Consider the following 57671-nt stretch of genomic DNA (forward strand, 5'->3'; position numbering starts at 1 on the left):
GCACGAAGAACACGACGGAAATTCGGCAACACGGTCGAATGCTTTCAGGCGGCACTGCCGACGCGAATCACGTGGCGTCGCTCGCTACCGGTCAGCCCGCCGAAAACTCCATGGGCCAACCCGTTTTCCACGGCGTAGGCCAGGCAGGCCGAAGTGACCGGGCACCGCGCGCAGACGGCCTTCGCCCTGGCAGCCTGCCGGGCGCCGGGACCGGTTTCGGTGACCGGGAAGAACAGTTCGGGATCCTCACCGCGGCAAGCGGCGTCACTCAGGTCACTCGCCATCCTCATTTCCATTTTCCTATCACCTCCTTTTCCCGATTTTCCCTTCCTCGTCAAATGACTTCTCCCTCGGCGACGGGTATCCGGCCGGGCCCACCACGCAAACATCACCTTGACCGAATCGTTACACTCAGCGGCCCGCTCACTGCACCTGTCCTGTGAGGGCATGCGCGTCAGGCGGCTGAGAGCGGTGAGTGCGGGTGATGGGCCACGACGGGTTCGATGAGTTCTTCCACGCCGAATTTGCGCTGCTCACCGGCTTCCTGTGCAAGGTGGGCTTCGCGTTGGATCCGGCACGGGACGCCGCCGCGGAGGCGATGCTGAACGCCTACGAGGGCTGGCCGGGCATCGTTCAGCCGAAGGCCTGGGTCCGCCGGGTCGGGCATCGGCGGGCGAAGGAACGGACAGCGGTCCGAGCCGACTGGGCCTTCGACGACGCCGGCCGGGAGGACAAACTCACCATCCTCGCCGACGAGGCGTCGTCCGTCCTGACGATGCTGGGGAAGCTGCCGAAACGTCAGCAACTCGGCATGGCGTGGGCACTGGACGGCTACTCGTCGCGGGAGATCGCCGGCGTACTCGGCATCTCGGAGGAGGCGGTCAGCGCGACCCTTCGCCACGCGCGTGACCGTCTGGCGGAGCACGACCCCGGCTTCGTCGACCGTCTGGACAGCGCAAACAGCGCCTTCATCGACGCGCTGAGGGTGGGCCTCGACGTCGACGACACCCTGTCCCGGATCAAGAACCGCGCGATGATCAGGGAACTCGCGCTGGTGGCGCCGGGCGCCCCCGCGGAGTCGGAACCCGAACAGGTGACGCCGTCACGCTGGTACACCCTCGACGAACCCGTCGCGGCCGCCGGACGAGGTGACCGGCGGGCCCTGAACCAGCTGCTGACCACCATCCGCCCGCTGGTGATCCGGTACTGCCGGTCGCGGATCGGCAGACAGGAACGGACTTACGCCTCGGCCGACGACGTCGCGCAGGAGGTCTGCGTGGCGATCCTCCGCGCGCTCCCGACCTACCGCGAACGAGGGCGGCCGTTCCTCGCGTTCGTCTACGGCATCGCCCACCACAAGGTCGCCGACGCCCGCCGCGCCGCCGCCCGCAACCGCACCGAACCCGTCGCCGAAGTCCCCGACAGGATCTCGGACTCCGCAGGCCCGGAACAACACGCAGTGCACAACGAATTGAGCGACCGGATGGGCGAACTGCTGCGGATCCTGCCGGACAAACAGCGGGAGATCGTCGTGTTGCGCATCGTCGTCGGCCTGTCCGCGGAGGAGACCGCCGATGTGGTCGGCTCGACGGCGGGCGCCGTGCGAGTGGCGCAACACCGGGCTTTGACGCGATTGCGGAAAATCCTCACGGATGCTTGATCGTTACCCGTTTTCCGTAACATTCGGCCGTTGCGATTCGCGCAAAAATCGCGAACGCCGGGCCGTAACACGGGAATACGTCACGCCGATTTCCACGCGAAGACTGCGAAAGGATCATCGTGACCACTCCCTCGCCGTACCCCTATCAGGCGCCTCCCGTCGCCACGCCGCCACGTAACGGATTGGGCACCGCGGGGTTCGTTCTCGGCCTCGTCGGCCTGTTGTTCTCCCCGATCCCATTCGTCGGCGTCATCGCCTGGCCGCTCGTCATCGTCGGACTCATCCTCGCCGGAATCGGTTTTTCCCGCGCGAAAAGCGGCGTCGCGACCAACAAGGGCCTCGCTCTCACCGGCATCATTCTGTCCGCGGTGGGCTTGGTCATCTGCATTCTCTGGACGGTCGTGTTCAGCAAGGCCGTCGTCGACGCGGCGAATTCGCTGCCGACGGCGCCGATTTCCGCACCCGGTGTCCCGCCGGGCAACGAAGCGGGAACGTCCGCGCCGGAACAGCCCGCCAAACAACAGGCCACCGAGCGCACGGTGGTCTATCGGGTGACCGGGACCGGCGGAGCCAAGGCGGGCAACATCACCTACACGACCGACGGAATGACCACCAGCAACCAGGAAGCCAACGTCAAGCTCCCGTGGGAGAAGACGATCAAACTGCCTGCCGGTGAGGCTCTGCAGATGGTCAGCATCCTGGCGCAGGGCAGCGGCAAAGGCTCGATCAAGGTCACCATCGAGGTCGACGGCAAGGTCATCAAGGAAGCCAGCGCCGAGGAGTACGGCATCGCGCACGCGAACGAGAACATCGGCTCGCTCGGCAACTGAGCGGATCAGGCATCCGGTCGCCTGCCGGCGGGTACGGCCAGTCCGCACAACACCGCCACCCCGATCGCCGCGACCACGGCGAGCCCGTGGTGAAACCGTGCCCGCGCTGGACGAAGGTGCCGATGCTACCGAGTACCGCCACCCCGAACTCCACGCTGGTCTCCGACAACGCCGACGCCGCACCGGCCCGGTCCGGTGGTGCCGCGCTGATCACCGGTGACCAGGGGCGCGATCCCCTCTTCGGCCGGGGTCCAGGCCAGCACGCCGAAGTCGAGCGCCGACACCCCCAACGACGACGCGTACAGGCGGTGGACCGGGATCCGGCGGGCCAGCGCCGGAGCCGCGATCACCGAACTGACCACCGCCCGCAGCACCCTCGACCAGGTGATCGCCACCGCGCCGCCGTCCGTCGAGCACGAGGCCGCCCGGTTACGCGGCCTCGGCTGGACGTCGCTCACGGGCGGCAGCGTTCCGCGGTCGCCGCGGCCGTCTTCAGTTCGGGAGCCCCCAGGACGGCCGCGACCGGGTCGAGCGCTCCATGCGTGTCCTTCTGGGCGGCGATAAGCCCGTCGACCGCACGGCCTTGCGCGGCGGTGTCGTTCTTCCCCGCCGCGTCCAGGTCCGCCTTCGCTTTCACGGTCTTGTCGCGCGCCGAGGTGTACTTCGCGAGGAACTCCTGCTTCGCCGCGTCTCCCGCGGGAACCGGCGCGGCGGGCAGCGCGCCGAGACCGTCGGCCGTCTTGGCCAGAATCGCCGCGTAATGCCCGAGCTGGTCGCTCGTACTCTTCTTGATGGCCTCCACGGTCTCACCACTCGCCGACGGCATCTTGTTGTTGCCGTCGATGAAATCCTTGACCGCGCCGCAGAACCCGTTCATCCAGGCCACCGCCGCGGCCGAATCCGCCGCGGACGGCGAAGGCGCCGCCTGCTGGGCCGCCGGCGCCGGGTCCGGCGCACAGCCGGCCAATACCGTCGCGGCCAGGACGATTCCCACCGCGGCCGATCGCTTGTAGGCAGCGCACATGTCCGTTTCCCCTCTCCGCCGGCCGGTGATCCCGTCGGCGCGAGGACTTTGACATGGCGGAACGCGCGCCGTCTGCGTCATCTGACGCAGAACGACGCCCGCGCTCGAACTCGTAACGTTCGGAGCACGGCGTAACAAGGTGCCGACGGGGGACGAGTACCGCATTACCCCTGTTCGCCTAGGGGGCACCCAGCCGAAGAGGTAGCACCATGGCCATCAAGATCATCGCAGCGCGGCTCGAAGGTGGGAAGTTCCACGAGAACATCACGAAACTGCGGTGGATCAACCCCGGCAGCGGAGAGACCGGTGAAAGCTTCGTTTCGGCGATCGTGGCCTGGATCGAAGACGACGACGGGAAAGCCTATGTGGACGAGGGAATCCACCGGGTGGCCGTGGAGATCATCAAGCCGACCTTCGGCCCGGAGTTCCTCCGCACTCGCGCGGACGGGATCTGGAAGAACAACCTGCTGGAGCTTCCCCGCTTCTGAGACGGGAGATCCACAATGGACCGGAGGGTCCGGGCGCGACCGGCACCCATCCGTGTGCTTCGCTGGAAAGTGCCCGCACTGGCACGTGGCCACATTTCAGGCTTTGGCATACGACGCATGCACCATACAATCACCCCATGACAGGTGTCGGGGGCGGCGTCGCAGCAGCATTCGGCTTTCGATATCAGTACCTGGTCACCGTCGAGTTGCTGCTGGACCTGTACGAATCGTTCTCGCGACCGGACTGGCGCGTTGACGTTGACCGCGTCGATCAGGATTCGGCGGACATCCTCGTCAGCACACGCTCGGATCAGGGCCCGGTTCGCGCCCTGCAGGTCAAGGCTTCGATGCCCGCATCGTCGACCACCATGAACTTGCGCATGGCCGTCACCTGCCTCGACGCGATGGAAGCCGAGCATCCTGAGGCTCGCGAACTGACGCTGGTGACAAACCGGACGCTCACTTCGGATGCGGCCGAGTACGCCACCCGGCTGAACGCACGCAGCACGACCACAGCGAATGAGCGGCGTCGGATCATCGACACACGCACGGAAACACTGCTCGCGCTGACCTCCAAGCTCGTCGAGCGCGTAGCCCGAATAAGAGTGCGCGGCAGGGGCGGGATTGGTCAGCGGCTGCACCACATCCTTGTCGCGCAACTGGTCGACCTCGTCCACGATCGCGGCTCGCAGACCTCGTGCCAAGGCATCGATCGCGACCAGATCGCCGGCATTCTGGACGAGTCCGCCGCCGTGCTCGCGGATGCCTGTGGCGGGCGCACGTGGGGGCGGACGTTCGGTGTGCCCGACGACAGGTACCTCCCGCGACAGGAGATAGCGGCTTTCCTCTCCTTCCGGCTGCCCGACGACGACCTGCTGTCCGGAACACCGTCGGTCGCCGTGCTCTCCGGCATGTCCGGATCGGGAAAGTCCGCAGCGGCTGCGGCATGGGCTGCCTCACGTCGAGAGCACTATGCCTTCACTCTGTGGATGGACGCATCGTCCGACGAAGTGCTGATGGAACAACAACCAGCGATCCTGAGCCGGTTGGTCGGTGAAGGTTACATAGGGGACGCGCCGGCACAGACCTTCTGCGATCTTCTTTCGGATGTGCCCGTCCCCTGGTTGCTGGTACTCGACGGGGCCGCAGACTGGGCGACGACACACAACTGGGTTCCGTCCTCTGGGTACGGCCATGTGATCGTAACGACGAACCGGGGCGATTGGCCGTTTGACCCCGCGCCACTGCTGCGGGTCGAGGCGATGACTCCTGCGGAAGCGACCGGTCTGATCCGACACCGGCTATCGACACCCGGCCAGGCTGGTCCGGCCGACGCAGTCGATCCGGTCGCGGTCGAGTTCGCCGCTCAACTGGGCTCATGGCCGCTGGCGATCGACCTGGCCTGTACTTGGGTCCGCTCACTCGGCGGCAACTTCTCGCGTCTCCGAGAATTTCTGGAACGACTGAGCCGCTTCGACCCGATGGAACAGGGCACGCCGCTGGGAAGCTACCCGAAAGGCGTCGGGGGTATTGTCCGCGAGCTCCTGAACGGCCTTTCCGAGCAGGGGCTTGTCGTGCTCGGCGTCGTCGCCATGAGCGGAGGATCTCACGTTCCAGCCGCGCTGATCGAGGAGTGGGCATCAACATTGCCGGATAACGGCCCGAGGTCGATCAACACCCGAGCGGCTATCGACGAACTGGTCAAGGTATCCCTGATCAAAAAACAGCTTCGCTATGATGTCAAAAGCATCCGAGGTCTTGATGAAGCGATTTATGTCCACGAGGGCATTCTGGTCATCTTCCACAGATTGGCAATCGGGATCGAATACGCTTATGTGCATAATTGGGTACGCACCTGCACCGAAGTTCTGACCAGAATGTTCAATCAGGCACTTTTCTCCGACGCCACAGCTTTGATGCCCGCCGCCGACGCCACGTTGACCTCACTACTGTCCGCGGAGCCCAGCGACGACGATTTGAATCGGCAAGCCGTAGAATCGATTCAGCTCTCGGCGACGTTCCTGATGCACAATCTCGGCACGCTGGCGACTCTGACCGGCCTGTTCGATCTGGCGTCGAAGTGGCTGACCGCGGCATTCGATCTCCGCGAACACCTTGGCAGTGATGCCGATCGCCACGAGCCAGCGTTGGCGGCCACGCAGATCCAGACGCTCGCCGCACTCGCACAGGCAGTCGCCCGCCAGAAACGCCCCGATAAAATCCGGCCTATCCTCGCCGCTGCCGCGCACTACGGGCAAGCTCACCCCTTCACCGACCTCGACACGCCCAGCACACCGATTTCAGCTGCACTCCACACTCTTCGAGACGCAGCGAAGTACGCGCAAGAAGACAACTCGGGCCTTGACGACTGGATCGTCAAGGCACTGGAGCAGAGCGATGGCGTCGTGCCAGAGAGCTTTCCCGCCCAGCTTCGAGTCCAAAGTTTCGCCGGTGCCGTCGAACGTGCTCGGCGGTATGCGGAGACCGAGCAGTGGTCCAAAGCGACGGACACAGTGCTCGTTGTCGCCAACGAGGCGGTAGCCGCCGAAGTGCTCGTCCACGACGGAATCGAAGCAGTACTCGACATCGGGCTCTCTCTGATCGGTTCGTTGCTGTCGCGTCCTCATCGCCAGGCTCCCGCACCGTTGACGAACGCCATGTGGCGGATCGTTCAATGGTGTCGCGAATTCTCTGATTTACTGAACGACGATCAGCGAGCCCGGTTCTCCATCCTCGCACCGATCGCCGACCTTGACGTTCCCGGGCTGTGCCTCGCTCTCGAAAAAGTCGAAGCAGCAGTGGAGAATTCGAACCAACTGCGGGGCTGGGCAAAGCTCGGCGATATCGCCAAGAAGACCATCGAGGCATCGAACCGCGTGCACCAACTTTGGGGCGAGGGAAGCCTTCCCGGCGGCTTCACTGTCATGCGATCCATCGACGGTGGGACCAACGCACTCTGGTGGTCGGTGAAAGCCGGTGGCAATCCCGTGCTCGTCTTCGTGACCGCGAGTGCGACGATGTACGTCGGCGATGTCGTTATGGACCCATTACTGGAGACGATAATACGCGCGGGATTCCCAGATCGGCTTGACGCCGACGGACAGCCACGTGCCGTCCCCGGCTGGACGGTACGAGTCGACGGGCTGAATCTGGTGCTGCGCGACGGCAGCGGCCAAGCGTGGCTTGAACTGGACGTGGACCCGGACGAGCAAATGCAGGTCGCCTGGATCGACGCCATACAACACGCGGACCGAATCCGCGTGATCTACGCCGACCTGGCGGACCTGCCTCTCGACGAGTTGTTCGCTGTCCCGAATCAAGGACTCGTGAACGTCACCGGAAGACCCCGCAGCAGGTTCGCGAACCCGTTGCGAAGGTTCATGTCCCGAAGCAGAAATCGTTGAAGCGGCTTACTACCGCTGCCGAACGAGTAGCTGGCGACAGCCATGGCACACAACGTCGGACGAACAACCCCTTGCCGTCCGAAACGCCGCTCGGAGGCTCGTCGCCAGCCACAGCGTGGTTGGCCGGGTCGGGCTCGAACCGACGGCCAAGGGATTATGAGTCCCCTCCGCCACCGTGTCAGCGAGTGTCGCATGGTACCGATTTTGACCGTTCGCGCAGGTCAACGTGGGCCTCCTGTTCATCCGAGTGTCAGGCCATGTCGGGTCGTATTAGGCTCTACTTCGGCAACGGAGCCCCATCGGAGACGGCGTTGTCCCGCTCAGTGGTGACTCTCTATGTCCGAACCTGGCCGGTGGGCGTGACCGGCAGTGACAGAAAGCGACGACGATTGCTGGGAAACCAGATGTCACTCAGGATCCTCGAACCGAGACCCGGCACAGGCGTTCCCCAACTGAGTCGGAAGCACGCGGTCCTTCCACAGCGGTTGCGCGGCGTCAGCATGCACGTCGGCGACGCCGCGATACTTGAGTTCGGTGAGTAGCCAGTACTTGGCGCCCTCGCCTCCGTCGCCAGTCCACAACCCGAGGATGTCGCGGAGGCCCCTTGCACGTGACCATCAGCGCAACATAGATCGACCGGTTGGCGAGCTGCCCATCGCGACCGTTGACGGTGTTACTGCGTATTCGGCGAAGCAACGATGAGGCGGCGCAAGGTGTGTGCAGCGATCTGCAGGCCCTGCAGGGTCTTGTCGAGAGTCCCTCCCCATACGGGGTCTTCGTGTTCGATGGCGACATCGCCGCTATATCCGGCTGAATAGAGGATATCGATGATCCGGTTCCAGTCGAGCTGTCCGCGGCCGGGGATGCGGTAGCGCCACCATCCGACGTCGGTCGTCGACGCTCGTCCGACCGTCTTGCCGAAGACCCCGTAGCGGCTGCGGGCTCGCTCGTCGATCTGGATGTCTTTGGCTTGGACGTGGCCGACGATGCCGGCGTGCAGGGCGTGTTCGAGTGCCTCGATCGGATCGATGCCGAGCCAGGGCAGATGGGAGGGGTCGTAGGCGAGGCCGAAGCCAAGGTCGGCCATCCAGTCCCATAGCTCGGGCGAGTAGGCGAGGTTGGCTGGGTATCCGTCGGGGTGCCAGCCTTCCATCGGGCAGTTCTCAGCGAGCAGCTTCACGCCGCGGTCGGCCGCGTACCGGACCAGTGGCGGTAGGTGTTCCTCAGCCAGCTTGAAATTGTCGGCGACCGGCAGGCCGATGTCTCTGCCGATGAAGGTGGTGACGTGCCGAACGCCCAAGGCCGACGCCGCGTCGATGCAGGCTCGCAGGTGTCGATGGATGCGATCACGTTCGGCGGGATCGCCGTGCAGGTTATTGCCACAGTAGGTGACTGCGGAGATGGCCAGGCCGTGACTCCCCATCAACTCCCTGACTCGATCGGCATCGTCGGCGGTGAATCCGGCTACATCCAAATGGGCGGCCTGATGGATGTGGTCGCTGCCGACCGGCCAGGCTGCCACCTCCAGTGCCTGATACCCCGCCTGAGGCGCCCAGGCTGCGATCTGTTCCAGGTTCATCTGGCCAAGAGCGGCCGTCAGGAGTCCAAGCTTCATTTCCTTACCTCGCTGTCTGTTCAAGAGTCGAAGAGGTGTCCCGGGACAGGCCACTGGAGCCGGGCCGCAGGACCATCTGGCCGTGTTCTTCGTTCGAGATCGAGACCGGGAGCAGGCTGGAGAACGGTTCACCGCGCAGGAGCTTGCGGAGCGAGGCGGCTGTGTCTTGCCGCAAGGGGTGGCTCCGACCGTGCCGCTCCCGCTGGATGCGGTCGATCTCGACCAGTTCGCGGATCGCGTGCTTGACGACGCGGTCGTCACCTGGCTCCGCCTGTACGCGGGCTAGATGGAGGTGCTTCAGCGTCTCCAGCGTGTCGGGGTGACGGTCTCCCTGGACACGTGCTCGATCGTTGCTCAATGTCTCCAGGAAGAGGAGTGCCTGTACCCCTTGTCCGGCAACGACTTGGATCTTCTGCTGAGAGTGGCGCGCGTCAAGTGTGTCGGCATGGTCTTCGCCTAGCTCGGCGGTCCGGCCCACGATGACGCGGGTGTAGTCGCTTACCGATTCATCCACCAGTCCCAGCCGCCCCCGCAGCCAGCTGTGCCTGCATTGCGCGTGTTTCAGCAGCAGGGTGTTGGCGCCTGATGCCTGGCTTAAGTGGTCCTCTAACGAGCGGAACCCGTTGTCGGCCTCCCGTAACCGGTCTTGGCCGACCAGCGCCCAGAGCAGCAGCATCGTCGTTCGCGGATCAGCAGAGCCGAACACGCGCTGCTCATCCGCGCTCAGCCGACGCAGCGCCGCCTCGGCCTGCCTGTAGTGGCCGAGTTCGGACAGGGCTTCAGCCCTGGCACGGCGTATATCGAAGCCGACTGGGTGAGAGCGGCCCAATAACGCCAGATGCGGGTAAGCGGTACGGATCAGGTTCAAGGCGGTGTGCTCGTCCCGATTCGCGATAAGGGTCTCCGCCAGTGCGGCAGCCGTCGTCAGGACCCTGGCCGACTCGTCCATACCGAACGCCCTGGCCGGGCAAGCGCTCAACAGCTCTCGCCACTGCGCGACCAGGACCTGGGATTCCTCCCGGTCACCATCGCTCATCATCCGCAGGTCGCGGCCGGGAACCAGCAGTGATTCCGAGTCCGCCACAATACTGTCCGCAGCACGGTTGATTTCCCGGCTTTGCGCAAGGAAAAGGCCGGCGCGACGTGCGGCCAGCACGGTGTCGGACTGCACGCCGACGCGAGGCGGCAGAGGTCGATGGATTTGTGTCTCACCGAGTACATGGCGAGACAACGTCTGTCGATCCTGACCATAGATGGGATGCCCAGCCCGATAGCTTTCAATGTCGACCACAGCGCTGATTCGCTCGATGATGTCGGCCACCAGCTGCGGCGGCGGTTGGATATACGCCTCTTGCGCCTCCGGGGATCCGAAAGAGGATTCCTCGAAGAGGCGCCGCAAATCTGAAGAAGCACCTGCGGCATCCTCGTCTGCGCGCTCCTCGCGCGGTTGATCTCCCACGGCCGTGCCTCCCCTTTTCACTCATTCTCGTGTTCAGAGTTCTGTCCTCGGCTCCGGTACAGTCGACCCTCGACTGCCCGGTCGCTTATACCCAGCATCTGGCCGATCTCTTTGTGGGAGAGGCCAATACCGTGTGCGAGCTGTTCCAGGCTGAGTTCGGCGACCGCACACCTGGCCAAAGCCTCACGTTCGGCGGACAGACCAATCCGGTTCAAATCTTGTCGGTCCTCTAAAATCTCCCAGGGGAGCGGTCTTCGTTGCCAGGCCCGGTAATGCTCAGCGAATCGGCCGAGGCAGTAGCGGACGAACAGCGTGTGGAGCGATGCCCTGGACGGATCCCATCTGTCCTCGATGACGACTTTCTGGAGGAAGTCGAGAACATAAGCATCAGAGACGCTGTCGCGGATCAGCTGCTCCTTGTCGTGCTCGCTCAAGTTCGCGGAGCGGGTGCGTGCCCGCCTGACTTTCACCAGCTCGACCCAGATCTGCTCATTGCGCACCATTTTCCACAACACGCCTGTGCCGTAGTTGAAGAAGAGGGCGCCGGCCTCTTCGTAGGCCGGTCCGCGAAGGCCGGTGGCTCGCAGGCTGGCAAGGAACTCTTCGTCCTCATGGCGACGATCAGGGGGCGAGCCGGCATCGTCGCCTTCGTCAGGGCCAGACATCAGCCGCCTCTCCTTCGGTTGCCGGGGACCCGGGAAATGTGCCGCTACATCTACTCATAGGCCGGGCACGACACGCTCCCCACGACACAGCCCAAATGGATTGCATCCGCAAATCCCGACAAGTATCAACTTAGTTACCGCGTGGGCATACGAAGGCTCGCCGCCTAGAAGTAGCAACGGCACTACCGAGGAGAAGCTATGGCGAAGAACGTTCCTGACTCGACTCACACCGCTGAACAAGCCGCTGGTCCGCCCACGACCATCGGCCTCATCTTCCGAGACCTCGACCGGCCGGGCCGGACGCTGTACCTTCTCGCCATCCTGGGACTGACGCCAGCCGGGATCGGACGACTCGGACACACATCCCAGATCGTCGATTTCCTGGTCAGCATGTGGGGGGCAGCGGTCAGCAGAAGCAACATTTCCGCGCTCGGGTGCAGCAAGGTGCCGCGCTGGCGATGTGGAGCGGGCGATCTTATGTCTCCCCGCCCGCTGGTCGGCGGTGCTAAGAAGCGGCTTCTCAGTCGGGTAAGCGGCAGCCTGGCACAACGCCAGCGGCAAGAAGCCCAGATCCTCGATAGGGGCACCCTGCTCTGCGGTACCGATGGTTGCGCGAACGGGAAGCTGCTCCACGATCCCGTCCATCCGCCCCGGCTCGCAGCGACCTCGTCGTTGCTTCTCCCGCGTTCTTTCGCCTCCCAGTCCAGGAACCATAGTCAGTGCTGGAGCACCAGGTCAGGGATTCCCATGTTCGCCCGGAGTGAGCCACCCGATCGGCTGAACAGCGCACCGTGGTCACTGGCAGGCCTGCTCGCTTGATCATCTGGGATATCGGAACGAGTGATCCGGCGTGGTGGACCCGCCTCGACGATCTCCCGGGAGGTGACGTGATCGAGTTCGTGGAGATCGAGCAGGAGCCGACGTTCAGCGACGTCGACGACAACAACTGATCGGCAAGGAGGATAAGTGCCATGTGGCGTCCGAGAATCAAATTCGCCCACCGGCCGGTGCGGTATGACAATGGGCAGGTTCGTATCGGCGGCAATACGCCCGGAATCACGCGGGGTCTGCGTGATCCGGACGGGTTGGTATGGGCGTTGTTGGCGCTGCTTGATGGGTCGAGGACGGTGGGCCAGATCGCCGATGAGCTGATCCGCCGTTTCCCGGCATGCACGTCCGGCGACGTGCGCCAGGCACTCGACAACCTGAACACCGCCGGCTACCTGGAGGATGCCTCCGAAATAGAACTGAGCGAGTCCGAACGCGAACGCTACAGCCGCAGCTGTGCGTTCTGGCGAGCGGTGGATCGCACCCCTGGCCGCCGTAGCTGGGATGCGCAGTTGCGGCTGCGGCAGGCTCGGGTCGTGATCGTCGGTGTGGGAGGCGCAGGGGGTACGGCGGCGCGGTTGCTGGTGATGTCGGGGGTGGGGCAGTTGCATTGCGTTGACGCGGACATGGTGGAGCTCTCCAACCTCAACCGACAAGGGCTGTTCACCGAGCAGGATCTCGGCCGGCCGAAGGTGGAGGTCGCGTTGACGCAGCTGCGGAAGCACAACTCCCACGTGGACGTGACCGGATCCAGAGAGCACATCAAGGGCCCGGACCAGCTGCGTGCTTTGGCGGTGGCCTGCGACGTGTTGTTGATGGCCGCGGATCAGCCCTCGACGGGCGAGATCCGCTCGTGGACGAACCAGGCCTGCCATTCCACTCGAACGGCGTGGGTGCACAGCGGGTATGACGGGCCGCGGGTGAGTGTCGGGGTGTTCCGTCCGGGCTCGGGCCCGTGTTACGACTGTGCGCGTGCCGCCGAGCAGCACCGGCGCAGCGTGGTGTCCCCGCGCACCGCGTGGGCTCCGGGGAAGTCGATGACGCGCGAGCACGCGGCTATCGCAGCATCGGCCGCGTTAGCCGGAGATCTCGCCGCGTATGCGATAGAGCGCCTGATCACAGAGGCGCCAGACCTGCCAGTTAACCAGGAGTACGGCTTGAACCTGGCAACGTTGCGCGACTACGGCACGCTGCGGCTGGAACGGCCGTGGCCGGATTGTCCGACCTGTGCGCACGACAACCATGGTTAAGCGTCCGGCGGAGCGGTGGCGCGGGCGGTGACGTCCCGCCACCGCTCGCGCGCGGCTTCCGCCGAGAGCTCGAGATCGGTGTAGAGGGTGGCAGCGCGCTGCAGGTAGTCCGCAGCCAGGGTGAGGTCTCCAGCGTGCTCGAGGCACGTCGCGGCCAGCTCCAGCGCCCGCGCCACCAGCTTGTCGATGCCGGGCAGCTCCCGATAGCCGGCCAGTGCCTGCTCGGCCAATTCCAGTGCGCGGGTGTGGTGGCCTTGAGCCAGCTGTGCGGTCGACGCGCGATAGAAGCTGTGGACATGACCCACCTGGTCCCCAGCCTGGTGCCGCAAATCGCGTTCACGATCGATGTGAACCAGCGCCCGCTCGTACTCCCCCAGCCTGATGGCAATGGTGGCCAGGTTGCCCTCGACAACCGCCAGGGTGCGCGCCAGGCCGTGAGAGCGCACCAGCGGAAGAGCCTGCTGATAGCAGTCGCGGGCTCGCTGCAATCGTCCCTGCTTGAGATGAACCCCACCCAGGCCGATGAACGCGGTGTAACGCTGGGAATTGCGTGGCGTGTCGAGACTGGCGAAACCGGCCTCTGCCTCCTCCCATCGCCCCAGCACGCTCAGCGTTTCGCTGTGCGATTCGCGGAGGAAGAACTCGGCGGCAGTATCACCCAGGGCACGGGCCGCGGTGATGCCGAGCGTTTCGATGTCCAGCCGCACTGTCCACAACGGGCGGGGCTGATACGTGAGGAAGCGTGACGTGGCCGCCAAAGCCACCACTGGGACGAACATCTCCCACTCGAGGGCGGTCCGCGCCGCGGCGTACAGCGTGGGTTGTTCGGCGGTGAGCCAGGCCAGCGCATGGTCTCGGTTCTCCAAGGTCGGTACAGGTCCAACCCGGTCGATCTGGACATCCAAGGACGGGAATCCCGGGTAGAGCAGCTGGTCGGCGAGCTGCGCGACATAGGTGTACCAGGTCAGGACCCGCCCGCGCGCGGCGTCCTGCTCGTCCGGGGTATCGAGACGAGCCCGGGTACGGGCGTAGGCATGTAGCAGATCGTGTATCCGGTACCGGTGCCGGGCGACGGGTTCGATCAGGTGCAGCTCGGTCAGCGCCTCCAGGTACCGGCTGGTTTCGCGATGCTTCAACCCGCACAGGGCGGCAGCCGCGGGCACGGAGAACTCCGTGCCCGGATGCCACCCGAGAAACCGGAAAATCTGGGCCTGCTCGGCGGTGAGACGAGTGTAAGACCAGTCGAACACCGCCTGTACCGCTTCGCCCACCATCCCGCTGGTGCCGTCATCAGCGAGCTGGTCCTCCTTGATCTCGTCGACGACATCGGCGATCTGCCACTGCGGGCGCGACGCGACCCGGGTGGCCGCAAGCCGAACGGCCAGTGGCAGCCCGGCGCACAACCGGACCAGCTCACTCGCGGCGTCCGGCTCTTGTTCGACACGGCCTGGACCGAGCACCGCCAGCAGCAACGTATGTGACTCGACAGGGCCGAACAGGTCAAGGCTGATCCGGTGGGCGGTTGTGGAGACAACAGGTCGGTGAGGCTGTCGCGGCTCGTCACCACCGCCATACAGCCAGCTGTCGTGGGTAACAGCGGCCGCACCTGCTCAGCCGTAGCAGCGTTGTCCAGTACCACCAAAACCCGGCGACCTGCCAGCAAAGATCGGAACAACCCACCCGCCGCGTCGAGCCCGGCTGGGATCTCGCCCCGGACAACACCGAGCGCGGTCAGAAATCCACAAAGTACGACTACGGAATCCAATGGCGCGCTCGGGCCGTATCCCCGCAGGTTCACGAACAGCGCGCCATCAGGAAACTGATCTTGGACCCGATGTGCCCAATAGGTGGCCAGGGTGGTCTTGCCCACTCCGCCGGTGCCATCGAGAACCGCGACCGTGCTATGGCCGGTGGCGCCATTCGGCAGCACACTGTCCAGTGCGGCAATCTGGTGCTCGCGGCCAGTGAAGTCCCGCACTGGTGCAGGCAACTGCCGCGGCACCGGATCGATCCCCCGTCCAAGGGCAGAAGCGGCGGCCTGCCCGACACTGCCTGCTTGCACCACCGGCCCGGTCACCGACCCACTGTCACTGACGCCGCGCTGATCGCCCACACAGCCAGTCTGATCTGATCCCGCTCACGACGTGACGCGCAAATCCAGCACCACCCTGATGGAGTATGAGCCGCATACAGCTGTTGGGCAGCACGAATGTCGCCCCACGAACGTCACGTCATCGCGCTGAACGCGCCCCTGACGGAGCATGCCGGCATGCCGACGAGTCGCGCCTGGTCTGTCAAACGAACGGTTCACGTCCATATCGGCGAACGCTGCCGCAAGAATTTTATGTAAACCGTGGTGCACCGCGGTTTGATGCGCGCAATACGAGCAGGATCGGTGTAGTCGGCAATGGCAACAACGACAATCGTAGACGCGGCCGGAGGTGTCGTGGCGGAGCTGGACGATGGCAATCACGTGTAGCACCCGGTTGATCCTGCGGTTTCCCGCCCGTGACCACCGGTGCCGACGATCACCGGACGATGCTTCCAACGGCGCTGTGCCGTTCCAGGACGCGAGGGGCACGCCATGAGTGAGCCACACCCGACAGCGTGGGCAGCCGATGAGAGAGCCACCCGTCGAACCACCATTCAACAAGTAGCCGATAAGCGGGCCGGTCGCGGAGCCAGTTTTCGGAGGTGATGGAAGCACGTCGGCCGGCTGGTCACGAGCATCTCGGTCAATGCTCTGACGGTCAGGCCGCGGGGTGAGGTCGCGACCACGTGCAGCGGCTTCACCCGCATTGGTTCAGCCAGGCAGGCGAACCACCCGGCGTACGTCGTGGCCTCGTCGCCGTCGTGGCACCGGACGGCCGTCGCACGCTCGCGCGGGTTCGTGGACGGACCGTGGTCCGGCTCCGCGACGGTGTGGCAGCGTCGGGGAGCCGGACCGTTGTGGTTGGAGGTCGTCAGCAGGCCAGGGTGACGATGGAGACCGTGCCGGAGCCGGAGTTGGTGACCAGGATGTAGCGGTGGCCGGGTCCGGGCGCGGACCAGTGCGCGTCCAAGCCCACCGCGACCTCGCCGAGCACCCGGTTGGTGCGGGTGTCGAAGGTGACGACGGTGCCCGTGCCCGCGGTGCCGGGGCCGGCGTTGACCACGTACGCGATCCGCCCGCCCGCGGCCAGGGTGATGCCGCGCGGTTTCACGCCGACGGCGATGGTGGCGGTGACCTCGCGGGTACGGACGTCGACCACGGACACGGTGCCGGCGATGGTATTGCTGATGTAGGCGGTGCGGTTGTCGGGAGTGATGAGCACGCCACGCGGTTCGTCGCCGACCGGGATGGTGGCGACGGCGGCGTAGGTGGCGGTGTCCACAACGGAGACGGTGTCGGCGTCGGAGTTGGCCACCCAGGCATGGCGGCCTCCGGTGGTGAACTGCACGCCGCGCGGCGCGTCACCCACCGGGATGGTGCGGGTGACGGCTTGGGTGCGGGTGTCGATGACGTACACCGCGTCGGAGCCGGTGCTGCTGACCCAGACCTCGCGCCCGTCGGGCCGCAGCGCGGCCAGGCGGGGCGCGTCACCGACCGGGATGGTCTTCACCACCGTCCGGCGGGCGGTGTCGATCACCGACACGTCGTCGGAGTCGCGGTTGGAGACGTAGACGTACCGGCCGGAACGGTCGAAGACGACGCCGTAGGGGAAGGTGCCGACCGGGATGGTGGCGACCTGGATCCGGCGGACCGGGTCGATGACCGAGACGGTGCCGGAGCCGCCGTTGGCAACATAGGCCAGTCGCTGGTCGGGCGTGAACGCGACCATCCGGGCGTTGGCGCCGATCGGGATGGTGCCGAGTTCGACCGGGCGCCCGCTCGCCGCGCTCGCGGGTACCGGCGCCGCGACCAGCAGTGACATGGTGGTGACAAGAAGAATCAATCGACGCAACGGATTGCCTTTCAGGAGTCTGATCGGGCGGCGGCGGAACCGCGCAGGCGGTCACGGGACAGCGCGTAGACACCCGCGCCGACGATGAGCACGAGCGGCAACACGTAGTCGCCGTCGCGCTCGACGAATTGGAACCATTCCTGCCCGACCAGCGGCCGGAGCAGTTCGGTGGCCAGTTTCCAGCCGAGCACGAACCACAGCAACGGTTTCGCCGGGCGGATCAGCACGGCCAGCCCGAGCAGGATTTCGAACGCGCCGAATACGACCAATAGATTCGCCGATTCGACGGTCATGCGCCCGATGCCGAAGAATTCGAAGAACTTGTACAGGTACGGCTTGTCCTCGAACGCACCGAATCCGCCGTGGCCGATCAGCAGTAGCGCGAGACCGCCGCGCGCGGCCCAATGCACGCCGATGTGCGCGCGATCGGAGACCGCGATCGGCGGGTCACCGCGAGTGAACCAGCGGCGCAGCGACCACCCACCGCCGCCCACCAGGATCAACAGGGCCAGCGGCATGCCGTAGTTGCCGCCGCGCTCCAGGAACTCCCACCAGCCCTCGCCGACGGCCGGCCGCAGCAGGGCGGTGAACACGCCCCACACCGTGGCGTGCAGCAACACGATCCGCAGCGGGAAGAACAACACCACCAGCCCGACAGTGATGTCCACCGCACCGGTGACATACATCAGGTAGTCGACCGCGGTGTCGGCGGAAATGCCGAACAGGTCGTAATAGGGCAGCCACGCCCGCGACCGGCTCAGCCCCGCCCACCCGTGGCCGAGATACTCCACGGCAACGCCCAATCGCAGCAGCCAGTACATTTTGGTTATAACCGGGGCTTGGGCCCACCGCTGCCAGAGTGTGCCGCCTCCGCCTATGCTCACTTCTCTCGTGGTCACGGTTCCCTCTATTTCCGAGAGGTGGTCAAGTACGATCATCATGAACGTACGGGCTCGGTGACTTTTCCACATCGGCGAAACGCACTAATTGCCGTTGCTACCCCGCGATTATTCGAAATTGAGCTAAATCAAAAATGGGCGCGAAATATCATCGCCGCCATCACGGAAAACCGACCGCCGCCGTGAGGCCGCACTCGTTCGCGCCACCACGCTGTCGTGGCGTCGAGTGCGGAGTCGGTCGGTGATCGTCTCTGGCCTTGTCCGCCTCCCGGGGCTCAAGGTGTAGACGTACGTTGACCCAACTAAGCACCTCAGCAAGGATTGAGTCAATGGAGATTGACATAACACTTCGCAGGCGGGCGGCGGTGCACCACGCCCTCTCCGACCCTGTGCGCCTCGGCATCGTCGACCTGCTCGCCGTGGGCGACCGCTCACCCGGCGAGCTGGGCCGCAGGTTCGACCTCACCTCAAACCTGCTCGCCCACCATCTCAAGGTGTTGAGGGAGGCTGGCCTGGTCGAGCGCACCAGGTCGCACGCCGACGGCCGGCGGGCGTACGTGCGATTGACGCCCGAACCGTTGACCGGCCTGCACATCACGCCGGCGGTCACCGCGCCGCGCGTGGTGTTCGTCTGCACCCGCAACGGCGCCCGCTCACCGCTGGCCGCCGCCGTGTGGAGCGAACGCAGCCCAATCCCGGTGACCTCGGCGGGCACGCACCCGGGCAACCGCCTCAACCCCCGCGCGGTCAGCACGGCCCGTCGTCACGGCCTGCGCCTGGAGCGCGACGGCACCGCTCACGTGCGAGACGTGGTCGAGCCGTCGGATCTCGTCGTCGCGGTGTGCGACAACGCCTTCGAGGAACTCGGACCGGCCGACCGGCGCGTGCACTGGTCGGTCCCCGATCCCGGTCCGGTCGACACCGATGAGGCCTTCGAGAGCGTCTTGGCCCAGCTCACCCGACGCATCGACCAGCTGGTCACCATCACTTCCGCGGCGTGACAACCATCCACAATGGAGGAACATCCCGTGTCGGACTGCCCGTACTGCGACCCGCCCGCCCCCGAGTTCGGCGGTTGGGTCCACGAGGACGAGAACTGGCTCGTCGCCCACGGTCCCGCCGCGACCACCATGGCGGGCGCCCTGCGGGTGACCTCCCGCCGCCACTTCACCGACTTCGCGGAGATGACCACCGCGGAGTCCGAGAGTTTCGGCCGACTGCTGACCCGGCTGGACGCCCCGCACACCACCCACTGCGCGGCACCGCCTTCCTCAACGCACCCCAGCGGAGTTCCCCCGCCGATACGGAGAAGACCGTCCACGTCATCCGCCACCACCTCGCCGAAGGCCCGTACGGCGGCACGGTGACGATGCCCAGCGGGACCGGAGGGCGGGTGATCGGAACGGCGCCATCCGTGGCCGGGGTTATGGCCTTTGCCGCTGGGGATGTCAGGTCGTGCCGGATGTCTTCGACGGACCCACCGCTCTGCGGCTGACCATTCAGCTGTCGCACATTCCGGGTCGCGAACCGATTTATCTTTCAGAATCCCGAGCGTGCCATCTGGACCATCCCCTTGGCGGCGGTCCCCTCTCGACAGCTCACACACCGGACGTGCGCTCCTGCCGGGGCTCCGCCGCGACGTGGGCATGTTCGCGCCGTCGATGCTTCCGGGCAGTGAGCCGCCGATCCAGCAACGCGGTGGCGACCGCCGTCAGCGTGATCGCGGCCGTGCAGATGAGAAGTGTGCGGCCTCCGAGTTCAGCCGCGGCGCCGGCCAGGGCTGCGCCCAGAGCGGCCATCGCGACCTTCAAGCCGGCGCTGGTGACGAATACTTGTGCCCGGGCGCCTGGCGGCGCGTAGCGGGTGCGAGCGGTGAGGGTGGCGGTGAACGATGTCGCGTTCACCAGTCCAAGCACGGCGAAGCCGGTAATCGCCGCCGGATAGCTCGTGGTGAGGGCACACAACACGGTGACCACGGCCAGTGAGGCGAACAGCCGCACCGCCAGGATCTCTGGTTCACCCCGCAGCGGCCACGCGGTCACCAATGCCGAGCCCGCAAGACCGCCCGCACCGTAGGCGACGACCAGCGCCGCGCCCGCGGTGGTGTCGTACAGTTCATGCCCCAGTGCCACGGCGACGACCGGTAAAGCCCCCAACTGGACCGCGGACAGCAGCGTCAGCACCGTCACCCGCCGCAGCGGCGGCACAGCCACCAAACTCTTTAGTCCCGCCCTCAGCCCCACCGCTTCCCGATGCGCTGGTGTGTCACCGAGAGGCAACGTCAAGATCAGCGCGGCCGCGACGAGAGTCGCCGCGGCCAGGCCCAGAACGGCGGGGAGCGGGCCGGTCAGGCCGGCGAGCCCCGCGACCGCGGCGGGGCCCGCAGTTCCGCCGATTCCGTAGGAGAGCGCATCCCAGCCTTGGTTGCGTCTACTCGCGCCAAGATCGTCCAACACGCTACTCAACCCGCCGGTCAGCAACGGTCCGCAGCATCCCGCCACCCCGACCGCGAGAAGCGCCACGATCGCGGGCAACCGGGTGATCGCCAGCGCGCCACCCGACAAGGCGGTTCCGTAGAGCAGATAGGCCGCCGCGAGCAGGCGGGGCCGCTGAATCGCCTTGTCCAACCGCGCCGCCAGCCATGGACCCAGCAGGTGTGGCGCGTTGAGCGCGGCGATGAGCAGTCCGCCCATGACCGGAGGCAGACGCTGGTGCGCGGCGAGCAGAACGAGGCCGACCGTGGCGCCGCTGTCGGCACCGCGAACCAGCACCGCAGCCGTCAGATATCTGGCCAAACCGGGCATTCCGCCTCCGTCACCCCATTAACAGGTGACGGCAACACTGGCATAGGGCCGAGTCACCGGTCAATATGGTGACGTGTTCACCTTTCTCAGCGGCAGCCCGTGCCTGGATCTGACGACAACCCTGCAGGTCCGACACCAGACCAGCCCGCGAGAGCTGCTGGCCGCTCCCGGCGACGTCACCCGCTGGTTGGAGCAGGCCGGTCTCGGCGCCGGGATCTCCGTCGACTCAGAAGGGCTCCGTCGAACCATCGCCCTGCGCGAAGTCGTCAACCGTCTTTGCCGAGGGACCGGCCTGGCCGAGGACCGCGCCGCTCTCAACGCCGCGGCGGCGCATCCCCCGCTGATACCCCGGTGGACGGGTGACACCGTCGAATTCCGAGGCGATCTTCAGCAGGCCCTTTCCACTCTCGCCCGCGACGCCATCACCTTGTTGGCAGACAGGAAAACGGGCCGGATCCGAGAGTGCGACCACCCCGACTGCAGCCGGCTCTTCCTGGACTCCTCCCGCTCCGGCCGCCGCCGCTGGTGCGGGATGAGCAGCTGCGGAACCAAGGCGAAATCAGCTGACTATCGGCGCCGGAACAGCGACCGGGCCCGTCGAACCGCTACGTGATCGTGCTGTGCTGGGCCGCTTGGAAACCGAACCCGAAACCTACGGATCAAAAGCTTGCTGCCTTTTGGGGCCGCGACCGGCAGTCGCCATTTCACCGCCAAGATCTTCTGCGGAAGATCGCTGTGCCCCACGATCGCGTCGAACACGCACTCCAGTGAGGCACACGTGCGACCCGGAAGACCGGCAGAAATCTGCCCGGATTGTCGGAGCGGTCTGGTAGATCATGGGGCATGTTCCGCGACTTCAACTTCAAGCTGCTGGTCATCGACAAGCTCATGTACCAGGACAAGCTCATCCAGCCCCGTTTCCGGATCGCCGACATCCTCCACGCCAAGGGCGCCACCGGCGACCTGTGGAAGTACCTGCGCGAACAGGACCTGCTGAACACCGTCCTCGAGGAAGCCCGCCAGTACTTCACCGAATTGGAGATCACCCCCGAACAACTGGCCGCCGTCGACGAACTGACCACTGACGGCGGCTTGGAGATCTACCACCAGTGCTCCCCGTTCTGGGACGGCGAGGACGACCTCTTCGACGTCACCTCACTGGACGACCTCGCCCTGCTACCCAACCTCCGCGTGATCCACGGCGGCGACGAGGCCATGATGGCCGCCCCTGGCGCCGAGGACACTCTCAAGGCCCGCGGAATCGCCGTGGGATGAGCCCTTCTCAGCGTCGTCGACGGCGGGTCTCGATGTGGTGCGGGAGGAGGCGTCCTGCCGAGTAGGAGCGGTACCGCCGTCCAGTATCCCCGCACACGTCAGTCCCCACCGGGAACCTCGCCGCTAAGCCGGTAGCTGCTCGGCGGCAGGCCGAACTCGCGGCGGAACGCGCGGCTGAAGTGGAACTGGTCGACGTAGCCGACGGTGCCGGCGACCGCGGCGACGGACATTCCCGTGCCGGTCAGCAGCCGAGCCGCGCGGTGCAGGCGGCGGGTGCGCACCTCCCGCATGGGGCTGTGGCCGGTGGCCCTCGCGTAGAGGTGACTGAAGTGTGACGGTGACAGCCCGGCGGTGGCGGCGAGCGAGTTCAGGGTATGCGGGGCCTCCGGTGTCTCGGCAATGAGCTGCTGCGCGCGGGTGATGCGCGGGTCAGGGCCCGGCGGTGCGGCGGGAGCGCCGGCGAGGTCGGCCAGGCGCACGATTTCCTCGAGCACGCACATGGCGAGGGCTTGCTGGTCGGGGCTGGTGGCGAAGGCCGGGAGGTGGACCGGTGACGGCGGGATGTGATCACCGGTGAGCCGGGCGTAACGGCCGAGCCGGGCGAAGGCGGCGTCGATGGCCTCCGCGGCGCCACTCGCCGCCGGTGTGAGATGGCGACTCGTCCCGAGCCAGTTTCCCTGTGGTGCGCGGAAATGTGCCCACAGCAGCGTCCATTCCGCGGCGCCGGGGGCGACTCCATAGGTGTGCCGCACGCCCGGTTCGATCAGCACGAGCCGCCCCGCACTGGTTGTCAGGGCCGTTTCCCCGTGGTGCACGGCCCCGTGCCCCCGCGTTGTCCACATGAGCAGCCAGCTCGGTGAGCCGGTCGGCCGGATCGCCTCGACGCGCTTGGTGAAGGTGCTCTCTCCGATGACGAGCAACCCGGCCGGAGGCGAGGGCGTCGTAGCAGGATCTGTCATCTTCCCGGCAGGTTCAGCCATGTCCGCGATACCCCGCCCTTCCTACAGTCGAATCCGTCGAGACCCCCACGACGGAGGCAGAACATGGAGCAGTTGATCGATTCCAGCGACATCGCCGACGATGTCGCGGCACTACGGGAGCGCATGTCCGAGGACGGCTACCTCTACTTCCCTCGCCTGCTGCCCAGCGACTACGTCACCGGTGTTCGCGCCGACCTCGCGGCCGTGCTCCACGACAGCAGGTGGCTGGCCTCCGGCACTGAGCCGCACGAGCTGCGGGCGTCCGACCGGGCGGTCGAGGAGGGCGAGTCCACCTTCTTCGGCATGTACTCCGCGGTGCAGGCGACGCAGTCCTTCCACGAGCTCAGCGAACGGAGGGAGCTGCGCGGCCTGGCTCAGCGGCTGCTCGGCGAGGAGGTCTTCTGTCACCCATTGCACATCGCCCGCGTCACGGCGCCGACGCCGCGGGCCACACCCACGCCCGCTCACCAGGACTACCGCCTCATCCAGGGCGCGGTCGACACCCTGACGATGTGGATCCCCCTCGCTGACTGTCCCTCCGACGCCGGCGGGCTTGAGGTCCTCGCCGGGTCGCACAAGCTCGGCGTGCTCGGTGTGTCCCGGGCGGAGGGCCCCGGTGGGGTCACCGCGCAGGTGGCGGGCAGCGGCGTGGACGACTGGCGCAGCACCCACTTCGGCCAGGGGGACGTGCTCATGTTCACCAGCCTCACCGTGCACGGGGCCCGCCCCAACCTCAGCGACCGGCTGCGGTTGTCGGCGGACATCCGGTGGCAGGCGAGGTCGGAACCGGCCGCCTTCATCGACGGATACGAGCCGTTCCGGCCACACTTCCACCCCGACGTGCCCGACTGGCCCACCCTGACACGGGGCTGGACCTCGACGACCAGCATCGAGATCCCGGAGGGGCTGACCTATGTCCGCAAGTTCGACGCGATGAGCGAACACGTGCCAACCCCTCCGTCCCGGTTCAGGTGAGCTAGCCCGGTCGGTTTCCCGGTGCGGGCCGGACCCGGTCGAGCTTCGGCGGCCGGACCGGCGACCTTGCCTCCAGGTACCCCCAGAGCGCGTCCGCACCGGAGTAGCTGCTCCGATCCTGGTTCCTGGCGTCGAAAAGCGCCGTGAACCCGGGTGTGGCGTTGCGGGCGAAGAAGTTGTTGGCCAGGGTCGCGATCCGGTATTCGCGGTCGGCCTTCACCGGCTTCCCGTTGACCCGGATCTTCTTGATGTCGACGTGCTGCCCGAGCGGGGCGTCGGGGTCGTAGGTGTAGGAGACGTTGCCGGAAACGGCCATGTGGCGATACGTCACGACACCGTCGGCACCCCGCTGCCATTGGCTCTCGATCAGCTCGTCGAGTTTCTTGCCGGTCACCGTCCCGCGCACGACGGCCGGGCCGATGCCGTTCTCGTAGACCGTGCCGAAGACCAGCTCGGAGAACAGCACCCGTCCCGGCGCGTCTGCGCGATTGGCCGGCTTGGGGGCGAAAGGTATGTCACGCAATAAGATTCCCGGCATCGCGACCGCGAGATCGGCCTGTCCGTCCTTGTTGGCCGCCCAGAAGAAAGCATCGGCGGTGGCGTTGCCGAGCGTGGACTCCTCGTCGGTGCCGGAGGTGCGGGTGAGATCGCCGGTGACCGTGGCGACCTGCTGGTCACCCCGCGCGGGGAGCCGGTCCTTCCAGTACTTCGCCATCCGCTGCACCTCGGGATCCGGTGCGACATCACGGGTGTTGGCGTGGCTGACCGACTTCGTCCGGTCCCGGCGGACATCGCCGGTCGCCGGGTCCAGCTCCAGGTTGATCTCGTTGATCAGCCTGCCGTGATTCGCCGCATCCACCACCGGGCGGGGATCACCGGCCGGGTCGGGCAGCATGCAGTTCACCAGCGCGTGCCAGTGCCCGCCGACGATGGCGTCCACCGCCGGGCTGATCTGCTTGTTCATGTCGGCGAGCGGGCCGAACGGTGCGGTGCAGTCGTTGTACCCCGCCCCGTTCGCTTGCGAGAACCCTTCGTGCACAACGGCGACGATGGCCTGGACGCCCCGACCGCGCAGCTCTTCGGCGTAGCGGTTGATCGTCTCCACCTCGGGCAGGAACTTCAGTTCGCTCGGCCAGTACGAGAGCTGCTCTTGCGGCGTGTGGGTGGTCGTGGCGTGGATGAATCCCACCGGGAGCGTGCCGCCGCGACCGTCGTCGACCTGCCGCACGTGATACGGCTTGACCAGCGGCTTGCCGGTGGCCTCGTTGATCACATTCGCGGAATAGTAGTCGAAGTCCGCGCCCTGGAAGCGTTTCCCGGTCGAGTCGGTGAAGCAGAGGTCGCGGTCGGGGCGGCCCTGGCAGGTGCCCTTCATCATGTGCTCGAGGTAGGCCGGTTTCCGGTCGATCTCGTGGTTGCCCACGGTGGAGAACTCGACGCCGATCATGTTCATGTACTCGATCGTCGGCTCGTTCCAGAACCACGCGGTCTCCGACGGCCAGCCGGAGAAGTCGTCGCCGGCGGAGAACAGTACGGAGTTCTGCGGTGCGCGCAGTCGCTTGAGGTGCGAGGCGAGATATGCCCCGCCACCCACGGTTTTCGCGGGCTCACCGGCACGCGAGCCGGGCACGGTCGTGGTGTACTCGCCGAAGTAGCCGTGCAGGTCGGTGATCGACAGCAGCTGCACGGGCACCCCGGGCGCGGGCTCGGCCGTCGCGGCCGGGGCCAGTGAGACGGCCAGCGACGCGGCGGTGGCGATCGCCGCCGCTCGCCATCTCTTGGGTGATGCGGACATGGCAGACCTCTTACTTCTCGGGGGTGAGCAGGGCGTTGCCTTGTTTGACAGCCTCCCCGGCGGCGTCGGGGACAGTGACCGATCCGAGGTACATGTCGTTGAAGATCTGGTTGATTTTGGGTTCCGCCGCGGCGAAGCCGGACACGATCGGGAAGTTCACGGTCTTGCCACGCGCCTCGTCCAGGAACGGCTGGGTGTCGATGCCCTTGGCCTTCCAGTGCTCGACGTAGCGCGGGGCGAGGTCGTTGATGGCCGGGAAGACATAACCACCCTCGGCCATGATCGCCTGCGCCTGCGGGGTGGCCAGGAACGACACGAGCTGCTTGGCCTGGTCGGGATGCTCGGTGCGGGAGTAGACCGCCTCGCCGAGGCCGTTGATGATCACGACGCGGCCTGCCTTGCCCGCGGGCAGCGACGCGGTGCCGATCGGGAAGGTCGAGCCGGGGGCGACGAAGGGCAGCAGCGCGTTGTTGGCCGGGAAGACCGCGACCTCGCCGCGCTGGAACATCTCGGTCGCACGGCCCGCCGGCGGGTTGGTCTGCTCGGCCGGCGGGGACACGTGCCACTTCTTGATCAGGTCGACGCCCCACTGCAACGCCTCGACCGAAGCGGGCTCGTTGAAGTTGAACGCGCCGTAGGGCTTGGTGATCGTCGTGCCGCCGTTGCTCGGGATCCAGTTCAGCCACTGGGTGCCCGAGTGATTCCAGGAGGCGAAGCCCCACCGCTTGACCTTGGCCGGGTCGAAGCCGGATTCATCGGGGTGTTTGCCGTTCACGTCGACGGTGAGCTTCCGCATCAGCGGCAGGAACGTCCCGGATCCGTCGGGCGCCCAGGTCAGCGGCTCGGTGGGCATCTCGACGCCGGCCTCGGCGAAGACCTGCTTGTTGTAGAGCATCCCCGGTACGCCCCAGTCCTTGGGGGCGGCGTACATCTTTCCCTTGTAGGTGAAGGAATCCACCACGTTGGTGTGGTACTTCTCCTTGGTCAGTCCGGACTTCTCCACGGCGTCGGTGACGTCCATCAACGCGCCCTTCGTCGCCAGTTCGGGGAAGTTCGCGGGCGTCATCCAGAACACGTCGGGCGCGGTGCCGGAGACCATCTCGGTGACGAGCTTGGTCCAGTACTGGTCGTAGGGCTGAAGCTCGATCTTGACGTCGATGTCGGGGTGCGTGGCTTTGAACGCCTCGAAGACCTTCTCGTAGCCCTTCTGCTGCTGCTCGTCCCAGATTCGGTAGGTCAGTGTCGTCTTGCCGTTGCTGTCGCCGCTGCCGCCGCAGGCGGCGACCAGCCCGACCAGCACGCCGATGCTCAGCGCGCTGAGCATCTTCCGCCGGAAAGTCGAGAGCTGCATGGGGACACTCCTTTGTGTCATTTGAGTCCGGTCAGGGCGACCGACCGGACGATGTAGCGCTGGAAGAAGACGAAAACGAGCAGCATCGGCAGCAACGTGAGCAGGCTGCCCGCCATCATCCGGGTGTAGTCGATGCCGATCTCCGAGCGCAGGGCGGCGATCGCGACGGTGACCACACGGGTGTCCTCGCTGCTGGTGATGATCAGCGGCCACAGGAAGTTGTTCCAGGACGAGATCACCGTGACGATCGCCAGCGTGGCCAGGATCGGCCTGCTCAGCGGCAGGATGATCCGCCACAGGATGGTCAGGTGCCCCGCGCCGTCCATCCGCGCGGCCTCCTCGATCTCGCGCGGGATGCTGCGGAAGAACTGGCGCATCAGGAAAATCCCGTACGGTGTCCCGAAGACGTACGGCGCGACGAGCCCGTACCAGCTGTTCACCAGGTCCAGCTCACGCATGATCAGGAACAGCGGGATCAAGGTCACCACGTTGGGCACCATCAAGGTGGCCAGGTACAGCCAGAACAGCGAGTTGCGGCCCCGGAAGTCCAAGCGCGCGAACGCATACGCCGCCAACGTGGTGAAGATCAGTTGCCCCACGGTGAGGACGGTGACGAAGATGAAGGTGTTGAGGATGGACTGTGCGAAGTCCGAGCCCAGCAGCGCGCCGAGGTTCTCCATCGTCGGCGAGGACGGCGGCGCCCACGGTGCCGCCTCGAAGAGCTCACCGCGCGGTTTCAACGCGGTCGAGACGATCAGCCAGTACGGGAAGATCGACATGGCCGCCCCGATGATCAGCGTCGCGTAGAGGGCGGCGCGGCGGGAAGGCCGCCGTCGCCGGGTGGTCGTGGTCACGGTCGGCCCCTCTCAGGTCAGGTCGTAGGTCGTGGTGCGGTTGAAGTACCGGACCTGCGCCATGGTGACCGCGAGGATGATCAGGAACAGCACCATCGCGATGGCGGAGGCGTAGCCGAAATCGAACTGCCGGAACGCGGTCTGGTAGATCGTGTAGTTGATGACCTCGGTGCTGTTGCCGGGACCGCCGTTGGTCATCACGAAGACGGTGTCGAAGACCTGGAACGAGCCGATCACGTTGGTGACGAGGACGAAGAACAGCGTCGGGCGCAACAGCGGCAGGGTGATCGCGAAGAACTGCCGGACCGGCGACGCCCCGTCCAGCGTGGCCGCCTCGTAGAAGTCCTTCGGGATGGACTGCAACCCGGCGAGGAAGAACAGCATGTTGTAGCCCGCGAACTGCCACACCTGGGTCGCCGCCACCGAGGGCAGCGCGAGGCTGGCCGAGGACAGCCAGCTCGGCCCGTCGATCCCGAAGATCTCCAGGAAGGAGTTGACCGCGCCGGTGGCCGGGTCGAAGATCCAGCCCCACACCAGGCCCATCACCACCGGCGTCGCCATCCAGGGCAGGACGAACATCGCACGGAAGATCTTCACGCCGCGCACTCGCTGGTTGAGCAGCAGCGCGAGCAACAGGGCCAGCACCGTCTGCACCGGGATGGTCAGGACCACGTAGGCGACGGTCACCAGCAGCGAGTGGCCGATCCCGCCGTCGGCGAAGAGCCGCTCGTAGTTGGCCAGCCCGACGAACTCCGGCGTGGCCAGCAGCTTCCAGTCGAACAGGCTCAGCCCGGCGACGATCAGCACTGGCAGCAACAGGAACGCGACGACACCGAACAGGCTCGGGGCCACGAAGGCATATGCCGTCAGGGTCTCTCGCGCTCGCCGCCGACGTCCCCGCGGCGGCATCGGGCGGGTCGAAACCGGTGTCGGCGGGGTCGGCACCTCAAGGACCTGAGCCATGGGGACTCCCTTCCGGAGAGATCAGGCAGGACCGGTTGACGGCGTGAGCAGCTCGCGGGTGCGCGTGGCTCCCCACTCGTCGAGGTCGGCGAGGCGATCGCTCGAACACCTCCACCCACCGCTGGAGGCCACGTGATCCGCCCAGCCGGCGCGGTCTTCCACGCGTGGAGACACCAGCAGGCAGTCGGGATCGTTGACCCACAACCGGCCGTGCATGAACTCCCGCGCCGCCCCGGCCAGCCGCGCGCCAAGCTGTGAGGGCTGACTGACGTCCCCGGACTTGGGTTCGACGGCGATCGCGGTGTCCGGGCTGACCCGCATGGCGTCGACCAGTCCCACGCTGGGCAGCATCGGTGCGCCACAACCGAGAACGGTCGAGTCCGGGCCGACCGCCTCGCGGATGATCCGCATCCCGGCCACGTAGGCGTCATGCCCCGACACGTCGGCGCGCCGAGGGCCGGGGTGCGCTCCTGCGTAGACGTAGTCGATCTTGAAGAACGAAAACCCGGTCGCTACCAGTGATCTGAACACGCCGCCGAGATGCTCCGCCGCGTCAGGGTGTGTCACGTCGAGCACCGCGATGTCCCGGTCCCACTCGCGCATCACGGGCGTGCCCCGTACCAGCCAGTCCGGATGCTCGGTCGCCACCCGGCTGTCGGAGGCCACGAAGAACGGCGTCAGCCAGATGCCCGCCCGCCGCCCGGTGTCTGCGACGCGTTTCGCCACTCCTTCAAGGGATCCGAAGCCCGGCCGGATGTCGAGCCAGTCCCCGATGGCGTTCTGGTAGCCGTCGTCGAGCTGGATGATCTCCAACGGCAGCTCCAGTCGTTCGGCGTGCACCAGGGTGTCGGCGATGTCCTGCTCGGTGACCTTGTTCCAGTGCCCGTACCAGCTGCTCCACCCCGGACCGAGCGGACGGACCGCCGTCACGCCACCGTCGGCCGCCACTTCCTCGGCCCAGGCGACGAGCGCGCGCGGAAGGTCGGCGTGCTCGGTCTCCCGGACAGCGCCCAGGCTGGAGACGACGAGCCGGTCCCCGAGCGCCTGTACGCGGATGGAGGGGACTTCGGCGGAGTGATCCACCGCGGACCACGACCGCACCGGGCCACCGTCGCCCGGGTCGATCACGATGAGTCCCTCGCCCTGGAAGCCGGACTCCGGCATCGGCCGGTCGAAGCGGAAGCAGCTCGCCGCGATCTGCGCCGAGGACGGCCGGGGCGAAGTCGCGTTACCCGGGTAGATACCGGTGGGACTCCAGGACTGCCAGCCCTGCTCGAAGACGCGCGCCCGAGACGGCACGCAGGCAACCTCAGCGATCGGGAGGTACATCGGCGTCCCTTCGTGGTGGTTCTTGTTCGTTTGTGCGCATACTATCTCTTAAAAGAGCACTATATGCTCAATCTAGAAGTTTAATGAACAGAAAAAAACATATGCACGCATACGGAGGGCAGTGACCATGGGCCATGACGACGCGCGAGAGCGGGCGGCGCACCTCGTTCCCCAACCGCACTCGGTGCGGCTCGGCGCGGGGGTGCTCCGGCTTCCGGCCGAACTCGCGGTGCGCCTGGACGTGCCGGCGGAGGAACGGGCGGCGGTCCTGCGGGTGATCGCGCTGCTGCCCATGACCAGCAAGGTCGTCACCGAACCCGCAGGCCTGCGGGTGCTGCTCCGCGCGGGCGTGACCCCTCCCGAGGGTTTCGTGCTCGACGTGACCGAGACCGGAGTGACCATCACCGCGGCGGACCGTTCCGGTGTCGTGTATGCCGTGCAGACCCTGCGTCAGCTGCTGCCCGACGCCGCTTACCGGCAGGCCGCGCCGTCGGGCATCCGGTGGGACGCACCGGTCATCCGCGTCGAAGACAGTCCACGATTCCGCTGGCGCGGAATGCTCCTCGACGTCGCCCGGCACTTCCTGCCCAAGCGGGAGGTGTTGCGCCACCTCGATCTGATGAGCGCGCACAAGCTGAACACCCTGCATCTGCACCTCAGCGACGACCAGGGCTGGCGGGTGGAGAGCCTTCGCTTCCCGCGCCTGCACGAGGTCGGCGGCTGGCGGGCGACGAGCCAGGTCAGCCACTACTCCGACGAGGTCGTCCACGACGGCACACCACACGGCGGTCATTACACCCGCGACGACCTCGCCGAGATCGTCGCCTACGCGGCGGACCGCGCGATCACGGTCGTCCCGGAGATCGGCATTCCCGGCCACACCGGGGCCTTGCTGGCCGCCTACCCGGAGTTCGGGTCCCCGTCCGTGCCGGCTCGCACGGTGCACACGAACTGGGGTGTGCACGACGCGCTCCTGGCTCCCTCCGAGCACTCCCTGGAGTTTCTGCGCCTCCTGTTCGACGAGCTGCTCCCGCTGTTCCCTTCCCCGTACGTGCACGTGGGTGGCGACGAATCCGTCCTGCGGGCGTGGGACGACGACCCGGTGGTGCGTGCGTTCGCCGACAAGCGGAGGCTCACCGGGAGTGCCGAGATCTTCGCCGCCCTGATGGCCGAAGTGCGGCACATGCTGGCTGAGCACGGCAAAACACCGGTCACGTGGGACGACAGCTTTGCCGCGCAAGGAGCCGCGGCCGACGCGGAATCGACCACCACGCTGGTCATGGCGTGGCGGGGCGCGGAGGTCGCCCGCCGGGCGGCGGCGGCCGGTCACGATGTCGTGCTTTCGCCGGTCATGCCGACCTATTTCGACTACTTCCAGGAGGCCCACCCCGACGAGCCGCTCGCGATCGGTGGCCCGGTCACCCTCGACGACGTCGCCTCGTGGGAGCCGATCCCGCGGGACTGGTCCGAAACCGAAAGTGCTCGTGTGCGAGGGATCCAGTGCCAGATGTGGACCGAGTTCGTCGCGGACCCACGACTGGTCGACTACCTCCTGTACCCGCGAACGTGTGCCTTCGCGGAGATCGCTTGGGGCTCCCGCACACAGGATCTCCACCGGCGGCTGCCCCGCCACCTCGACCGGCTGGCGGCGGCCGGAGTCGAGTTCCGCCCGCTGACCGGCCCGGCGCCGTGGCAGCGCGGCGGCACCGGTCGGCGAGCCCATCGCGCCGGGGTTCCGATGGCCGAGCGCCTCGCGAACTACGCCGACGCGGCCGCGACCGGAACCGTGGCGGATATCCCTGACGTGTAAAGAATTCCGCGCGCGGTGGCGGTGCACGGACGCCGTCACCGCGTCGGGGTCCGGATCGCTCGGGCGAGGTCCAGCGCGTCGACGTGGTGCGGGTCCTCAGCCAGCAGCGCGGTCAACCGGTCAACCGCGCGTGCGTGCTGCCCGTCGAGAATGTCGAGCTGCGCCCGCAAGAAACCTGTACGGCGCAGCCGCGTGGCGGCCGGATCCTCGGTGAACAACAACATCGACGGCAGCGAAGTCGCGAAGTAGTCCACGACCGGCGGGCTCGCCTCCACCGTGTCGCAGAAGGCTCGCAACGCCTCGGTGAGCCGGTCGGCTTCCTCGGTGCGACCCAGCCTGCGCAGCGCGAGCACCGAAGAGTAGGTCGCCTCGGAATAGGGCTGGGTACTCATCCCCAGGAAGTCGCCCTGCTGCGCGGCGGCCAGCTCCCAGGCCGCCCGGTCGCCCAGCACGTCACCTCGCATCAGGTGCAGCTGGGCGGTGTTCGCGAGCGGATGCCTTGCCTCGCTGAGAGATTCCGGCGGCGCAAAAGCATCGTCCACTGTGGATCGGGCACGGCACAGCCGGTCCCATACGCGCAGCACGTCGCCCTCACCGCCCTCCCACGGTTGGAAGGTGCGGCCGAGCAGCAGTTCGCGGGCCTCGTCGAGCCGGTCGGCGGTGATCAGCAGTTGTGCGAGCTCAAGGGTGGCGTCGTCTCGTGTCTCGACCAGGGCGCGGTTCCGCAAGAGCCAGTCCAGCCGTTGCCCGGGCGGCACGCCGCGCCTCGCACTGAGCTGATCACGCTCGAAGACCAACCTGGCGTCGTCCCCCGCGACGGCGAGCGCGGAGTCGTAGGCCGCGCATGCCTGGTCGGCGTCACCGAGGTGGTTGAAGGCCGCGAGCCCCAGATTCCGCCAAACCACCGGGTCATCCGGGTCGATCGCGGCCGCGGCGTTCCAGGCCGCGCACGCGTCGTCAGGGCGTCCGTTGGCGTAGAGCCAATGTCCGAGCAGCGCGCGAGCCCGCACGTCCGTGTCGTCGGAATCCGCCGCACGCTCCAACGTCAACGCATCGTCCAGCCGTGAAGGAAAGCACCACGTGGCGTCGAGATTCTGCGCCCTCTGGACGGCTTCACGCGCCTCGTGGTCTCTGCCCAGCCTGCGCAGCACCTCGGCTCGGTAGTACTCCAGCAACGGCCCGGCCGCTGTCTGTCCGATCGCGCGGGACCCCTCCCGCTCACGGGCGACGTCGAGCACCCGCAGCGCCGCCTCGTGCTCGCCAACGCCGATGTACTCCAGCGCGATGTCAAGGCAGGTCTGTGCGTCCGTCGTGAGAGGCAGGCCGAGCAGATCGCGCGTCCACCAGTCCAGGGGATCAAGCACATGGGTGGCTTCGGCAAGCTTTGTCGCTTGACCGTCTTTTCCGTTACGGCGCAACACGATCACCTGGAGCGCACGGGCTTGCAGGTGCTCCGGCTCGGTGCGCAGCACATCCTCGAGCCTGGCCAGTGCCTCCCTGTTCCGCCCGTGTGCGGCGTCGATGCGCGCCATGCGATAGCCCGCCGGTGCCCGCCACGCGCGCGCCCACGAGCTTGAGCCGTAGACGTCGTAGGCTTCCTCGGCCCGGTCGAGTCGCTCCAGGACTAGACCGAGGCAGTACAGCGCGGTCGTGTCGACGGGGTTCGCATTCAACGTCGCCAGCCGGGAAACGGCTACCCGCAGCAACTCCTCCGCCTCAGCGAAGTCACCACGCTGATACGCGAGCCCAGCGAGCCCGACATTGGCCGCGACATGCGCGGGATCGCGGCGCACTGCCTCACGCCAGTACAGCTCCGGCGAGCGCGTCGCGTGCCGGTACTGATCGAGGTGCGCGCCGATCACGGCCAGCTCTTCCACGGTCGGCACGTCATCGGGCGCGGCGGGCTCGTGCGCCGGGGTGACTTGATCGTCCGCACTGGGGACCAGGGAATCCCACTCCACCAACAGTTCGTCACCGTGGAGGACGCGCAGCACGAGTCGATCAGCGGGCCCCGTCAGCGGGACGCTCTCCTGGAAGGGCTTGCCCGGCGCGATGTCGGCGCGTACCTCGGCGATCTCGGTCCCAGTGCCGTCAACGAGCGACAAGCGGCATCCGGGGCGGTCAACCGTCACGGCGACTCCGACCCGCGCGCTCGTTCCCCGCAGGTCCACCCGCGCCGCGGCGTCCACGGTCGCCGCCTGCACCGGCCCGATTTCCTGAATCGGATACCAGAACTGGGAAAACACCTTCGTCTCCCCGGGCGCGATGAAGGAGAAGTCCGGCTGGTTGTCGGTGAACACCCCGGCCATCAATTCGACGTAGGCCGAACCGTCATCGGTCAGATTGCGGCCCCACGCATCACCGAACTCCGAAGCGCCCCAAGTCCACTGCTTCTTCCCGACAGCGATCTGCCGATCGGCGACGTGCACGAACCCGGCCCGCGCGGCATGGTCATAGCCACCGAAGAATGCTTCCTTCCTGCCCACACACATGTACGAGGTCGGCACCGGGATGTTGCGATACCAGTCAAGGCGGTCCCCGCGGACCTGTACCCCACCGGCGACCGTGTCGACCTCGTCGTGCCGGGCCGGGTAGTCGACTCCGTAGTAGGCCCGATCCGCGGCGGGGAAGCCGGTCGTCGCGCGCTTGGCGTGATCGGCGACCACCCGCACGTCTCGTGGGAAGAACGACTGGTAATTCTCATCCGCCCGCGCGGCGATATTGGTCCACCACAAGAACGTCCGGGTCCGCTCGCCACGGTTGTACAGCCGCACCCGAAGCTCCAGGACGGCGTTGTCGGGCCGCATCCGGACGCCGTGCATCCCCTTCATCCGGTCGAAGGGGTCGTGGTCGGAGCACCACACGGTCACGGCGCCATCGGCCTCGTGCTCGATCTCGACGTCGGTCGGCAGGAACGTGGCGGGGCGATGGTGCTGCGGCCAGTTGAACTCGACTCCGCCGGAGATCCATGGGCCGGTCAGGCCGACGAGAGCGGGCTTGATCACCGGGTTGCGGTAGAAGAAGTCGTAGTTTCTGGTGCGGTCGAAAGCGACATGAATGCGGCCACCGAGCTCGGGCAGCACCATCAGCCGCAGCCAGCGGTTCTCCAGGTGCACCGCGTCCCACTTCGCCGGGGCCTTCACCGGGCTGATCCGGTCGTGGAACGGCAGTGGATACACCCGCCCGGAGGAGCCCTGATAGACGCGCCGGTCCAGGTAGGCGGGATACCGGTCGGGCGCCTCGGGAAGGTAGCTGTCGATCATCACCCCGGCCCGCCACGCCGCGACCCCGGCCTCGGCCTGCTCGGCGGGGCGGGACGGCAGGATCAGCGTCGATTCACCCTGTGACATGCGGCAACGCTATGCCCGGGCACCCGTTCGGCGGGATGGCCGAATCGACCGAGTCACCTGGACGATTCGACGGCCGGCGGTACGGTGTGCGGATGCTGATGCCCGATGGCTTCCCAGGTCAGCGGTTGCGCGTGCTGCCGCGGCCGCTGGTGGCGTCGGCCCTGCGCAGGGCCCCGACCTCGGGCCTGCTCGTCACCGACGCCGGGTACTTCCCCAGCGCGGCCAACCACGGCATGCACCGCCCGCGCAGCGCACCGGAAGCCATCGTGATCGTCTGCACCGACGGGGTCGGGTACTGCGAGGCCGACGGCAGAGTGAGCGTGATCAGGCCGGGAAATGCCCTGGTCCTGCCCCCATCCCGTCCGCACTTCTACTGGGCGGACTCGCGTGCCCCCTGGACGATCTGGTGGCTGCACGCCGCGGGTTCCCAGGTCTCGGAGCTGCTCACGGTCGTCACGCCGGGCGGCGGAGAAGCCATCATCGAGGTGCGCGACGTCTACCGGGCCGTCTCGGCGATCGACGACGCCATCGGCTTCCTCGAGCGGGATGAGACCTTCCCGCACCTTATCTCGGCCTCCGGCGCGGGCTGGACCTTGCTGGCGCAGCTGGCCGCGGACGCACTGACCGAAGCCCACCAGCCCACCGAGCCGGTTCGCCAGGCGCAGGAGTACCTGCGGCACAACTTCGCGAAGCCGGTGATCGTCAAAGAGCTCGCGCGCACGGCGGGCCTATCGCCCTCGCACTTCGCGGCCCTGTTCCGGATGGCGGCGGGCTGCGGCGTGGTCGAATACGCCAAGCGCCTGCGGATGGCCCGAGCGCGCGAGCTGCTCGTCACCACGTCCCGCGACATCTCCGAGATCGCCAGGACCATCGGCTACAACGACGCGTTCTACTTCTCGCGCACTTTCCGCAGAGAACACGGGTGCAGCCCCAGCGAGTACCGACGCGGGAAGAACTAGCGCCCCTCTTACTTGCCGGTCTTCCGCGCCGCGGCGGCGATCTCCGGAACCCGTGCTCGGTGACCGGACACGAACCGATATCGACAGGCCGTTCGACGCAGCCGTCATGATGCTCCCTGCCGCTGGTGAGCCACGAGGGCCACCTTGTGACCGCGGGCATGGATCGAGGACCATCGCCGGTATGCGAAGACGTGTTCAACGGCGTCGCCGACTGGCTGTCCTGTGGTGGACCGCTTGGCTCGCCCTCCTCGCCGTTCTCGGTTCGGTGCTTTACTTCCTGTTCCGCGACGGCTTGCAGGTGGCGGCCAACATGGCCCAGCTGATCTCCGTGGCGCTTGCCCTTCTTCCTTTGCTCTGGGCGTTGGTCGTGTGGCGCCGCCGCACCGTCCGGCTGCCCGACCCCGAGGAGCTCGCGAAGGCGGTGGTGTACCTCGCAGACCGTGTGCAAAGGCAGTGGATCGAGGATGCGCGCACGTGGCACACCGGCGTCCTTCCCGTGTGCTGGAAGGTCACAGGCCGCAGGAAGCTGATGGACCACCTCGGCCAGGTGACAGACCTGGACCTCGACGAGCTCGCGGTGGACAAGGGCGCCCTCGATTCCCTCGCGTGCAACTTCCCGATGCTGTTCCAGCGCCGCCTGATTCTGCTCGGCGCGTCCGGGACGGGCAAGACCTCCCTCGCGGTCCTCCTGCTGCTGAAACTGCTGGAAAACCGGTCGCAGAACGATCCCGTCCCGGTGTTCCTCACCGCGTCACGGTGGGAGGTCGCGGAGGACCGGTCACTGCGCGAGTGGCTGACCGACGAGCTGTGCCGCCTCTATCCCGGACTGACCGACCCGGAACACGGCGGCCCGGGGACACCGGAAGAACTGGTTCGCAGTCAGCGCGTCATCCCCTTCATCGACGGTCTGGACGACCTGCCCGAGCGGGTTCAACGGCACTTCTTCTCGACGCTGAACAACTCGCTGGCCATGGGCGACGCCCTGGTGCTGACCTGTCACACGAAGGAGTACCGCGACCTGGTGGAGACCACTGGGAAGGTCATTCCAGGCGCCGTGGTGCTGGAATCGATGCCCATCGATCCGCAGCACGCGCGCGAATATCTCGCGATCTCTTCGGACGACGTGGGGGACGTGGTGGTCGACGCCCTCATCCCCGCTGACGGCGACCTCAGCCGGACCCCGGACCAGGTGAACGCCCATATGACCAGGGCATTGGACCTGTGGCTGTTCCGCACCGTCTACCGCGACGGCGACCGTGATCCGTCGGAACTCCTCGATCCGAACGTGAACCGCGATCCCGAGACTCTCCGGGCGCACATGCTCGCCCATGTCATCCCGGCGCTGATCAGGAATAGACCACCCAGCACTCACTCGCACGAGCGGTTCCGACCAAGCAGACGCTACGAGCCGGACCAGGTCCGGTCATGGCTCGGGTATCTGGCCCACCGGTGCACCAACAGGACCAGTCACCAGGAGAAGCAACGCCGAGAGCTCCTGTGGTGGTACGTCGCCGCCACCGTGAACGGCCCGTCGCGCACCATCAAACTGTCAGTGGCTGTCTTCACTGCCATCGCGACGACGATCATCACCGCCGGAATCGTGTCCGGCGCTGACCTCGGCGTCGCCGGATCCATCGGCTTTTTCGGCATCGCCTTGTCCTACACCTGGATGGTCGCCGCGAGCACCGACACCCACTTCGCCAGGTGGCGAGGAGAAGAGCCGGGAATCGTGGCAGGGCTACGCAGCCACGTCCTAGCGGTGATGACCATCCTCGGGTTCACAGGCGGTGTGGGCGTCGCGGGCTACACCTTCATCCTCACAATGAACGCCATCTTCGGAAGCTCGGAGCGGGAAAGCGCCGATGCCGCGACATCATCGGACATCGCGGTCTTGCTCGCCGTGCCCCTGCTGTTCCTGGCGGCCTCCGCCCTCAACCAGGTCCTGGCAGTGCCGACCTCGGGCATCGACAACCTCACCTCGATGACGGTCTGGCGTTCCGCTCGACGCGTCACTCTCATCCAGGTGGCGGTCGCCACGGCCGCCGGAGCCGCGGGCACGCTCGCGATCTGCGCCCGCATGGACGCGCCGGCCTTCGCGACGGTGACGGTCACCATCGCCGGGGCCGGCATCATCGGCTTGCCGGCAGGCCTCCTGCCCGGGCGGCACCACGCATGGCCTGCCTACGTCATCGCCGTCGACCACCTCGCCAGGACCGGCCGACTGCCACGGAACCTCATACGTTTCCTGGACGACGCGCACCGCCTCGGCCTGCTGCGGGCGGTCGGGCCCGCCTACCAGTTCCGCCACGCCGAACTCGAGGACCACCTAGCCGCCCACTACCAGCAGCAATAGTTCCGGTGCCGGCGCCTGCGCAAGTGCCGAACGGGCGGCGATCCTTGTTCCGATTCTTCACCCTGATGCCCACTGATGTCGCGTTCGTGGACCAAGGCCGGGGCCGGGGCGGTCCAGCGACCCCTGGTCGTGGAACAACGTCCCGGTCCGCCGACGACCTGTTCAGCCCTTGCGGGGGACTATGAGAATGTGGCTCATGTTGGCGCTGTGCGTTGAGGTGGATCCGCGTGAGTCGGTCAGGTCCTCCACCGCGCCCTGTACCCCGCCGTCCATCCCGTCTACCCACTTCACCATGACGTAGGCGCTGAACCGCGGGTCACAGTCGGCGCGGACGGTGAAGTCGGGCAGGTGCAGGGGTACGTGATGGCGGTGCACCGCGTACGACATTTCGCGGAGTTCCCCGGTAGCCCGGTCCTTGTGGCAGACCTCGTTGCCCTTCCACTGGGTGACGTACAGAGTGAAGGTGGCCGTCGACGCGGTCGGGGCGGGCGTGTCGCAGAGCTTGTCCTTCTGCGGATAGCAGACCTGGAATTGGGTATCGGCGACGACGCTGAGGTGGGTGAATCCCGGCGCGAAGGTGACGGACCTGAGTACCGGCTCCCGGGCGATCATGCGGGGAGCCGGTCCCACGTGCAGGAGGCCACGTGGCACCGCACTCTGTGCGGGCGCGCCTGTGGTCGTGTTGTCCACGGACGTGTCGGCGACCTCGATCCGCCCGCTGTCCAGCCGGAACTGCGCGTCGAGGTCTTCCCTGAGCGCGGCGGCGCGGACGTAGGCGGTGCAGGCGACTGTGGTGGCCACACCGGGATGCAGCAGGAAGCGGGTGGTCAGTTGCACCTCTTCCTTCTCCCGCTCCGACGACGCCCCTTCCTGCAGGATGTTCTGTCCGGTCACGAAGTTCTGCTCACCACCGGGCCATCTGCACCGCACCTCGTTGTCGAACAGCGAGCGGTGGGTCGCCGAGCTCGCGCGCATCACCGACACCACGTACGCGGTCTGCGTCGTCGACATCTCCAGCTCGACGCTGCCCAGCGCCACCACCTCATGATCGGGCCTCCAGGATCCACCAGGCACTGCCCTGGGCATCCGCGGCGCGAATATGCGACGTGGTGCGAAGTCGTATCGGACGACGGCGTCGGCGGGCGCGGCGGCGGGCACGGGTGTGGAGGGGCCCGCATCATCGAAGGCCGTGCTCGACGGGATCACGATCGCCACGAGGACCGCGGCGGCGGCCGCGAGTGATCGTGGGCGCCGCCGGCCAGAGCCGGAGGCCAGGTCCGGAGTTTCGACTGAGGAAACCGGTGTCTCCACGGTGATCTTGCCGTTGGCCACATGCCAGTGCCGTAGCAAATCGGCGAGGTCTTGGTCAGTCGCCCCACACGCGGTGGCGATTGCGGCAATCGTCCGATAATCGGGTGGAACCGTTACTCCAGAGCAGTATCGATGCAGAGTGGAACTGCTGATATGTGCTTTTCGGCCAAGATCTGAATAGCTCAGCCCGCTGCGCTCCTTGAGAGCAGCGAGAAGTTGCGCAAGCTCGCTGCGCGTGCTCGACACATCCATCGACCCTCCCCAAGTCTCCGGTGCCGCGAGCCAGTATGACACCGTCCCACACCCTCCGGGAAACCCCTGATCAGGCCCATTTCACGCATGCCGGGACGACACACGTCCCGGCAACCCTTGCCGCCGCTACCCGTCACCCGACATGGTTGTTCCGCACCCCTGGTGAACCGTGAATCAAATTCACTTCAGGATCAGCCGTAGCCACCGAAACTCGACACCTCGCCCCCTATCAAGGGGCCATGTGTTATCGCCGAAACAGTTCGTCACGCTAAATTCTCACTGGTGAAAGGAGACCGCGGGTGAGGCGAATACTGTCCTTCATTCTCGGTGCCGTGGTGCTGGTCGTGCTCGCCCCGGCGGCGACCGCGAGCACTGCCACCCATGTCAAGTTCACGCCGCAACAGGTGCTCGCGCCGAAGGTGCCCGAGACGAAGCCGGGTGAGCCGGTGAAGTTCGACCAGGAGGTCAAGAAGCTGGGCAGCGTGGACCTGGAAATGTCGGCGACGCAGACCGCCTACGTCAGATCGGTGATGCGCGCGAACTCGGCCACCTATCGCTCGCTGTTCGACAACGAGGTGCGGTGCACCTGGCCTGGCGGCGAACAGAGCTACGTAACGGGACAGAATATCCTCCAGAAGGGCGCATCCCTGGAGCCGGAGAAGGAGGACGTCCAGCTCACCACCCGCTTCCTGGTGCACCCCGGTGTCGCCACGACGGTCACCTGCACCGCGTACGTCCGTGCCGCCACGATGCGCAAGAACCTCGACGCCCAGTTCCAGCTGCACGACGGATTCCTCGAGTTCGCGGCCACCTCCGTGCACAACACCACGGCCGGTCTTCCCGCCCAGCGCGCCACACCCCGTGGCCTCGTGCGTGTCGGACCGGACCCCGAGGTCGTGGCGCGTGAGCCCGCGTTGCCGCACTTCACCCTCGCGCCAGGCTTCACGAAACTCAGCGTCTTCGCCGACACCGAATACAAGACCTGTTACCCGGTGAAGGACAAGGACTGCACCCAGCCACCGGCCTCGACGGCCACCTTCACCCTCTACGTCAACCAGTGGAACGGCGACAAACTCTGCCAGACCAGCAACGCCACCACGACGACCCGCCAAATGTCCTACTCGGTGCACCACCATTACGTGCCGCTGCACCTGCCCGACTTCAAGGTCCGGGCCGACTGCGAACAGCGGTTCAACGCCTACGTCCTGGTGAAATGGCAGAACGGCATGGACGGCGGAGTGCAGGGAACCGCGGTAGGCCTGCCCGACTCACGCGGGTCGACCACGACCCACAACGCCGACATGAGCCACGTCTTCGTCGTCCCCCTCAAAAGCTGACGACAACGGGCGAACCCCCTCAGCCGCGTCGACGCCGTTGATTTCCGCGCTGCCATCCTCACCACAAGCGCACATCGAAAGCCGCCCGACTCGATTTTCTGCCAGCACCACATCTCCCGAAATTCACCGCAAAACCCGCACTGAGAGACCATAGACGCAGCACCACGTATTCAGTGCGGACTGCGAATCCGCAACCACAAATCAGGAGTCACGATGCCAAGAAAAACACTGGCGATCATTGCGGCCGCGTGCGCAATGGCAGCGACGGTCTCGTTCGGCGCCACCACGGCGTCCGCCGCGAGCCGTGTCGCGCCATCTGCTGCGGCCGCCGCCGGAATCCAGGGGTCTCCGAAATGTTCCGGCACGGAATCATACGGCCCCATCCGCTACCAGGTGTGCGTCCGGTACAACTGCGATAGCAATTCGTGCTTCCACCGCGGATACCTCGGCGTGGCCAACACTGCCACGAGCGCTCGCACGGTCACCTGGGACCTGGACTGGAGCTTGATCGGTGCCCCGTGGCGCGACGACGACCGCGGCGTCGTGACACTCGCCGCCGGTCAGCAGAAAACCATCTATTCCCGCTACACCTACGAAACCTCACCCTGCGGTTTCACGGGACAGAGAAAACTGACCGTCGCATACAGCTCTGGCACAAGCGCACCCATCACAGTGGAAGACTTCATGGCATGCCGATGAATGCTCTGTACGTTCACCCTTTCCGGTCGACCTGCGGCCGTTTCGGACAATCGTTCACCTGCGGGCTCACACCCGGGGCCCTCAGAACTCGAGTTCGGGGAGGAAGTTGTGAAGGCAAAGGCATTCTTCCGGGCGGCGACTGTAGCGCTCGGCATTGGGGCCGCTGTGCTGGCTTCGGCGCCCGTGGCCACTGCGAGGCCGTCGGACGTGCTCGCCCGCTATGCGGCGGACGGCATCGACGTGGGCCGGCTACCCGCCGGGTACTCGGTCGTCGGCGACCAGATCCTGTGGCAACGGCAGACCGAGGACGGCGTGCTCAGCACCGGGCTCGGCACGTTCTGCTCGCTCGGCTTCCTCTGCCTGTACCGGGCGACGGGCACCACCGGCACGCTGTGGTTCACCAACGATCGGCAGCGCATGCACAATCTGGGGAATTACAGCTTCAATGACGCGACCCGCAGCTGGTGGAACAACTCCAGCTACGACGCGATCTGGTACTTCCACACCAGCGGCTCGCCCAACCCGTACGTGTGCATGAACGCAGGCGATCGCGTGAGAAACCCGCCTGCTTCGCAGCAACGGCAGGCATCGCTCGCCTACGTTTACCCCAACTCCACCACCTGCTGACAGGCCATGGCGTGCGGTTTGCCAGCGCGTGATGGCCCGTGGTTGATCACGTTTTTCGGCACTCCTCGACCACTCGGTAGGACAGCGTGTTGAACAGCGGGGCTCGTGTCGGATGGGGTTGACCCCGCCCCCGGGTCAGGCTGGAGCCTGGCCGCATGAGGAACAACATCATTATTTCCCCGGCTCAGCTCGCTGCGCCGGTCGGCGGATTGCGGAAGAGGGTGCGTATGCCTCGGGTCTTCCGGCGGGCGGCGGTCACGGTGCTGGCGGTCACGCTGCTGGCCGGAGCGGCCGCACCCGGGGCGGCCACCGCGGACAGCCTGGCTGGGTCGAAGGCCGCTGCCCAGCAGAACCGCCCCGAACTACAGGAGGCCATCCAGGGCTTCGTCGATATCGGGTTCACCGGGATGCAGATGCGGGTGAACGATCAGCGGGGCGAGTGGGCCGGCACCGCCGGGGTGCGCAAGCTAGGCCAGACCGCGAAGCCGCCGACGAACGGGCGGTTCCGGATCGGCAGCAACGCCAAGACCTTCGTCGCCACCGTGGTCCTGCAACTGGTGGCCGAGGGCAAGATCGGGCTGGACGCCCCGGTGGCCGGCTACCTGCCGCAGTTCGAGCTGGACCGGGAGATCACGGTGCGAATGCTGCTGCAGCACACTAGCGGGCTGTTCAATTACACCGGCGACTACTACAACGGGAAGCCCATGCCGGGGCTGCCTTCGACGGGCCAGGAATGGGTGGACAACCGTTTCCGCACCTACCAGCCCGACGAACTGGTGCGGTTCGCGTTGGCCAAGGGACCGCTGTTCCTGCCGGGGAGGGACTGGAACTACTCCAACACCAACTACGTGCTGGCCGCACTGCTGATCGAGAAAGCCACTGGCCGCTCCTACGCCGAGGAGATGCAACGGCGGATCCTGCGATCACCCGACGCGGCTGCCCCTGGCTCCACCCCTCAGCAGCCACGGCCGCTGGGGCTGTCGGGCACCGAGGTGCCGGGCACCCGGACGGGGATCCGCGGGCCGCACGCGCACGGTTACTACCGTTACCAGGACGCCGGTCAGTGGAAGACGGTCGATGTCACCCGCCAGAATCCCTCCCTGGTGTTCGCCGCCGGTGACATGATCTCAACCACCCAGGATCTCCACACGTTCTTCTCCGCGCTGATGAGCGGCAAGCTCCTGCCGGCCCCGCTACTGGCCGAGATGCGCACGCCGCACTCGAAGGTCGGTTACGGCCTCGGGGTGTACGTGGAGAAGCTGGGCTGCGGCGTCACCGTTGTGCGCCACAACGGCAACAACATTGGCTATGGGGCATTGATGTACAGCACGCCCGACGGGAGTAAGACCCTGACCGCCTCGATCACGGGCGTGGACACCGAAGTCGACCTGGCCACGAAGTACCCGAAGGCGTTGGACAAGCTCCTCAAGGCGGCGTTCTGCGGCGAGCAGACCGCAGGCTGAGGAACCTCCCCGCTCAGCCGAGGGCGCCGTGCGATGCGAGGCAGGCGGGTTGACCTTGACCTTGGGTCAGGCTGCACACTCGTCGCATGGCTCCCTCGACCACCTCGGTCACGTCGACCGGCGACGTCACGATCGGTCAGGCGGCGGCATTCGCCGGGGTCACGGTGAAGACCGTGCGGCACTATCACCAGCAGGGGCTGCTCCACGAACCACCACGGGACAGCTCCGGCTACCGGCGGTACGGATCGGCCGATCTGCTGCGGCTGGTCCAGGTCCGGACCCTGGCCGCCGCAGGCGTACCGCTGGCCGAGATCAAGCCCTTGCTCAACGCCGATCCTGACCGGTTTGCCGCCGCTCTCGTCGACGTGGAACGGCGCCTCACCGAGCGGATCACCGAGCTGACCGCGCGGCGAGACACGCTGCGACAGCTCGCCGACGGCGACCGGGTCCTGCTGCCCGATCGCGCTCTCGCGGTCCTGGACCGGCTCACCGATCTCGGCTTCGCCCCTGACTACGTGGCCGGCCAACGAGAAGCCCTGGTCTTGGCCAGGGCGCTGGCACCGGAGTTGTTCGACCTCCTTCTGATCCAGCTCGGACACCGGCTCGCCGACCCCGAGTTCGCCGACCTGACCAAACGCGGCTGGGCTGCGCGGTCCTGGGACCCGGACGACCCCCGGATCGACGAGCTCGCCTCCGCGCTGGCCGACAACCTGCTGGCCAACCGTGAACTGCTGGCGCCGCCGACGGACTACCGACCCGGGCCCGACGCCGCCACCCGATACGGGCTGATCAATCACCACCTCGAAGATCAGACCTCGACGGCCTGGACGCGGCTGAACGCGCTCGTCGAAACCAAACTGCGCGCCGCGGGGGTACCCATCCCCTACCAATGATGGCCGGTTCTCGTCGTCAACACCACGCTGGTCCGGGAGTTGTTCCAGCAGCTGAGTAGGTCCGCGGTGTCAGGGCGAGCGAGCTCCAGCAGCATTCCGCTGACATGCGTCGCCAGAACGGGGTGGATATCTCTGCACACCAGGAAGCAAAGCTCGGCCAAACCAAAACTCGCGCTGCTCCGGTGTGAGGCCGGCTGATATCTGCTCCGCGGCATACCGCGGCGCTGCGCATGGCAGCAGTGACAAGTCGACTAGATCCTGCGCGGCCTTGTTCTCGCGCGGGATCGTACGAAGCTCGTGCAGCAGGTTCCGGCCGAGACGGTAGTAGTCGAGGATGCGGACCAGCACGTTTCCCAACGGGTCCTCGGCGTTGGGCTCGGCCTCGCGGAAGTATCCGATCAGAGCGTACGCAGCCGTGTCCTGGTCGCTCGCGCACGCCGACGCGATCGCCAGCAGGCGCAGGCACTCCAGGTCGTTGTCGAGGTCGGCACCCGTGGACAGGTAGGGCCACGCCCCTTTGCAGTCTTGGCTCAGGATGCCGAGCGCACCGCACAGGTAGTACATGTCGGCGCTGTGCGGATCGCACCGCTGGAGATCCGTGGCCCGCTGGTACAGCCGCGACACCCGGCCGCGCCGGCGGGCCGCTCACCGCCTGGAAAATGACGAACGCAGTACATTCCTTTTCGACCGGTGTGCGGTAACCAATCAGGTTGCGTCGGTATCTTCGGTCACCCGTTGGGCGGGCCTACCGCGCGGACGCCTGCAGGCGGGCAAAGGTTCTCCGTCTCAGTTGGCTGAAGCCGTCGGCATGGTTTCGACGGTGAGCGCGTCGTCGCCGAGCCCCGTCAACCCGGCGATTTCCAAGATCCGCAGTGGCATGGAACCCTCCGTTGTCAACACTGTCAACGTCGAGTTCTGTCCTGACGCGAGTGTCGCCGCGTCGAGCAAGAGGGCGATGCCGCAGCTACTGAGGTAGCGCACGCCGGTCAGATCGACCGTGAGTTCTGGCGCGTCGGTGCTTTCGATCCTGTGGAGCAGAGCCGGCCTCACGGAGGCGGTGGTGGTCAGGTCGAGGTCGCCTGTCAGGCGCAGGATCGGCTCGCCGGGCGCGCCGTCCACCGACAGGTTCACAGCTGTGTCGTCGGTCAGGACCGGGGGCACCACATCTGCGGTCGATGCCGTTCGCGAGGCGATCCGGAACCGGACTGTGGTGCCGTGCTCGGATTGATCGATGGTGGCTGTTTCCGCCAACGCGTTGATGAGCTGGATTCCGCGACCACGGTGTCCATTATCGGCCGGTTCGGGCCGCCAGATGCCGCGATCGGTCACGACGACCTCGACGTCGCCTGTCGCGGTCCTGGTCACCGAGTAGGTGACCAGGCCCGCGGACTGTGGGTAGGCGTGCTCGATGGAGTTCGCGACCGCCTCGACGAGGGCGAGGTTCAGGTCTTGATACAAGCCGGCGGGGATACCGGCGAGCTGTGACCAGTCGATGACCTCCGCGCGCAGCTCCCGGAGGATAGCGGGTTCCGCGGTTCGCTCGCGTCTCAGCGGCTGCGGTATCAGCCGGAGCCCGAGCACCGCCACGTCGTCTTCTTGGCCGGTGTCGAGCAGGCTGTCGATGACCGCTGCGACCAGCGGCTCCGGGGATAAGGAATGGTTGTCCGCCAAGGCTTTGCACAGCCGTCGCAAACCCTCGTCGATGTGCTCGTCGCGCCGTTCGACCAAACCGTCGGTATACAGCAGCACCGAGGTTCCGGGTTTCAGGGTCGCGGTTTCCTCTCGGTAGCGTGCGCGCCGCGGCCCGCCCAGCACGCTGCCTCCGCCGGGTAGCAGTGTCGCGGTAGAGCCGCCGACGACCACCGGAGGCGGGTGCCCGGCGAGGGCCCACCGCAATTCACCGGTTTCCCAGTCGAGGGTCAGGCACGCACAGGTGGTGCCCGGAGCTCCCTCGGTGCGGGCGGCGAAGGCGTCGAGGCGTTGCAGCGCCGCAGCGGGCCCATGTCCATCGAGGAGGCTGACGGCCAGTGCGCTGCGCAGCTGACCCATGACCGCCGCGGCCTGTGGTCCCTTGCCGACGACATCGCCGACCGAGAGCGCCACGACAGAGCCACGCAATGCGATCAACTCATACCAGTCTCCGCCTGTTTGCGCGTGGGCGGCGACGGGCAGATAGCGTGCCGCGACGGCGATCCGGGGCAGTGCCGGGAGTTCACGGGGCAGCAGGCTCTGCTGAAGGGTTTCCGCGATGTCGTGTTCGCGTTGCAGCAAGAGTTCGCGCTCGGCTTCACGGCGGCGTCGTTCGGTGACGTCACGGCCGATCGCCTGCACACCGGACGGCGTGGCCTGGATACTCAGTTCAAGGGCGATGGTGGTTCCGTCCGCCCGGTGGAAGTGGTGCACATCGCTGGTCTCCCAGACCTTCCCCAGATCCACGACGAATTCTCGCCACCGGTCGCTTCCGTCGTTCTCGAGCAGGTCGGTGATCGGGGTGCCGATGAGCTCATCACGGGAGTAGCCGAGCAGTTCGCAGGCCGCCGGGTTGATCTCGTCGAATCTGAGGTCTCGGTCGAGCATCCAGATCGCGTCCGTGGCCCGTTCCACGAGTAGCCGGTAGCGCTGTTCACTGTCTCGCAGTGCCCGACCGGCGTGTGTGCGCTGGATGGATTCCCAGCAGCGGTTCACGATCATTTCCACCAGGCCGATTTCGGCATCCGTCCAGGGGCGGACGGTCGCCTGGTGGACGGCCATCGCGGCGACGAACCGGCCGGCGCGCAGCAGCGGCACACAGATGACGGCCCGGATGCCGGTCACCCGATAGGCGTTCAGGTCCGCTGCTTCGAGGCGGTCGTCTTCGGAACTGTCGGCGACGACCCATGGCAGACCGGCGCGCATCGCCCGCATGCAACCTTTTCCGAACTCCGACATCGCGAACCGGCCGGGCAACGGCGGAAGTCCGGTGGCATGGTCGCCACTCATCAGGAAGTGGTCCTCGTCGTCTTCGGCCTCGGCGTAGGCACAGCGATCGGCGCCCAGGTAGTCGCCGAGGCGCTGGGCCGCGTACGCCATGACCTGTTCGGCGTCCTCCAGATCCTGGAGGCCACGCTCGAATTCGGCGAGGAACTGTTGCCGCTCGGCCTCCGGCTCCCTCCCGGACACGTCGAGCAAGACACCGCTGACGACGCCACCGGGCAGCACTCGCCCCAACTCCCGAAGCCAGACAACCCGGCCGTCCGCCGCGATCGCGCGATAGGTGAGGTCGTAGTCTTGCCGGTTCCAGCCGTGGGCACGCAGGCTGAGGTAGCGTTCGCGATCCTGTGGGTGCACCAAGGACGCGGCGAAAGCCGGATCGGCCAGCCAGGGGGCGGGAGGATACCCGAGCAGGCGCCGGCATTCGTCGGATACGAAGGAGTAAGCGCCACTGCGGACGTCTGCCTGCCATACGACGACCGGCAACCGACCGACCACATCCAGGAGGTCCGGGCCACCGTCGCCGGAACCTGACGGCGGGTCTTGCGTTTCCATGAGCACAAACCTCCAGGCTGCGAACACCGGGCGCCGACCGGAGAGCAGACCGTCTCGAAACCATGAACGTGAAAAGGATCCTAAGCGGTCTTGGCTCGTATCGCGCTTTCACATGACCGCTTCAGACAGCCGGAACGCCCTCACCGTCCGGGTTCCGGGGTTGCTGGTGACCTCCGCATGGCGCGCGACGGCTGTGGCCCTGCCGGGCGATTCGAATGGCAATTACCGCAGGACGACCACCTGGCCGGGACATGCGCCTCGTCGAGGTGGACACATTCTGAACGCCTGGCCATTGTGGCCGGGCGACCAGCCAGCGCGGTCGCACTCGCGGCCCGTACTCCGGCCGGGCGTCTCCGCTCGCCACGTTCACCGGCATCGCGATCACCTTCCTCGCATTGAGGTTGGCAACGCGCTCGTGCTGGTACTCGCGGCAGGGTCAGTGACTCGGGTGATCGAAGACCGCGGAGGCGATGTCGACTGCCCGGCCAACGCCCGCGTTCAAGCCGAACCATAGGGGAGAACGGCGCCCACGACGTAGTCACCCAGTCACGACGATGACTGGCTTACTTACTTCGCGGTCCGTGCGTGCGCGGGTGACTTCCGCGACAGTCAGCGGTATTGGCAGAATAGGCCGGTGACCGACACTGCGGCCTCCGACGGAAACGCTCCGCATTCAGCGCTGAACCGGATCATCGCGGGGCATCCGCGCGCCATCGGCAGCTTCCGGTTCCACTTCGCCGACCAGTCCTGGGAATGGTCCGACGACGTCGCCCGGCTTCATGGCTACGCGCCCGGTACGGTCAAGCCCACGACGGAGCTGCTGCTGTCGCACAAACACCCCGAGGACCGCGACACGGTCGCCGGAACACTGGCTGCCGACCCGACTCGTCGGCCGTCTAGCCCGTCCACGGGTCCGGTCCAGACGCGCGGGGACTCCGGCCGAAGCCAAGTAAGCTTCATCAGACGGTAAGGGCCGAGTTCGCGCCGGGAGGCAAGGACGTGGAAGACGCTGCCAGTGCCGGCGGCCAGCGCCGTGACCATAGGATCGAGGCTGGGTTGCGGATCCTCGACCTGCCCACCTCGAGCGGGATAATGGTGATCGGGACGATCGACCCGGCGTCCCGGGCATCATGGGAGACGAGTTTGCACCTGCTGGTCGAAGACGGTGGGGGCACAGTGGATCTATCCTGCCTGTCCTTCACCGACGTACGCGGCATGAGCGCCCTCGTTGACGCGGCTCGCCGCGTCCAGCCACCTCGGTCGCTGAAGATCCGACATCCGCCGGAGACCGTACGGAAAGTCCTGCGCCTGTTCTGGCCGGAAGAAGCAGCTCGGCTCGTCGCCGACGACGGACGGTCGATATGAATCCGGCTGCCACGACCGCGGACCCGTTCGTGCACCCCGCTCTGTTCTACGAAGGTCCGGAGGACTACCTCGCGGGCACCGTGCCGTTCATCCGCCAAGGCCTGCTGGTAGGCGAACCGGTCGCGGTGTCGGTTCCCGGCCCCCACCTCGAACTGTTGCGCGCCGCGCTGGGCCAGGACGCCGAAAAGGTCCGGCTGCTCGACATGACCGAAGAAGGCCGCAACCCCGGCCGGATCATCCCCAGCGTCCTCCGCGCCTTCGCCGACGCCCACCCCGATCAGCGGGTCCGCATCATCGGCGAACCGATCTGGGCCGGACGTTCCGAGCTGGAGTACCCGGCCTGCGCCCAGCACGAGGCACTGATCAACCTCGCGTTCACCGGCCGCGACGTCACCATTCTCTGCCCATACGACACCACCCGGCTCGACGTGCACGTCCTTGCCGACGCCGAAGCCACCCACCCCGTGCTGGTCGACGCCGACGGCGAACGTCCCAGCACCGGCTACGACCCCCAGCGCATCATTAGCGGCTACAACACTCCCCTTCCCGAACCTGCCACCGCCCTTACCATCGACGCTGTCACCCGCGACTCGGCCTCCTTGGCCCAGGCCCGCACTGTGACCCGCGAGCAAGCGCACCGGGTCGGACTTTCCCCGGCCCGCAACGAAGACGTTGAACTCGTAGTCGCCGAACTGCTCGGCAACAGCATCGACCACGGTGGCGGGCAGGGACGGCTTCGGCTGTGGACCGAGCAGGGCTACCTGGTCTGCGAAGTCCGTGACAACGGCCACATCACCGACCCACTGGCCGGACGGCGCCCCGTCCCTGCCGGGGAACTTCGCGGCCGCGGTTTGCTGCTGGTCAACCAGTTGTCCGACCTCGTCCGCGTCCACACCGACCCACACGGCACCACCGTTCGAGCCTGCTTCGCGACGTAGCCCCTTCTCCTAGCTGTTCGAGCCGTTCTGCGAGAAAGTTCCAGGTCTTCTGAGCAGCAGAGCGGCAAGTGGCTGTCGTAGTCGCGGCATCAGCACATCTGTCCTCGAAGCGCAAAGAGCACTTCCGCGGCCACCGCTGGGCACCTGCGCTGGAGGATGTGTCCCCCATTCATCGCCCGCGGATCCCCGCCGCGATCGGCTTCCCACTGGGTTCCGCCGGTGCTCTCGCCTCGGCCGTTCGTTTCCGCGCTCCTGATGATCGCGGTGATCGATTGGCTACTGCATTCGTGGCCGGTGCCGGAACATTCGTCCGGCAGGACGCTCTCATGTTCGCGCTCAAGGCCCTGGGGCCACCGGTTTCGCGTTCTTGTCCCGCGACGCCTGCCGACGTGGCGATCCGGGGGTTCACTCGGTTCGGTGTCAAGAGCCTGTCAACGCCCTCCAAGCAAAGATCAGCGGCACCCCACGCTGACGGCGTGACCACAACACTCACCCGCCGCGAAAGCGGTACCGATCGCGCCGAACGCCATCGCCTTTCCGTCGCCGGCGTACCAGGCCTGGGCTTCACGTGCCGGTCTCGCTCGCGATCGCCGGACTGTTGGTCGTGTTGACGCTGTCCTACCGTCAAGTGATCGCCGCGTTCCCCGACGGTGGCGGCGTCTGCGGAGTCAGCCGGACCTGCCGCGCTGTCGCTCGGCGACCATGCCGAAGCCGTGCACGTCATCCATCCCGACGACGAACAGGCTGCGCGGGACTTCCTCGCGGACCGGGAACGTGGCATCCCGCCGTGGCGCTGGTCCAGCTCCACGGCGAACGAAGTGCCTCGGTGAAGCAGCGCCACACTGAGTCAAAGGCCTACTCGGTCCTATCTGTCTCGTGCTCAGCTTGCTCGGCTGGTTCAGCCCCTCCTGAGAGTGGATCTCGGTACTGGCCCTGGCCGCCGGGGCGATCTCAGTGTTCACTGATCGCCAGTATCGACTGGATGGCCTTGTCATCGCAGGCGTCTGCACCGCCGCGCTCCAACTGTTCTTCGGGCTGCTCCTGTTCACGATGGACCTGGCAGGCCACTGAGAACATCGCCTCCGAAGCGCGACCACGTGCTCACGAAACGCTCGTGCCGTCCCGAAAACAGTTGCTCAGCGCGCGATAGCGACCCCGGCGTGCCAGGTTTGAACCATGAGCGATTACCCCAGCCATCCCGCTTCCGCTGAAACCTCCACTGTCACCACCCAGGAACGCCCCGGCACGATCAACGGTGCCTTCTGGGCTTTCCTGGCCTCCGCGGTCATCGGGCTGCTCAGCGGTGTCCTGGCCTTCGCCAGCAAAGACGCCTTGGTCGAAGCCACCAGAAACGCCAACAGACAGAGCGGAACACAGCTCACCGAAGCCCAGATCGATCAGGCCGCCACCTTCATCATCGTCATCGGACTGGTGATCGCGGTCGCGTTCGCATTGCTGTACCTGTTGTTCGCGGCGAAGCTCCGCGCCGGGCGGAACTGGGCACGTATCGTCCTCACCGTCCTCACAGCACTCCAACTGATTTCGATCATCTTCAGTACTAACACCATCGTGGGCTACCTCAGCGTCCTCGCCGCCGTCATCGGCGTCGTGCTGTCGTTCACCGCCCCTTCCAACGAGTACATCACCGCGACCAAGGTCGCGCGCTAAGCACCTTCGGCGGCGCGGTAACGCACTAGCACTGGACGCCAGCAAGTCTCGGGCGAGGGTGTGCTGTCCCGGTTTGGGGTGGCACACCCTCCTCGACGCTGTACTACCTGTCCCTTGCTCACCGATTCGCCGCCGTCGCGGCGTAATTCGCCGACGGAGGCCAAGGCTGATTGCCGTACGGCCAACACGCCTTCACCCGCACCGCCCTCGGCGTCTCCCGCACGGTCGTCAAACCCCACCTACAGCCGCTTCACCCAACCCGATCCACCGGCCAAGAACCACACGACTACCCCTACGCCCAAGGTGGCCCCACCAATCGCGCGGACCCCACCGGTGTCAACAGCGCGGGGGAATGCGTCAACTCAGCGGCCGGCTTGCTCAGTGGCGGAATCAGCTTCCTGGGAGGCGGCAACCCCATCTTTGTCGCCGTCGGCGCCGGTGGGTATGTGTCAGCCGCCAACAGCCTTCAGAACGACTGTAATATCACCCTCAACCAAGTCCCTAAAAATGGCTCTCGTAGATAGCAAACGGAAGGGCACTGTGGAAAACGACACAACCCCAACGTACCGACAGCTTGCTTTTTGGACAGTTCCAGGAATAGCCTGGACAATTATCGGCGCCTTCGGAAGCGGTCCTGGAAATGGCTTGGTTTTCCTCACACTGGGAATCATCCTCCTGTTAGGAGTTGTGTTCTACGCGCTTCGACTCCGTCGGCGTGAGCGACGTGGCAAGAACCCAAACTAGCCGACTTTCCCGGCGCCCGGTTCCGGCGGCGCAGATCGGCGAGCCCTTGGAATAGCCCGTAGTCGACGAGTACCAGGGCCCGGGCTCTCCAGCGCATACCTGCTGCCGGTCACGCATCCGGATCCGCCATGGAAAGTCGGCGCGACACTCACGACGCCTTTCTGCCGATGGCTTAGAAGCCGTTGCCGAGGACTTCGTCGACGGCACGGCAAGGACTCGGGGGCACCAGACCCGTGGGGTAGCCGAACCGCATGAAAGCCTGCGGGAACCCGGGCAGCTCCAGGTCTTCGGCCAGCCCGGAACCGGCCAGACCGTCGTCGACCGCGTCGAGCCAGGTGTTCTGCAGAGCGTGTCCCGCGTGCAGGTGGTCGTACCTGCCGTCGTCGATGGTGAGGAAGACCAGCAGGGTTTCCCCGGCGAGCCGCCGCTGGAGAACCCGGTGGTCGGGCAACGCCGTGGCGGAGCGTACGAGGCCCGCCCAGGGGAGCGAGCCGGCGAGTAGAGCGCTCCCGGCCAGTCCGACGCCGTGGCGGTGATAGGTCTCGTCGCGGATCGTCCACAACGCCAGTTCGCGCTGGTACGCCGAGTCGTGCTGATACGCCTCGGCCGCGAATTCGAGCAGATCCGCGACCCGGGAGAGTTCGAGCTCGTCGTGAATCGGCCTGGCCGTCACCCCGGCTCTCGGCCGCGGCGGCGATCAGGTCCACGATCTTCTCCCGCGAGACGCGCCTGCCGGAGAAGGGGTGGCGGTAGCTGCCCCGCCGGGCGATCGCCGAATACCGGTGCAGATCGACGTCGGACGGTGACGAACGCCCCGTCGTTTCGATGGCGGCGACGATGTCCGGCTCGGGGAACGTGCGCGTACTCAGGTCGTGGCCGAGAACGCGCACGGCCAGCTCCACGTTGGCGAGGGCGGCACCGCACGAGATCAGCCGGTCACGTCCGCGGGCGTCGTGCTGGGGAAGTTCCAGGGTTCGGCGGCGCGCAGTGCATGGGTAGAACCGTGCACGTCACTGGCCTTCTGCTCAGAACACGGAGCACGCCCAGCCGACCTGCGACCACACCCAGCATGTCCAGCCTTGGGAGCAAAGAACTCCAGACCCACTGCAGCGGTTGTGACGAGGAAGCAAAAGCCGCTACGCCACCAACTGGCTCTGCAGCACTCCTCCACCTATGAGCACACCGGAGCAAACAGAGACATAACGGAGTCCAGTCGCGATTGACGCCAAGGCGAAATTGCCGCCGAAGGACCAACATCCCCGCAGGTCGGCAGCGATGTCGATGTGGTGGGCCGGGTCGGGCTCGAACCGACGGCCAAGGGATTATGAGTCCCCTGCTCTAACCAACTGAGCTACCGGCCCCAACGGTGCCCTGACACCTCCGCGGGAGCCGCCCCAGCCCCATCAGCGGGTTTGCGAACGCACAGAAGTCCCAGTTCGCTCCAAGTTATCACAGCGCTCACCTGCCACGATCGCCTAGGCCGATCAGCTGGTTTCCGGCGCCGGACAGAGCCGTCTCGTCTAGGTTGCAAGGAGCAGCGCCGGGCGGCACGCCGCTCGGGCCCATCGGGCAGGGAGGCGCTCGTGGCGAGTCCGGTCGCCATCGCGCTCGGTTTCGTGGCCGCCCTCGGCACAGTGATGTCACTGAGGGCGAGCATCCGGGTACTGCGGCGAGCCGGCTCCCGTGTCGACGCGATCCTCGCCGACGAGCTGGGCGACCGGCCGCCGCGGTAACCGATTGTCGGTCCTCTTTGGACGATCAGGCGTCCGGCGGCGGGAACGGCCTCGCCGTGGTCGGCGGCGAATCGGCGCACACTGGGCCGTGAAGCTCTGGTCGAACATCGCCCGCACCTGGAACGTGGTCGCCGTGTACGAGCCCTGAACAGTGTTCAGCATGACGGTGCCCCGCCACGCCGAGCCGCCGCAGCGCCGGTCGCCACCGGTTCCCGCCGGTGGCCAGCCCCAGCGCCACCAGGCCGGCGCAGTATTTGCTCACCGACTGCTCCCGGATCCGCAATTTCGCCAGCGCCTCGGTGACGCTGTTGCGCTCGGACGCCGACTTCACCTCCAGCAGCACCAGGTCGCCCCCGGCGGCGAGGCTCCGCGAACCCGAACGCCAGATCAGCGACGTGTCGCAGGTGATCCGCGCGTCGGCGGTGACGAAGGTGGTCCGCCGGTAGTCGGTGACCAGCGCGGGAGTCAGCGGCCGGGGCGCGGGCCGGCCGTAGGCGGCGGTGAGCGCGTCGTCGAGGAACGTCAGCGCGGGCGCGGTCAGGCCGTGTGCCGCCTCGGCCGGGTGCGGGCGGCGGACCTTGACCGTCTCGTCGCGCTTCACGCTGACCTTGAGCTCGCAGTAGGTGTCGGCCGAGTCGATGTAGGTCCGGGTGCGGATCTTGAACCGCCGCCGTCGGTCTTGCCGGTGCGCCCGGAAGATCGCGAGGTCCGGGGTGTCGAAGTACGTCGACGAGTAGCCGAACACGCGTTGCCCGTCGATCGCCAGACAGCGCAGCGACGCTCTCAATGCCTCTGTGACGGCCAGGAAGTCGCTGAGTGGCAGGACGTACTTGCGATCCGTCCGGCTCATCAGCCCGCTCGTGGCGACCACTTCGGCCAACGACAGCGCGGGGAGGCCTTTCGCCACCGCCGCGACGGTGGCCGTTCCGCGCCCGCTCACCGGTGCCCCGCCGGGGCGCCGTGGACGACGGCGGCGGCGTCCGGACGGAACCGGACGTCGACGACGGTCACCTCGCGGACATAGTCCACTTCGGACACACTGTGCCGCACGACGGTTCCGCCGAGCCGCGCCCGGAGCTCCATCAGCATCGTCTGTTCGTCGGGGTACACGGTGTCGAGCACGACCGTGCGCCGCTGCGGGCCGCGCGTGCGCGACGGGTGATCCGCGACGTACATGACGGCGAGCAGCAGGACGTTGAAGACCGCGACGATCCGCCAGTCCGCGGACGGCAGCCCGTTCACCAGCCCCAGCACCAGCGCGACGAAGTAGTACGCGACCTCCTGCTGGCTGATCGAATCGGACCGCAGCCGGATGATCGACAGCACGCCGAACAGGCCGAGGCCGAGCGCGCTCGCGGTCGACACGGAAAGCAGCACGGCGACCGAAACGCAGACGCCGACGTTCAGCGCGAGATAGGCGCAGGCGAGGTCACCACGATGGTGACGACGGGCGTAGATGCCGTACGCGAGGATGACGGCCGCGACGAGATCGACGGCGAGATGAAGGAGTGTCGTGGTCATGAAAACCACTGTGGCGCGAGAAGAAGAGACCGCTGTGAGAGCCGGATGAGAACCGTCTCATCCGGACTCACCGAGCCGATAGCCCATGCCTCGCACGGTTTCGATCCGCTCGGCGCCGATCTTTCCGCGCAGGTAACGGATGTAGACGTCCACCACGTTCGATCCGGGGTCGAAGTCGAAACCCCAGACCCCGCCGAGCAACTGTTCCCGGGAGAGCACCTGGCCGCGGTTCCGCAGCAACGTCTCCAGCAGTGCGAACTCGCGAGCGGTCAGGTCCTTCTCCTCCCCCGCCACCGAAACCTTCCTGGTGCGCAGGTCGAGCGACAGGTCCCCGGCACGCAGCACCGCCGGCTCGGCTTCGGGATTTCCCCGTAGCCGCAGGCGGATCCGAGCCAGCAGTTCTTCGAACGCGAACGGTTTGGCCAGATAGTCGTCGGCGCCGCCGGACAGCCCGGCGACGCGGTCGACGACGCTGTCCCGCGCGGTCAGGATGATCACCGGCACCGTCCGGCCCGCCGCCCGCAGGGCCCGCAGCAGATCCGAACCGTCGAGATCCGGGAGACCGAGGTCGAGGACCACCAGGTCGTGCGCGCCGGTCAGCGCCTCGGTCAGCCCTTCGGAGCCGGTCTTGACCCAGCGGGTCGCGAACCCCTGCGCCCGCAGGCCCTTCTCCACGAACGCGCCGATCCGGGCGGAATCCTCCACCACCAGCACACTGGTCACCGGTCCGC

General features: G+C 66.6%; 51 protein-coding genes, 1 tRNA gene and 1 pseudogene (1 of these 53 only partly in view). 25 read left to right on the forward strand and 28 right to left on the reverse strand.

Annotation, left to right across the window (positions count from 1 at the left end; translation table 11 throughout):
- Nucleotides 1-44: 44 nt before the first annotated feature.
- On the reverse strand, nt 45-296 hold the full coding sequence (locus tag BLW75_RS12890) for a WhiB family transcriptional regulator (protein ID WP_034324319.1): 252 nt from the start codon (nt 294-296) through the stop codon (nt 45-47).
- 188 nt (nt 297-484) lie between these two features.
- Between BLW75_RS12890 and shbA the strand changes: the two genes are divergently transcribed.
- Nucleotides 485-1660 carry an RNA polymerase sigma factor ShbA gene (gene shbA, locus BLW75_RS43920; RefSeq protein WP_091597434.1) on the forward strand — a complete coding sequence of 392 codons (1176 nt, stop codon included), beginning with the start codon at nt 485-487 and terminating at the stop codon, nt 1658-1660.
- 119 nt (nt 1661-1779) lie between these two features.
- On the forward strand, nt 1780-2490 hold the full coding sequence (locus tag BLW75_RS12900) for a DUF4190 domain-containing protein (RefSeq protein WP_091597437.1): 711 nt from the start codon (nt 1780-1782) through the stop codon (nt 2488-2490).
- Between the two features lie 125 nt (nt 2491-2615).
- Here BLW75_RS12900 and BLW75_RS42230 read toward each other — a convergent pair whose 3' ends face one another.
- Together BLW75_RS42230 and BLW75_RS12910 are read right to left on the reverse strand one after the other, a co-directional pair.
- Nucleotides 2616-2948, reverse strand: a complete 333-nt coding sequence (locus BLW75_RS42230) for a hypothetical protein (protein WP_034324318.1) — start codon at nt 2946-2948, stop codon at nt 2616-2618.
- Nucleotides 2945-3514, reverse strand: a complete 570-nt coding sequence (locus tag BLW75_RS12910) for a hypothetical protein (RefSeq protein ID WP_034324316.1) — start codon at nt 3512-3514, stop codon at nt 2945-2947. Before BLW75_RS12910 ends, BLW75_RS42230 begins: the two co-directional genes overlap by 4 nt.
- Before the next feature lie 209 nt (nt 3515-3723).
- Here BLW75_RS12910 and BLW75_RS12915 point away from each other — a divergent pair, with 209 nt between their 5' ends.
- On the forward strand, nt 3724-4002 hold the full coding sequence (locus BLW75_RS12915; RefSeq protein WP_034324314.1) for a DUF3892 domain-containing protein: 279 nt from the start codon (nt 3724-3726) through the stop codon (nt 4000-4002).
- Between the two features lie 137 nt (nt 4003-4139).
- Nucleotides 4140-7406: a hypothetical protein gene (locus BLW75_RS12920; protein ID WP_034324312.1), complete on the forward strand. Its 3267-nt coding sequence runs from the start codon at nt 4140-4142 to the stop codon at nt 7404-7406.
- A 506-nt stretch (nt 7407-7912) separates the two neighbouring features.
- Here BLW75_RS12920 and BLW75_RS43510 read toward each other — a convergent pair.
- The 4 genes and pseudogenes from BLW75_RS43510 to BLW75_RS12945 all read right to left on the reverse strand — a co-directional run.
- Nucleotides 7913-8075 (reverse strand): annotated as a pseudogene (locus BLW75_RS43510) (transposase); the annotation flags it as partial.
- Between the two features lie 4 nt (nt 8076-8079).
- Nucleotides 8080-9021, reverse strand: a complete 942-nt coding sequence (locus BLW75_RS12930; protein WP_034324309.1) for a sugar phosphate isomerase/epimerase family protein — start codon at nt 9019-9021, stop codon at nt 8080-8082.
- 4 nt (nt 9022-9025) lie between these two features.
- Nucleotides 9026-10480, reverse strand: a complete 1455-nt coding sequence (locus tag BLW75_RS12935; RefSeq protein ID WP_143055319.1) for a hypothetical protein — start codon at nt 10478-10480, stop codon at nt 9026-9028.
- Between the two features lie 17 nt (nt 10481-10497).
- Nucleotides 10498-11145, reverse strand: coding sequence for an RNA polymerase sigma factor (locus BLW75_RS12945; protein WP_034324304.1), 648 nt, complete (start codon nt 11143-11145; stop codon nt 10498-10500).
- An 815-nt stretch (nt 11146-11960) separates the two neighbouring features.
- Here BLW75_RS12945 and BLW75_RS43925 point away from each other — a divergent pair.
- Nucleotides 11961-12095, forward strand: a complete 135-nt coding sequence (locus BLW75_RS43925) for a hypothetical protein (RefSeq protein ID WP_277815026.1) — start codon at nt 11961-11963, stop codon at nt 12093-12095.
- Nucleotides 12096-12116: 21 nt separating this feature from the next.
- A complete protein-coding gene (locus BLW75_RS12950; RefSeq protein WP_034324302.1) occupies nt 12117-13223 on the forward strand; it encodes a ThiF family adenylyltransferase in 1107 nt (368 codons plus the stop codon).
- Here BLW75_RS12950 and BLW75_RS12955 read toward each other — a convergent pair.
- The 4 genes from BLW75_RS12955 to BLW75_RS12975 all read right to left on the reverse strand — a co-directional run bounded on the left by BLW75_RS12955 (nt 13220) and on the right by BLW75_RS12975 (nt 17958).
- The gene (locus BLW75_RS12955; protein WP_091597448.1) at nt 13220-14695 is read right to left on the reverse strand and encodes a tetratricopeptide repeat protein; all 1476 of its coding nucleotides are present in this window, start codon (nt 14693-14695) and stop codon (nt 13220-13222) included. The two genes, BLW75_RS12950 and BLW75_RS12955, sit on opposite strands and share 4 nt — an antisense overlap.
- Nucleotides 14696-15360: 665 nt before the next feature.
- Nucleotides 15361-15930 (reverse strand): transposase, encoded by a 570-nt coding sequence (locus tag BLW75_RS43515; RefSeq protein ID WP_341865827.1) that lies wholly within the window; start codon nt 15928-15930, stop codon nt 15361-15363.
- A gap of 256 nt (nt 15931-16186) precedes the next feature.
- The gene (locus BLW75_RS12970) at nt 16187-17137 is read right to left on the reverse strand and encodes a YVTN family beta-propeller repeat protein (RefSeq protein ID WP_091597451.1); all 951 of its coding nucleotides are present in this window, start codon (nt 17135-17137) and stop codon (nt 16187-16189) included.
- A gap of 41 nt (nt 17138-17178) precedes the next feature.
- Nucleotides 17179-17958: a hypothetical protein gene (locus BLW75_RS12975; RefSeq protein ID WP_143055320.1), complete on the reverse strand. Its 780-nt coding sequence runs from the start codon at nt 17956-17958 to the stop codon at nt 17179-17181.
- Nucleotides 17959-18395: 437 nt separating this feature from the next.
- Between BLW75_RS12975 and BLW75_RS12980 the strand changes: the two genes are divergently transcribed.
- Both BLW75_RS12980 and BLW75_RS12985 read left to right on the forward strand, forming a co-directional pair.
- On the forward strand, nt 18396-19067 hold the full coding sequence (locus tag BLW75_RS12980; RefSeq protein WP_034324298.1) for a metalloregulator ArsR/SmtB family transcription factor: 672 nt from the start codon (nt 18396-18398) through the stop codon (nt 19065-19067).
- Nucleotides 19068-19094: 27 nt separating this feature from the next.
- Nucleotides 19095-19433: an HIT family protein gene (locus tag BLW75_RS12985; RefSeq protein WP_091597454.1), complete on the forward strand. Its 339-nt coding sequence runs from the start codon at nt 19095-19097 to the stop codon at nt 19431-19433.
- A gap of 231 nt (nt 19434-19664) precedes the next feature.
- Here the strand turns inward: BLW75_RS12985 and BLW75_RS12990 are convergent, their stop codons facing one another.
- On the reverse strand, nt 19665-20870 hold the full coding sequence (locus BLW75_RS12990) for an MFS transporter (protein WP_241784044.1): 1206 nt from the start codon (nt 20868-20870) through the stop codon (nt 19665-19667).
- 73 nt (nt 20871-20943) lie between these two features.
- Between BLW75_RS12990 and BLW75_RS12995 the strand changes: the two genes are divergently transcribed.
- Together BLW75_RS12995 and BLW75_RS13000 are read left to right on the forward strand one after the other, a co-directional pair.
- Nucleotides 20944-21483 carry a CGNR zinc finger domain-containing protein gene (locus BLW75_RS12995; RefSeq protein ID WP_034321826.1) on the forward strand — a complete coding sequence of 180 codons (540 nt, stop codon included), beginning with the start codon at nt 20944-20946 and terminating at the stop codon, nt 21481-21483.
- Nucleotides 21484-21713: 230 nt separating this feature from the next.
- A complete protein-coding gene (locus BLW75_RS13000) occupies nt 21714-22145 on the forward strand; it encodes a DUF6892 domain-containing protein (RefSeq protein WP_034321823.1) in 432 nt (143 codons plus the stop codon).
- 98 nt (nt 22146-22243) lie between these two features.
- Here BLW75_RS13000 and BLW75_RS43930 read toward each other — a convergent pair whose 3' ends face one another.
- Nucleotides 22244-23104 carry a helix-turn-helix domain-containing protein gene (locus tag BLW75_RS43930; protein WP_034321849.1) on the reverse strand — a complete coding sequence of 287 codons (861 nt, stop codon included), beginning with the start codon at nt 23102-23104 and terminating at the stop codon, nt 22244-22246.
- A gap of 84 nt (nt 23105-23188) precedes the next feature.
- Between BLW75_RS43930 and BLW75_RS13010 the strand changes: the two genes are divergently transcribed.
- Nucleotides 23189-24100: a phytanoyl-CoA dioxygenase family protein gene (locus BLW75_RS13010; RefSeq protein ID WP_034321821.1), complete on the forward strand. Its 912-nt coding sequence runs from the start codon at nt 23189-23191 to the stop codon at nt 24098-24100.
- Nucleotide 24101: 1 nt separating this feature from the next.
- Here BLW75_RS13010 and BLW75_RS13015 read toward each other — a convergent pair whose 3' ends face one another.
- Genes BLW75_RS13015 through BLW75_RS13035 form a run of 5 tightly spaced genes read right to left on the reverse strand, consistent with a single transcriptional unit; the run spans nt 24102 to nt 30362 of the window.
- Nucleotides 24102-25895: a bifunctional metallophosphatase/5'-nucleotidase gene (locus BLW75_RS13015; protein WP_034321817.1), complete on the reverse strand. Its 1794-nt coding sequence runs from the start codon at nt 25893-25895 to the stop codon at nt 24102-24104.
- 10 nt (nt 25896-25905) lie between these two features.
- The gene (locus BLW75_RS13020; RefSeq protein ID WP_034321815.1) at nt 25906-27246 is read right to left on the reverse strand and encodes an ABC transporter substrate-binding protein; all 1341 of its coding nucleotides are present in this window, start codon (nt 27244-27246) and stop codon (nt 25906-25908) included.
- A gap of 17 nt (nt 27247-27263) precedes the next feature.
- Nucleotides 27264-28100 carry a carbohydrate ABC transporter permease gene (locus BLW75_RS13025; RefSeq protein WP_034321812.1) on the reverse strand — a complete coding sequence of 279 codons (837 nt, stop codon included), beginning with the start codon at nt 28098-28100 and terminating at the stop codon, nt 27264-27266.
- A gap of 12 nt (nt 28101-28112) precedes the next feature.
- The gene (locus BLW75_RS13030) at nt 28113-29063 is read right to left on the reverse strand and encodes a carbohydrate ABC transporter permease (RefSeq protein ID WP_241784042.1); all 951 of its coding nucleotides are present in this window, start codon (nt 29061-29063) and stop codon (nt 28113-28115) included.
- Between the two features lie 21 nt (nt 29064-29084).
- A complete protein-coding gene (locus tag BLW75_RS13035; protein WP_198935833.1) occupies nt 29085-30362 on the reverse strand; it encodes a glycoside hydrolase family 36 protein in 1278 nt (425 codons plus the stop codon).
- 157 nt (nt 30363-30519) lie between these two features.
- On the opposite strand from BLW75_RS13035, the gene BLW75_RS13040 reads away from it, so the two are divergent.
- Entirely contained in the window at nt 30520-32202 is a 1683-nt protein-coding gene (locus BLW75_RS13040; RefSeq protein ID WP_091597460.1) for a beta-N-acetylhexosaminidase, read from the forward strand.
- Nucleotides 32203-32237: 35 nt separating this feature from the next.
- On the opposite strand, the gene BLW75_RS13045 is transcribed toward BLW75_RS13040, so the two are convergent.
- Entirely contained in the window at nt 32238-35552 is a 3315-nt protein-coding gene (locus BLW75_RS13045) for a DUF5107 domain-containing protein (RefSeq protein WP_034321801.1), read from the reverse strand.
- Between the two features lie 92 nt (nt 35553-35644).
- Between BLW75_RS13045 and BLW75_RS13050 the strand changes: the two genes are divergently transcribed.
- Both BLW75_RS13050 and BLW75_RS13055 read left to right on the forward strand, forming a co-directional pair.
- Nucleotides 35645-36511 carry an AraC family transcriptional regulator gene (locus BLW75_RS13050; RefSeq protein ID WP_034321843.1) on the forward strand — a complete coding sequence of 289 codons (867 nt, stop codon included), beginning with the start codon at nt 35645-35647 and terminating at the stop codon, nt 36509-36511.
- Nucleotides 36512-36692: 181 nt separating this feature from the next.
- Nucleotides 36693-38864, forward strand: coding sequence for an NACHT domain-containing protein (locus BLW75_RS13055; protein ID WP_158005428.1), 2172 nt, complete (start codon nt 36693-36695; stop codon nt 38862-38864).
- A 162-nt stretch (nt 38865-39026) separates the two neighbouring features.
- On the opposite strand, the gene BLW75_RS13060 is transcribed toward BLW75_RS13055, so the two are convergent.
- Nucleotides 39027-40427: a helix-turn-helix domain-containing protein gene (locus BLW75_RS13060; protein ID WP_091597475.1), complete on the reverse strand. Its 1401-nt coding sequence runs from the start codon at nt 40425-40427 to the stop codon at nt 39027-39029.
- 299 nt (nt 40428-40726) lie between these two features.
- Here BLW75_RS13060 and BLW75_RS13065 point away from each other — a divergent pair, with 299 nt between their 5' ends.
- The 5 genes from BLW75_RS13065 (at nt 40727) to BLW75_RS13085 (ending at nt 45446) form a co-directional block, all read left to right on the forward strand.
- A complete protein-coding gene (locus BLW75_RS13065; RefSeq protein ID WP_034321794.1) occupies nt 40727-41764 on the forward strand; it encodes a hypothetical protein in 1038 nt (345 codons plus the stop codon).
- Between the two features lie 213 nt (nt 41765-41977).
- A complete protein-coding gene (locus tag BLW75_RS42240; RefSeq protein ID WP_143055322.1) occupies nt 41978-42463 on the forward strand; it encodes a hypothetical protein in 486 nt (161 codons plus the stop codon).
- A 108-nt stretch (nt 42464-42571) separates the two neighbouring features.
- Entirely contained in the window at nt 42572-43090 is a 519-nt protein-coding gene (locus tag BLW75_RS13075; RefSeq protein ID WP_158005427.1) for a peptidase inhibitor family I36 protein, read from the forward strand.
- 227 nt (nt 43091-43317) lie between these two features.
- Entirely contained in the window at nt 43318-44553 is a 1236-nt protein-coding gene (locus BLW75_RS13080) for a serine hydrolase domain-containing protein (RefSeq protein ID WP_034321788.1), read from the forward strand.
- 86 nt (nt 44554-44639) lie between these two features.
- Nucleotides 44640-45446 carry a MerR family transcriptional regulator gene (locus BLW75_RS13085; protein WP_034321783.1) on the forward strand — a complete coding sequence of 269 codons (807 nt, stop codon included), beginning with the start codon at nt 44640-44642 and terminating at the stop codon, nt 45444-45446.
- A 69-nt stretch (nt 45447-45515) separates the two neighbouring features.
- Here BLW75_RS13085 and BLW75_RS13090 read toward each other — a convergent pair whose 3' ends face one another.
- Together BLW75_RS13090 and BLW75_RS13095 are read right to left on the reverse strand one after the other, a co-directional pair.
- Entirely contained in the window at nt 45516-46070 is a 555-nt protein-coding gene (locus BLW75_RS13090) for a hypothetical protein (protein WP_034321779.1), read from the reverse strand.
- Nucleotides 46071-46232: 162 nt separating this feature from the next.
- Nucleotides 46233-48971, reverse strand: coding sequence for a SpoIIE family protein phosphatase (locus tag BLW75_RS13095; protein WP_091597495.1), 2739 nt, complete (start codon nt 48969-48971; stop codon nt 46233-46235).
- A 634-nt stretch (nt 48972-49605) separates the two neighbouring features.
- On the opposite strand from BLW75_RS13095, the gene BLW75_RS43210 reads away from it, so the two are divergent.
- The 5 genes from BLW75_RS43210 (at nt 49606) to BLW75_RS13120 (ending at nt 52942) form a co-directional block, all read left to right on the forward strand.
- A complete protein-coding gene (locus BLW75_RS43210) occupies nt 49606-49941 on the forward strand; it encodes a PAS domain-containing protein (RefSeq protein ID WP_034321777.1) in 336 nt (111 codons plus the stop codon).
- A gap of 29 nt (nt 49942-49970) precedes the next feature.
- On the forward strand, nt 49971-50336 hold the full coding sequence (locus BLW75_RS13105; protein WP_091597502.1) for an STAS domain-containing protein: 366 nt from the start codon (nt 49971-49973) through the stop codon (nt 50334-50336).
- Nucleotides 50333-51274: a sensor histidine kinase gene (locus BLW75_RS13110; RefSeq protein WP_034321774.1), complete on the forward strand. Its 942-nt coding sequence runs from the start codon at nt 50333-50335 to the stop codon at nt 51272-51274. The genes BLW75_RS13105 and BLW75_RS13110 overlap by 4 nt, the downstream gene beginning before the upstream one ends.
- 650 nt (nt 51275-51924) lie before the next feature.
- Nucleotides 51925-52104 carry a hypothetical protein gene (locus tag BLW75_RS42790; protein ID WP_158005426.1) on the forward strand — a complete coding sequence of 60 codons (180 nt, stop codon included), beginning with the start codon at nt 51925-51927 and terminating at the stop codon, nt 52102-52104.
- A gap of 346 nt (nt 52105-52450) precedes the next feature.
- Nucleotides 52451-52942, forward strand: a complete 492-nt coding sequence (locus BLW75_RS13120; protein ID WP_034321771.1) for a hypothetical protein — start codon at nt 52451-52453, stop codon at nt 52940-52942.
- Between the two features lie 916 nt (nt 52943-53858).
- Here BLW75_RS13120 and BLW75_RS43535 read toward each other — a convergent pair.
- Both BLW75_RS43535 and BLW75_RS13130 read right to left on the reverse strand, forming a co-directional pair.
- Nucleotides 53859-54359, reverse strand: a complete 501-nt coding sequence (locus BLW75_RS43535) for a nitroreductase family protein (RefSeq protein WP_241784040.1) — start codon at nt 54357-54359, stop codon at nt 53859-53861.
- Nucleotides 54360-54970: 611 nt separating this feature from the next.
- Nucleotides 54971-55047, reverse strand: a tRNA-Ile gene (locus BLW75_RS13130).
- Nucleotides 55048-55269: 222 nt separating this feature from the next.
- Here BLW75_RS13130 and BLW75_RS42795 point away from each other — a divergent pair.
- Nucleotides 55270-55419 carry a hypothetical protein gene (locus BLW75_RS42795; RefSeq protein WP_167373493.1) on the forward strand — a complete coding sequence of 50 codons (150 nt, stop codon included), beginning with the start codon at nt 55270-55272 and terminating at the stop codon, nt 55417-55419.
- 25 nt (nt 55420-55444) lie between these two features.
- Here BLW75_RS42795 and BLW75_RS13135 read toward each other — a convergent pair whose 3' ends face one another.
- The 4 genes in view from BLW75_RS13135 to BLW75_RS13150 are tightly spaced (at most 57 nt apart) and all read right to left on the reverse strand, a layout consistent with a single transcriptional unit that may run on beyond the window.
- Nucleotides 55445-56326, reverse strand: a complete 882-nt coding sequence (locus BLW75_RS13135; protein ID WP_241784038.1) for a polyphosphate polymerase domain-containing protein — start codon at nt 56324-56326, stop codon at nt 55445-55447.
- A gap of 29 nt (nt 56327-56355) precedes the next feature.
- Entirely contained in the window at nt 56356-56940 is a 585-nt protein-coding gene (locus tag BLW75_RS13140) for a DUF4956 domain-containing protein (RefSeq protein ID WP_034321767.1), read from the reverse strand.
- A 57-nt stretch (nt 56941-56997) separates the two neighbouring features.
- Entirely contained in the window at nt 56998-57663 is a 666-nt protein-coding gene (locus tag BLW75_RS13145; RefSeq protein WP_034321764.1) for a response regulator transcription factor, read from the reverse strand.
- Nucleotides 57660-57671, reverse strand: partial view of a sensor histidine kinase gene (locus BLW75_RS13150; RefSeq protein WP_034321762.1) — the end only. It continues 1380 nt past the right edge of the window; 12 of the gene's 1392 nt are visible here — the last part of the coding sequence; its start codon lies beyond the right edge, outside the window; its stop codon occupies nt 57660-57662. Before BLW75_RS13150 ends, BLW75_RS13145 begins: the two co-directional genes overlap by 4 nt.

Origin of the sequence: Amycolatopsis lurida (assembly GCF_900105055.1) — a bacterium.
Lineage (GTDB): Bacteria > Actinomycetota > Actinomycetes > Mycobacteriales > Pseudonocardiaceae > Amycolatopsis > Amycolatopsis lurida.

What these genes read in the sequence shown, in the direction of transcription:
- BLW75_RS12890 (WP_034324319.1), bottom strand. Translation starts at nt 296, where the DNA reads ATGGAAATGAGGATGGCGAGTGACCTGAGTGACGCCGCTTGCCGCGGT.
- shbA (WP_091597434.1), top strand. Translation starts at nt 485, where the DNA reads ATGGGCCACGACGGGTTCGATGAGTTCTTCCACGCCGAATTTGCGCTG.
- BLW75_RS12910 (WP_034324316.1), bottom strand. Translation starts at nt 3,514, where the DNA reads ATGTGCGCTGCCTACAAGCGATCGGCCGCGGTGGGAATCGTCCTGGCC.
- BLW75_RS12915 (WP_034324314.1), top strand. Translation starts at nt 3,724, where the DNA reads ATGGCCATCAAGATCATCGCAGCGCGGCTCGAAGGTGGGAAGTTCCAC.
- BLW75_RS12920 (WP_034324312.1), top strand. Translation starts at nt 4,140, where the DNA reads ATGACAGGTGTCGGGGGCGGCGTCGCAGCAGCATTCGGCTTTCGATAT.
- BLW75_RS12930 (WP_034324309.1), bottom strand. Translation starts at nt 9,021, where the DNA reads ATGAAGCTTGGACTCCTGACGGCCGCTCTTGGCCAGATGAACCTGGAA.
- BLW75_RS12945 (WP_034324304.1), bottom strand. Translation starts at nt 11,145, where the DNA reads ATGTCTGGCCCTGACGAAGGCGACGATGCCGGCTCGCCCCCTGATCGT.
- BLW75_RS12950 (WP_034324302.1), top strand. Translation starts at nt 12,117, where the DNA reads ATGTGGCGTCCGAGAATCAAATTCGCCCACCGGCCGGTGCGGTATGAC.
- BLW75_RS12970 (WP_091597451.1), bottom strand. Translation starts at nt 17,137, where the DNA reads ATGTCACTGCTGGTCGCGGCGCCGGTACCCGCGAGCGCGGCGAGCGGG.
- BLW75_RS12980 (WP_034324298.1), top strand. Translation starts at nt 18,396, where the DNA reads ATGGAGATTGACATAACACTTCGCAGGCGGGCGGCGGTGCACCACGCC.
- BLW75_RS12990 (WP_241784044.1), bottom strand. Translation starts at nt 20,870, where the DNA reads ATGCCCGGTTTGGCCAGATATCTGACGGCTGCGGTGCTGGTTCGCGGT.
- BLW75_RS13000 (WP_034321823.1), top strand. Translation starts at nt 21,714, where the DNA reads ATGTTCCGCGACTTCAACTTCAAGCTGCTGGTCATCGACAAGCTCATG.
- BLW75_RS43930 (WP_034321849.1), bottom strand. Translation starts at nt 23,104, where the DNA reads ATGACAGATCCTGCTACGACGCCCTCGCCTCCGGCCGGGTTGCTCGTC.
- BLW75_RS13010 (WP_034321821.1), top strand. Translation starts at nt 23,189, where the DNA reads ATGGAGCAGTTGATCGATTCCAGCGACATCGCCGACGATGTCGCGGCA.
- BLW75_RS13015 (WP_034321817.1), bottom strand. Translation starts at nt 25,895, where the DNA reads ATGTCCGCATCACCCAAGAGATGGCGAGCGGCGGCGATCGCCACCGCC.
- BLW75_RS13020 (WP_034321815.1), bottom strand. Translation starts at nt 27,246, where the DNA reads ATGCAGCTCTCGACTTTCCGGCGGAAGATGCTCAGCGCGCTGAGCATC.
- BLW75_RS13030 (WP_241784042.1), bottom strand. Translation starts at nt 29,063, where the DNA reads ATGGCTCAGGTCCTTGAGGTGCCGACCCCGCCGACACCGGTTTCGACC.
- BLW75_RS13040 (WP_091597460.1), top strand. Translation starts at nt 30,520, where the DNA reads ATGGGCCATGACGACGCGCGAGAGCGGGCGGCGCACCTCGTTCCCCAA.
- BLW75_RS13045 (WP_034321801.1), bottom strand. Translation starts at nt 35,552, where the DNA reads ATGTCACAGGGTGAATCGACGCTGATCCTGCCGTCCCGCCCCGCCGAG.
- BLW75_RS13050 (WP_034321843.1), top strand. Translation starts at nt 35,645, where the DNA reads ATGCTGATGCCCGATGGCTTCCCAGGTCAGCGGTTGCGCGTGCTGCCG.
- BLW75_RS13055 (WP_158005428.1), top strand. Translation starts at nt 36,693, where the DNA reads ATGCGAAGACGTGTTCAACGGCGTCGCCGACTGGCTGTCCTGTGGTGG.
- BLW75_RS13060 (WP_091597475.1), bottom strand. Translation starts at nt 40,427, where the DNA reads ATGGATGTGTCGAGCACGCGCAGCGAGCTTGCGCAACTTCTCGCTGCT.
- BLW75_RS42240 (WP_143055322.1), top strand. Translation starts at nt 41,978, where the DNA reads ATGCCAAGAAAAACACTGGCGATCATTGCGGCCGCGTGCGCAATGGCA.
- BLW75_RS13080 (WP_034321788.1), top strand. Translation starts at nt 43,318, where the DNA reads ATGCCTCGGGTCTTCCGGCGGGCGGCGGTCACGGTGCTGGCGGTCACG.
- BLW75_RS13085 (WP_034321783.1), top strand. Translation starts at nt 44,640, where the DNA reads ATGGCTCCCTCGACCACCTCGGTCACGTCGACCGGCGACGTCACGATC.
- BLW75_RS13095 (WP_091597495.1), bottom strand. Translation starts at nt 48,971, where the DNA reads ATGGAAACGCAAGACCCGCCGTCAGGTTCCGGCGACGGTGGCCCGGAC.
- BLW75_RS13110 (WP_034321774.1), top strand. Translation starts at nt 50,333, where the DNA reads ATGAATCCGGCTGCCACGACCGCGGACCCGTTCGTGCACCCCGCTCTG.
- BLW75_RS13120 (WP_034321771.1), top strand. Translation starts at nt 52,451, where the DNA reads ATGAGCGATTACCCCAGCCATCCCGCTTCCGCTGAAACCTCCACTGTC.
- BLW75_RS13140 (WP_034321767.1), bottom strand. Translation starts at nt 56,940, where the DNA reads ATGACCACGACACTCCTTCATCTCGCCGTCGATCTCGTCGCGGCCGTC.